The organism is Asanoa iriomotensis, assembly GCF_016862515.1.
Lineage (GTDB): Bacteria > Actinomycetota > Actinomycetes > Mycobacteriales > Micromonosporaceae > Asanoa > Asanoa iriomotensis.
This window is the reverse complement of record NZ_BONC01000007.1, coordinates 114,932-159,983: the sequence shown is the minus strand read 5'-3', so window position 1 is coordinate 159,983 and position 45,052 is coordinate 114,932. Positions and strand designations below refer to the sequence as shown.

41 protein-coding genes (1 of these 41 only partly in view) are annotated in these 45,052 nt (G+C 72.6%); 22 read left to right on the top strand and 19 right to left on the bottom strand.

Annotation, left to right across the window (positions count from 1 at the left end):
• Positions 1-71: 71 nt before the first annotated feature.
• Positions 72-1,073: a DUF389 domain-containing protein gene (locus Air01nite_RS07975; protein ID WP_203701302.1), complete on the bottom strand. Its 1,002-nt coding sequence runs from the start codon at positions 1,071-1,073 to the stop codon at positions 72-74.
• 96 nt (positions 1,074-1,169) lie between these two features.
• On the opposite strand from Air01nite_RS07975, the gene nhaA reads away from it, so the two are divergent.
• Positions 1,170-2,459: a Na+/H+ antiporter NhaA gene (gene nhaA / locus Air01nite_RS07970; protein WP_203701301.1), complete on the top strand. Its 1,290-nt coding sequence runs from the start codon at positions 1,170-1,172 to the stop codon at positions 2,457-2,459.
• A 10-nt stretch (positions 2,460-2,469) separates the two neighbouring features.
• Here the strand turns inward: nhaA and thrS are convergent, their stop codons facing one another.
• On the bottom strand, positions 2,470-3,684 hold the full coding sequence (gene thrS, locus Air01nite_RS07965) for a threonine--tRNA ligase (protein ID WP_203701300.1): 1,215 nt from the start codon (positions 3,682-3,684) through the stop codon (positions 2,470-2,472).
• A 237-nt stretch (positions 3,685-3,921) separates the two neighbouring features.
• Here thrS and Air01nite_RS07960 point away from each other — a divergent pair, with 237 nt between their 5' ends.
• The gene (locus Air01nite_RS07960) at positions 3,922-4,851 is read left to right on the top strand and encodes a diacylglycerol/lipid kinase family protein (protein WP_203701299.1); all 930 of its coding nucleotides are present in this window, start codon (positions 3,922-3,924) and stop codon (positions 4,849-4,851) included.
• Here Air01nite_RS07960 and Air01nite_RS07955 read toward each other — a convergent pair.
• The 3 genes from Air01nite_RS07955 to Air01nite_RS07945 form a co-directional block, all read right to left on the bottom strand.
• On the bottom strand, positions 4,848-5,696 hold the full coding sequence (locus Air01nite_RS07955; RefSeq protein ID WP_203701298.1) for a transglutaminase family protein: 849 nt from the start codon (positions 5,694-5,696) through the stop codon (positions 4,848-4,850). The two genes, Air01nite_RS07960 and Air01nite_RS07955, sit on opposite strands and share 4 nt — an antisense overlap.
• Positions 5,697-5,766: 70 nt before the next feature.
• Positions 5,767-6,705, bottom strand: a complete 939-nt coding sequence (locus Air01nite_RS07950) for an alpha-E domain-containing protein (protein ID WP_203701297.1) — start codon at positions 6,703-6,705, stop codon at positions 5,767-5,769.
• On the bottom strand, positions 6,699-8,270 hold the full coding sequence (locus Air01nite_RS07945; protein ID WP_203701296.1) for a circularly permuted type 2 ATP-grasp protein: 1,572 nt from the start codon (positions 8,268-8,270) through the stop codon (positions 6,699-6,701). The genes Air01nite_RS07950 and Air01nite_RS07945 overlap by 7 nt, the downstream gene beginning before the upstream one ends.
• A gap of 266 nt (positions 8,271-8,536) precedes the next feature.
• Here Air01nite_RS07945 and Air01nite_RS07940 point away from each other — a divergent pair, with 266 nt between their 5' ends.
• Complete coding sequence (locus Air01nite_RS07940) at positions 8,537-9,247, top strand: DedA family protein (protein ID WP_203701295.1); 711 nt, start codon at positions 8,537-8,539, stop codon at positions 9,245-9,247.
• On the opposite strand, the gene Air01nite_RS07935 is transcribed toward Air01nite_RS07940, so the two are convergent.
• A complete protein-coding gene (locus Air01nite_RS07935) occupies positions 9,204-10,607 on the bottom strand; it encodes an NAD(P)H-quinone dehydrogenase (RefSeq protein WP_203701294.1) in 1,404 nt (467 codons plus the stop codon). The two genes, Air01nite_RS07940 and Air01nite_RS07935, sit on opposite strands and share 44 nt — an antisense overlap.
• Before the next feature lie 45 nt (positions 10,608-10,652).
• Between Air01nite_RS07935 and Air01nite_RS07930 the strand changes: the two genes are divergently transcribed.
• Positions 10,653-11,114, top strand: coding sequence for a gamma-glutamylcyclotransferase family protein (locus Air01nite_RS07930; protein ID WP_203701293.1), 462 nt, complete (start codon positions 10,653-10,655; stop codon positions 11,112-11,114).
• Here the strand turns inward: Air01nite_RS07930 and Air01nite_RS07925 are convergent.
• Genes Air01nite_RS07925 through Air01nite_RS07910 form a run of 4 tightly spaced genes read right to left on the bottom strand, consistent with a single transcriptional unit; the run spans position 11,111 to position 14,380 of the window.
• Positions 11,111-12,070 carry a GNAT family N-acetyltransferase gene (locus tag Air01nite_RS07925; protein WP_203701292.1) on the bottom strand — a complete coding sequence of 320 codons (960 nt, stop codon included), beginning with the start codon at positions 12,068-12,070 and terminating at the stop codon, positions 11,111-11,113. The two genes, Air01nite_RS07930 and Air01nite_RS07925, sit on opposite strands and share 4 nt — an antisense overlap.
• A 42-nt stretch (positions 12,071-12,112) precedes the next feature.
• Complete coding sequence (locus Air01nite_RS07920) at positions 12,113-12,916, bottom strand: SCO6745 family protein (RefSeq protein ID WP_239090565.1); 804 nt, start codon at positions 12,914-12,916, stop codon at positions 12,113-12,115.
• Positions 12,913-13,755, bottom strand: a complete 843-nt coding sequence (locus Air01nite_RS07915) for a hypothetical protein (RefSeq protein WP_203701291.1) — start codon at positions 13,753-13,755, stop codon at positions 12,913-12,915. Before Air01nite_RS07915 ends, Air01nite_RS07920 begins: the two co-directional genes overlap by 4 nt.
• On the bottom strand, positions 13,748-14,380 hold the full coding sequence (locus Air01nite_RS07910; protein ID WP_203701290.1) for an MBL fold metallo-hydrolase: 633 nt from the start codon (positions 14,378-14,380) through the stop codon (positions 13,748-13,750). Before Air01nite_RS07910 ends, Air01nite_RS07915 begins: the two co-directional genes overlap by 8 nt.
• Positions 14,381-14,493: 113 nt before the next feature.
• Here Air01nite_RS07910 and Air01nite_RS07905 point away from each other — a divergent pair, with 113 nt between their 5' ends.
• Entirely contained in the window at positions 14,494-15,513 is a 1,020-nt protein-coding gene (locus tag Air01nite_RS07905; protein WP_203701289.1) for a DUF4349 domain-containing protein, read from the top strand.
• On the opposite strand, the gene Air01nite_RS07900 is transcribed toward Air01nite_RS07905, so the two are convergent.
• Positions 15,510-16,775: an amidohydrolase gene (locus Air01nite_RS07900; RefSeq protein ID WP_203701288.1), complete on the bottom strand. Its 1,266-nt coding sequence runs from the start codon at positions 16,773-16,775 to the stop codon at positions 15,510-15,512. The two genes, Air01nite_RS07905 and Air01nite_RS07900, sit on opposite strands and share 4 nt — an antisense overlap.
• A gap of 415 nt (positions 16,776-17,190) precedes the next feature.
• Complete coding sequence (locus Air01nite_RS07895; RefSeq protein ID WP_203701287.1) at positions 17,191-18,771, bottom strand: acyl-CoA mutase large subunit family protein; 1,581 nt, start codon at positions 18,769-18,771, stop codon at positions 17,191-17,193.
• A 181-nt stretch (positions 18,772-18,952) separates the two neighbouring features.
• On the opposite strand from Air01nite_RS07895, the gene Air01nite_RS07890 reads away from it, so the two are divergent.
• Together Air01nite_RS07890 and Air01nite_RS07885 are read left to right on the top strand one after the other, a co-directional pair.
• Positions 18,953-20,848 carry a serine/threonine-protein kinase gene (locus tag Air01nite_RS07890; RefSeq protein WP_373310346.1) on the top strand — a complete coding sequence of 632 codons (1,896 nt, stop codon included), beginning with the start codon at positions 18,953-18,955 and terminating at the stop codon, positions 20,846-20,848.
• Positions 20,849-20,880: 32 nt separating this feature from the next.
• Complete coding sequence (locus Air01nite_RS07885; RefSeq protein ID WP_203701285.1) at positions 20,881-22,527, top strand: phospho-sugar mutase; 1,647 nt, start codon at positions 20,881-20,883, stop codon at positions 22,525-22,527.
• 4 nt (positions 22,528-22,531) lie between these two features.
• On the opposite strand, the gene Air01nite_RS07880 is transcribed toward Air01nite_RS07885, so the two are convergent.
• The 3 genes from Air01nite_RS07880 to upp all read right to left on the bottom strand — a co-directional run bounded on the left by Air01nite_RS07880 (position 22,532) and on the right by upp (position 25,788).
• The gene (locus tag Air01nite_RS07880) at positions 22,532-24,325 is read right to left on the bottom strand and encodes a putative glycosyltransferase family protein (RefSeq protein WP_203701284.1); all 1,794 of its coding nucleotides are present in this window, start codon (positions 24,323-24,325) and stop codon (positions 22,532-22,534) included.
• Between the two features lie 85 nt (positions 24,326-24,410).
• Positions 24,411-25,100 (bottom strand): GOLPH3/VPS74 family protein, encoded by a 690-nt coding sequence (locus Air01nite_RS07875; protein ID WP_203701283.1) that lies wholly within the window; start codon positions 25,098-25,100, stop codon positions 24,411-24,413.
• 55 nt (positions 25,101-25,155) lie between these two features.
• Positions 25,156-25,788 (bottom strand): uracil phosphoribosyltransferase, encoded by a 633-nt coding sequence (upp, locus tag Air01nite_RS07870; RefSeq protein ID WP_203701282.1) that lies wholly within the window; start codon positions 25,786-25,788, stop codon positions 25,156-25,158.
• 187 nt (positions 25,789-25,975) lie between these two features.
• Here upp and deoC point away from each other — a divergent pair, with 187 nt between their 5' ends.
• The 4 genes from deoC to Air01nite_RS07850 are packed head-to-tail and all read left to right on the top strand — an operon-like array spanning position 25,976 to position 29,712.
• Positions 25,976-26,902 carry a deoxyribose-phosphate aldolase gene (gene deoC, locus Air01nite_RS07865; RefSeq protein ID WP_239090569.1) on the top strand — a complete coding sequence of 309 codons (927 nt, stop codon included), beginning with the start codon at positions 25,976-25,978 and terminating at the stop codon, positions 26,900-26,902.
• Positions 26,903-26,904: 2 nt separating this feature from the next.
• Complete coding sequence (locus Air01nite_RS07860) at positions 26,905-28,335, top strand: aldehyde dehydrogenase family protein (protein ID WP_203701280.1); 1,431 nt, start codon at positions 26,905-26,907, stop codon at positions 28,333-28,335.
• Positions 28,328-29,149: an aldehyde dehydrogenase family protein gene (locus tag Air01nite_RS07855; protein WP_203701279.1), complete on the top strand. Its 822-nt coding sequence runs from the start codon at positions 28,328-28,330 to the stop codon at positions 29,147-29,149. Before Air01nite_RS07860 ends, Air01nite_RS07855 begins: the two co-directional genes overlap by 8 nt.
• Before the next feature lie 38 nt (positions 29,150-29,187).
• Positions 29,188-29,712 carry a Uma2 family endonuclease gene (locus Air01nite_RS07850; protein ID WP_203701278.1) on the top strand — a complete coding sequence of 175 codons (525 nt, stop codon included), beginning with the start codon at positions 29,188-29,190 and terminating at the stop codon, positions 29,710-29,712.
• A 6-nt stretch (positions 29,713-29,718) separates the two neighbouring features.
• Here Air01nite_RS07850 and Air01nite_RS07845 read toward each other — a convergent pair whose 3' ends face one another.
• Positions 29,719-30,093, bottom strand: a complete 375-nt coding sequence (locus Air01nite_RS07845) for a winged helix-turn-helix transcriptional regulator (RefSeq protein WP_203701277.1) — start codon at positions 30,091-30,093, stop codon at positions 29,719-29,721.
• A 48-nt stretch (positions 30,094-30,141) separates the two neighbouring features.
• Here Air01nite_RS07845 and Air01nite_RS07840 point away from each other — a divergent pair, with 48 nt between their 5' ends.
• From Air01nite_RS07840 to Air01nite_RS07805, 8 genes are all read left to right on the top strand, one after another.
• Positions 30,142-30,915 carry a Rossmann-fold NAD(P)-binding domain-containing protein gene (locus Air01nite_RS07840; RefSeq protein ID WP_203701276.1) on the top strand — a complete coding sequence of 258 codons (774 nt, stop codon included), beginning with the start codon at positions 30,142-30,144 and terminating at the stop codon, positions 30,913-30,915.
• Positions 30,916-30,924: 9 nt separating this feature from the next.
• Positions 30,925-31,278, top strand: coding sequence for a BlaI/MecI/CopY family transcriptional regulator (locus Air01nite_RS07835; RefSeq protein WP_203701275.1), 354 nt, complete (start codon positions 30,925-30,927; stop codon positions 31,276-31,278).
• Between the two features lie 3 nt (positions 31,279-31,281).
• Entirely contained in the window at positions 31,282-32,187 is a 906-nt protein-coding gene (locus Air01nite_RS07830; RefSeq protein ID WP_203701274.1) for a M56 family metallopeptidase, read from the top strand.
• Positions 32,188-32,318: 131 nt separating this feature from the next.
• Positions 32,319-33,575: a cytochrome ubiquinol oxidase subunit I gene (locus Air01nite_RS07825; RefSeq protein WP_203701273.1), complete on the top strand. Its 1,257-nt coding sequence runs from the start codon at positions 32,319-32,321 to the stop codon at positions 33,573-33,575.
• A 10-nt stretch (positions 33,576-33,585) separates the two neighbouring features.
• On the top strand, positions 33,586-34,578 hold the full coding sequence (locus Air01nite_RS07820; protein WP_203701272.1) for a cytochrome d ubiquinol oxidase subunit II: 993 nt from the start codon (positions 33,586-33,588) through the stop codon (positions 34,576-34,578).
• Between the two features lie 29 nt (positions 34,579-34,607).
• Complete coding sequence (cydD, locus tag Air01nite_RS07815) at positions 34,608-36,242, top strand: thiol reductant ABC exporter subunit CydD (RefSeq protein WP_203701314.1); 1,635 nt, start codon at positions 34,608-34,610, stop codon at positions 36,240-36,242.
• A complete protein-coding gene (gene cydC / locus Air01nite_RS07810; protein ID WP_203701271.1) occupies positions 36,235-37,938 on the top strand; it encodes a thiol reductant ABC exporter subunit CydC in 1,704 nt (567 codons plus the stop codon). Before cydD ends, cydC begins: the two co-directional genes overlap by 8 nt.
• Positions 37,939-37,973: 35 nt before the next feature.
• Positions 37,974-38,687, top strand: a complete 714-nt coding sequence (locus Air01nite_RS07805; protein WP_203701270.1) for a permease prefix domain 1-containing protein — start codon at positions 37,974-37,976, stop codon at positions 38,685-38,687.
• A gap of 14 nt (positions 38,688-38,701) precedes the next feature.
• Here Air01nite_RS07805 and Air01nite_RS07800 read toward each other — a convergent pair whose 3' ends face one another.
• Positions 38,702-39,025, bottom strand: a complete 324-nt coding sequence (locus Air01nite_RS07800; protein WP_203701269.1) for a PadR family transcriptional regulator — start codon at positions 39,023-39,025, stop codon at positions 38,702-38,704.
• Positions 39,026-39,160: 135 nt separating this feature from the next.
• On the opposite strand from Air01nite_RS07800, the gene Air01nite_RS07795 reads away from it, so the two are divergent.
• The 3 genes from Air01nite_RS07795 to Air01nite_RS07785 all read left to right on the top strand — a co-directional run bounded on the left by Air01nite_RS07795 (position 39,161) and on the right by Air01nite_RS07785 (position 44,292).
• Entirely contained in the window at positions 39,161-40,231 is a 1,071-nt protein-coding gene (locus tag Air01nite_RS07795) for a SatS C-terminal domain-containing protein (RefSeq protein ID WP_239090563.1), read from the top strand.
• A 38-nt stretch (positions 40,232-40,269) separates the two neighbouring features.
• Positions 40,270-42,978, top strand: a complete 2,709-nt coding sequence (locus tag Air01nite_RS07790; RefSeq protein WP_203701267.1) for a transposase — start codon at positions 40,270-40,272, stop codon at positions 42,976-42,978.
• A gap of 108 nt (positions 42,979-43,086) precedes the next feature.
• Positions 43,087-44,292, top strand: coding sequence for an ABC transporter substrate-binding protein (locus Air01nite_RS07785; RefSeq protein ID WP_203701266.1), 1,206 nt, complete (start codon positions 43,087-43,089; stop codon positions 44,290-44,292).
• Positions 44,293-44,382: 90 nt separating this feature from the next.
• On the opposite strand, the gene Air01nite_RS07780 is transcribed toward Air01nite_RS07785, so the two are convergent.
• Together Air01nite_RS07780 and Air01nite_RS07775 are read right to left on the bottom strand one after the other, a co-directional pair.
• The gene (locus Air01nite_RS07780; RefSeq protein WP_203701265.1) at positions 44,383-44,991 is read right to left on the bottom strand and encodes a GTP-binding protein; all 609 of its coding nucleotides are present in this window, start codon (positions 44,989-44,991) and stop codon (positions 44,383-44,385) included.
• A protein-coding gene (locus Air01nite_RS07775; protein WP_203701264.1) for a DUF742 domain-containing protein crosses the window boundary here: on the bottom strand, positions 44,972-45,052 show its end. Its footprint extends 297 nt past the window's final position; the window shows 81 of its 378 coding nt (coding positions 298-378); its start codon lies off the right edge, out of view — the gene reads right to left on this strand; it ends in the stop codon at positions 44,972-44,974. The genes Air01nite_RS07780 and Air01nite_RS07775 overlap by 20 nt, the downstream gene beginning before the upstream one ends.

Below are 45,052 nucleotides of genomic sequence, written 5' to 3'. Positions count from 1 at the left end.
CGGGTCGCGTCGAAAAGCGATCCCGTCGCGCGAACAGCCTCAGCGCGCCCGGCACGGGAAGCGGTCGGACGTCAGGAGCGGCTTGGTTCGGCCGGAGGCGTCTCCGGAGCCCGGGCCGGCCGTCGTTCGCGCCCGGTGGGTCGCCCGCGCGCGGCGTCGCGTCGGCGGGTGCGCCACCACCAGAGCCGCTGCACGAGCAACGTCAGCACGCCGGCCGCCACGATCGCTGCCAGGTTGATGGCGAGTTGGACCGTCGAGCCGACCGCCTCGTCGCGGACGCCGTAGGCCAGTGCGACCGCGACGTTGGCCGCTGCGGGCACGGTGGTCACCGAGATCAGGACGCCGACCAGGGTCGCGGATTTCGCCGAGGTCAAGGAGAGCATGCCCGCGACGCCGGCCAGGAAGCCGACCACCCAGGACAGGGCGTCCGGACGCCAGATGAAGTCGGTCAGTGGCCGCGGTGCCACCAGCATCTCGCGGCTGACGAGGCCGACGGCGTCCAGCAGCAGCGTGGTGCCCACCGTCGCCAGCATCGCCACCGGGAAGCCGACAAGCAGAGCCGTCAACGACCGGCGCACCAGGTCCCATCTGGCCTGGACGAAGCCCACGCTGAGCGCCGCCAGCGGGCCGAACTCCGGACCGACCACCATCGCGCCGACGATCAGGATGGGCTGGTCGAGCAGCACGCCGATGCCGGCGATGACCGTGGCGACGATCAGGAATGCGAGGTACGCACCCGACAGCTCCGCCTCCGAGCCGGTCTTGTGCTCGATCTCCTCCCAGACGACCGCGTCGACGCCGAGGCCCGGCGTCCTGCGGGCGGCCCGGTCGGCATAGGGAGACAGCGACACGTCGACCTGTTCCAGCACGATCGACTCCACGCCCAGGTCGCGCAGGGCGGTCAGCACGTCGCTCGCGCCTTCCCGCACGACGTCGGCCAGGATCAGATCGCCGACCGGCTGGGTGGCGGCGCCGGGCAGCACCACCACGTGGGCGACGGCAGGCGTCGCGTGCAGGAGACGCTCCACCGCCGCGCGGCTGTCGGCCGGCACGATGATCCGCAGATGCAACACGACAGACAGGAAACCACGGGAACGTCCCGGTAGGGTTGCCCTAGGTGTGCCGGGAAGGCTGGTCGGCGTCTCGTCGCCGACCCCGAGGAGCCGCCCGTGCAGAAAGCCAAGTCCGGCGTCAGCCTGTTCGGCCGCGGCAGTCTCCTGGAGACCCGGCGCGTCGCCGACATCCTGCGCACCGAGACCGCCGGCGGCCTGTTGCTCGTCGCCGCCGCGCTGGCCGCGGTGATCCTGGCCAACACGCCCTGGTCGGACAGTTACACCGCCGTCTCCGACGCCGAGTTCGGGCCGTCGGGCCTGCACCTGCACCTCTCCGTCGCGGAATGGACCGCCGACGGGCTGCTCGCGATCTTCTTCTTCGTCGCCGGGCTCGAGCTCAAGCGCGAGTTCGTCGCCGGCGACCTGCGCGACCCGCGGCGGGCCGCGCTGCCGGTCGCGGCGGCGATCGGCGGCATGGCGGTGCCGGCCCTGATCTACACGGTGGTCAACGTGGTCGCGGACAACGGCGCGCCGCGCGGCTGGGCGATACCGTCGGCGACCGACATCGCGTTCGCGCTCGCCGTGCTCGGGCTCATCAACACCCATCTGCCCTCGTCGTTGCGGACCTTCCTGCTGACGCTGGCCGTCGTCGACGACCTCCTGGCGATCGTGATCATCGCGGTGTTCTACACCTCCGGCCTGCACCTCGCGCCGCTGCTGCTGGCCTTGATCCCGCTCGCCGCGTTCGGCGTGCTCGTGCAGCGCCGGGTCCGATCGTGGTGGCTGCTGCTGCCGCTGGCCCTGGTCACCTGGGCGCTGGTGCACGCCTCAGGGGTGCACGCCACGGTCGCGGGTGTGCTGCTCGCCTTCACCGTGCCGGTGCTGCGCCGCGACGGCGGCACGGGGCCCGGGCTGGCCGAGCATTTCGAGCACCGCTGGCGCCCGCTGTCCGCGGGGTTCGCGGTGCCGCTGTTCGCGTTCTTCGCCGCCGGGGTCACGATCGGCGGTGCTGGTGGGCTCAGCGAACCGGTGACCATCGGCGTCGTGCTGGGGCTGCTGCTCGGCAAGCCCGTCGGGGTGCTGGTCTCGAGCTGGCTGGTGCACCGGTTCACCCGGGCCGAGCTGGCGACCGGCCTTTCCTGGTGGGACGTCACCGGGGTGGCGACGCTCGCGGGTGTGGGCTTCACGGTGTCGCTGCTGATCGGCGAGCTGGCGTTCGGCCCCGGCAGCTCCCACGACGAGAACGCGAAGCTCGGCATCCTGGTCGGATCAGTGCTGGCCGCGGCGGTGGCGAGCGTGCTGCTGCGCGCCCGCAACCGCCACTACCGCCGGCTCGTCGAGGAAGAGGAACGCGACGACGACCGGGACGGCATCCCGGACGTTTACCAGAGAGGCGACACGGAGTAGGTCAGCGGGGTCACGGCACCAACTCCCCTGAGCGAGCCGCGACCACGTCGCCGATCAGGCGCAACGCCTCAGCAGCCGGCATCGGAGGTAGCTCGCGGCCGCCGCGTGCCCGGAGTGCGACCGCGCCCGCTGCGGCCTCGCGGTCGCCGATCACCGCTACATAGGGCACCTTCAGGGCCGCTGCCTCGCGGATCCGGGCGCCGAGCGACCCTCCTTCGGCGTCGACGTCGGCGCGCAGCCCGGCGTCGACTGCCGAAGCCGCGAACGAAGCCGCCGCGGACGCGGCCCCGGCCGAAACCGGCAGCACGCGCAGCTGCAGCGGCGCGTACCAGGCGGGAAATGCCCCCTCGTGCGCCTCGATCAGGTAACCGAACAACCGCTCCATGCTGCCCACCAGGCTGCGATGCACCAGCACCGGCCGCGCCCGGCCACCACCTGCATCCACATAGGACAAGTCGAACCGCGCGGGCTTGTCGAAGTCGAGCTGCACGGTCGACAGGCTCCACTCCCGCCCGGCGGCATCGCGTACCTGAATGTCGATCTTCGGACCGTAGAACGCGGCCTCGCCCGGCGCCTCCACATAGGACCGCCCCGCCAGCGCCGCACGCAACAGCGACTCCGCCTCGGCCCACGACTCATCGGAGCCGACATACTTCGCACCCGGCCCGCGCAGCGCCAACCGCACCGAGCTGACCGAGATGCCGAGCGCCGCATGGGCCTCGTCGACCAGCGAAAGCACCGACGCCACCTCCGCGCCCACGTCGGCCAGGGCGCAGAAGATATGCGCGTCGTTGAGCTGGATCGACCGGACCCGGCTCAGCCCGCCGAGCACCCCGGACCGCTCGCTGCGGAACATCCCCCCGATCTCCGCGATCCGCAACGGCAACTCCCGGTACGAACGCCCGCGCGCGAGATAAACGAGGCAGTGATGTGGACACAACGCGGGCCGCAACATGAGCTCGTCATCGTCGGAGACCCGCATCGGCGGGAACATGTCCTCCTCGAAATAGCCGAGATGCCCCGACAGCTCGAACAACTCCCGCCGCCCCAACACCGGCGAGTAGACGTGCTGGTAACCGTTGCGCCGTTCGAGCTCGCGCAGATATTCCTCGACCGCGTGCCTGGCGGCGGCGCCGGCCGGCAGCCAGAGCGGCAGACCCGCGCCCGAACGCGGGTCGGAATGGTAGATCTCGAGCGAACGCCCGAGCTTGCGATGGTCGATCATGGTGGCTCCCTGTCGGACAGCGGCGACGGCCCCACGCACCCGAACAGCAGCACAGCCCCGGCGGCGGAGTCGCCCCGGGGCTGGATCGATGACGGTAGGGTCAGCGCAGCACGCCGGGACATCCCGGCGTCGTCGTGCGTGCTGGCCCAACCATGCCGCCAGGCTAGCCAGCCCTCCGCCCCGGACGCACGCGAATAAAACCCCCGAGAGCACAAAGCCACGCGAAGGACGACAGCCTTGCGTACGAAGCCGGAGCTGACCACGGCGATCCGCACCGGTCGACGGGCCGTTCTGCTGGTCAACGCCCACTCCCGCCGCGGTCGGCGGCTCTACCCGGAGGTGCTGCGCCGCGTCGAGGCCGCCGGTTTCGAGCTGCTCGGCCGCTTCCCCGTCGAGGACCCGAACGAGCTGCGCAACAGCCTCGGCGCGGCCACCGAGCTGGGACCTGACCTGCTGATCGTCGGCGGCGGGGACGGCACGATCGGCGCCGCCGCCCGGCACCTGGCGCACCGGGACGTCGCCCTCGGGCTGCTGCCGCTGGGCACGACCAACAACTTCGCCCGCACCCTGCACATCCCCCTCGACCTCGACGCCGCCGTCGCGATCCTGACCGGCGGCAAGGTGATCGACGTCGACCTCGGGCTGGCCGGTGACATGCCGTTCGCCAACCACATCGGCGTCGGGCTCTCGGCGGAGATCTTCGCGAAGGCGCCGCCGCGGCTGAAGAAGGTGATCGGCCGGCTCGCGTACCCGGCGACCGCGATGGCGCTGCTCACCCGGCACCGACCGATGCGGGTGACCGTGCGCACCGACGGCCGTTCCCACGTGTACGTGACCCACCAGCTCTACGTCGCCAACGGCGGCTTCCACGCCGGCCGCCCGATCACCGCCGACGCGGACGCCGACGACCGGCTGCTGGTCGCGTACCCGGTCGGCGACGCCAAGCGGACGCGGCTGATGCGCGAGACGGCGCGCAACGCCTCGACGGGCCATCGCCGCTCGCACGGCGAGGAGCCGTTCCTCGCGACGGACGAGATCTGGCTGGAGACCGACCGCCCGATGCCGATCGAGGTCGACGGGGAGCCGCGTGGCTACACCCCGCTGCGGATCGGCCTGGCCGCCAACGCCCTGCGCGTGATGGCCGCGGCCGACACCGTCGACCGCTAGCGGCGCCGGGTCAGCCGCACCGAGACGCCCTGACCGGTGTTGGGCGGGCCGGCGTACACGCCCTTCAGCGGTGGCACGTCGCCGTACTCCCGGCCGCGGCCGACCACCACGTGCCGCTCGCCGATCGGGATGCCGTTGGTCGGGTCGAAGCCGATCCACCGGCCGGCGAACCACTCCACCCAGGCGTGGCTCTGGCCGACGACGGTCTCGCCGACCGGCGCGTCCGGCGTGGGGTGCAGGTATCCGGAGACGTACCGGGCCGGCACGCCCATCGCCCGCAACAGCCCGACCGTCAGGTGGCTGAGGTCCTGGCAGACCCCGCTGCGCTGGCGCCAGGCCTGCACGGCGTCGGTCTGCACCCCGGTCGAGCCGGCCACGTACGACACCTCGGCGCGGACCCGATCGCACACGGCCCGGGCGGCGGCGTGCGGTGTGCCGTGCGCGCCGCGGATCTCCTCGGCGAGCGCGGTCAGCTCCTCGTCGAGGGCGGTACGCGGCGTCGGCAGCAGCAACTCGTGCCAACGGTCGACGGTGCCAGGATCCGCCAGGTCCGCCCACCCGGCCGGGGCGAGCAGGTCACCCGGCGGCAGGGTCTCGACGGTGGCCGAGGCGGTGACCGACAGCCGCTCGTGCGCCTTGTGCACGTCGAACGCGGTCACCACCGTGCCCCAGTAGTCCGCGTAGCGATAGGTGCTGGCCGGCGGCCACACCTCGACCCGCGCCTCCAGCACGGCCTGGTGCGGGTCCTCCCGGGGCGTCATCCGGGCCTCGTTGTAGGACGCGTCGACCCGGCCGGCGTAGCTGAACCCGGTCTCGTGCCTGACCTCCAGCCGCCAGCCGGTCATGCCGCAGCCTCCCTCCGGTCGGCTGAGCACGACCGACGCCGACTGAGCTGACCGCGCTCGCTCCGCTCGCTCATGCCACCGCCTCCGACACCCAGCTGACCGCCGAGGTGGCCCGAAAATATCGCCGGGACACCGCGTCGTTGACCTGCGAGCAGGTGCGTTCGAGCCCGTCGAGCACCCCGGCCAGGTCGTCGAGCAGCTCGTCGGCGCCGCGGAACTCGAGGTTGGTGCGGGACCGGCCGAGGATCCGCTGCGCGTCGGTCGCGACGCCCGCGCGGCCCGGGCCGGGCGCCAGCTCGGCGAGGCAGGACTCGGCGGTGGAGAGGGCCGCGAACACCGAGCGCGGGAACAGCCGGTCGAGCAGCAGGAACTCCGCCGCGTGCCGGTCGTCGAGCGAGCCGCGGTACGCGCGCAGGAAGGTCTCCCACGCGCCGCACGAGCGCAGCAGGGTCAGCCACGACGGGATCGAACCGCCGGCCCGCACGTGGGTCGAGAGCAGCCGGGCAGACATGTCGACCCGTTCGACGCTGCGGCCCAGCACCAGGAACAGCCAGCCCTCGTCGCGGCTCATCGTCGCGTCCGCGAGCCCGGCCAGCACCGCGCAGCGTTCCCGCACCCAGCCGAAGAACGCGTGCACCCCCTGCTGCTCGACGCGCTGCCGGGCGTCCGGCAGGCCGAGCCAGGTGGAGTTGAGGCATTCCCACATCTCGGAGGAGACGGTCTCGCGGGCGCCGCGCGCGTTCTCCCGCGCCGCGGCCAGCGCGCCGGCCACCGAGCTCGGGTTGGTGGCGTCGAGCCCGAGCAGCGCGACCACCCGCGCGCCGGACAGCGGGCCGTCCGGCACCGGCGCGCCCATCACCGACAGCAGCGACCGGCAGGCGGCGTCCTCGGCCACCCACGGGTCGGCCAGCATCTGGTGCAGGTGCACGTCGAGGATGCGCGCGGTGTCCTCGGCCCGCTCGACGTAGCGGCCGATCCAGTAGAGCGACTCGGCGATCCGGCTCAGCACGGCGCACCGCCCTTCTGCTGTTGCTGTTGTTGCTGCTGCGCCGAGCTGACGCCCGGCCCGGGGTCGGGCCGCGGCGCCGGGTCGGCCTCCCGAACGTGCCGGCGGACGGGCGCCGGCTCGGCGGGTCCCTGCGGCGCGGCGAGCACCCAGGTGTCCTTGGAACCGCCGCCCTGGCTGGAGTTGACGACCAACGCGCCCTCGGGCAGCGCGACCCGGGTCAGCCCGCCCGGCAGCACCGAGATCCGGGTGCCGTCGTTGACGGCGAACGGTCGCAGGTCGACGTGCCGCGCCCGGAGCCGGTTGCCGATCAGCGTCGGCACCATCGACAGCTTCACCTCGCGCTGCGCGATCCAGCCGCGGGGGTCGCGACGCAGCTGAGCGCGTACCTCGGCCAGCTCCACGTCGGTCGCCTGCGAGCCGATCACGATGCCCGCGCCGCCGGAGCCGTCGACCGGCTTGAGCACCAGGGTGTCGAGCCGGTCCAGGACGTGCGCGAGGACGTCCGGGTCGGCCAGCCGGTAGGTCTCGACATTGGGCAGCGCCGGTTCCTCGCCGAGATAGAACCGGATCAGATCCGGGACGTACGTGTAGAGCAGCTTGTCGTCGGCGACCCCGTTGCCGACCGCGTTGGCGATCGTCACCTGCCCTGCCCGCGCGGCGTTGAGCAGCCCGGCCACGCCGAGGATCGAGTCGGCCCGGAACTGCACCGGGTCGAGGAACTCGTCGTCGATCCGCCGGTAGATCACGTCGACCCGCTGCTCACCGGCGGTGGTCCGCATCGCCACCCGGTTGCCGGCGCACACCAGGTCGCGCCCCTCGACCAGCTCGACGCCCATCTCCCGGGCCAGCAGCGCGTGCTCGAAGTACGCCGAGTTGTGCACGCCCGGGGTGAGCACGACCACGGTCGGGTCGCCGCCCGCGGAGGCCGGCGCGGCTTCGCGCAGGGCGCGCAGGAGCTGGCTCGGGTACGACTCGACGGGGCGGATCCGGGTCGCGGCGAACACCTCGGGCAGCACATGGCTCATCGCCCGCCGGTTCTCCATCACGTAGCTGACCCCGGACGGCACCCGCACGTTGTCTTCCAGCACCCGGAACGTGCCCACCTCGTCGCGGACCAGGTCGACGCCGGCGACGTGCACCCGCACGCCGTTGTGCGGGACGATGCCGGCCGCCTCGCGGTGGAAGTGCGCGCTGGTCACCACCACGGAGCGCGGCACGACACCGGCGGCCAGCACCTCGCCCGCCCCGTACACGTCGGCGAGGAACGCCTCCAGCGCCCGGATCCGTTGCGCGACGCCGGCCTCCACCACGGACCATTCGGCGGCGGAGATGATCCGCGGCACGATGTCGAGCGGGAACGGCCGCTCGACGCCCTTGAGCGCGAACGTGATGCCCTGGTCGAGAAACGCCCGGGCCAGCACGTCGGCGCGGACGCCGAGGTCGGCACTGGACAGCGGCTGGAGCGTGGCGTGCAGCGTCTCGTAGGTCTCCCGCGGCATGCCCGCCGCCGCGAACATCTCGTCCCAGCCCGGGCCCAGCCGATAGTCCTCGAACAGGTCCGCCATGCGCGCACGCTACGCCGTCGCGGTTGCGCGCTCGTTACATAGAAGGGCCGTCGGCACGGGACCTGCCGACGGCCCAGAGGTGGCGGCCCGGCACACCGGGAACGGGGGACCCGACGTGCCGGACCGCACATTTCCACGGTACGCCGCCCACACCGTGTCGTCTGTAGGGTCGAATGCCGGACAGCGGCGCGGGGGCGCTGGGCAAGTGTCCCCCATCAGGGCTTATCGGAAACTATCCTGATCGCGGCGGACGGAGGGTGGGGCGGATGGCCGACGTGCTGGGCACGGTGACGTCGCCTGTCTCCGCCTATTTATTGCTGCTTGGCCTGCTGGTGCTGGACGCGTTCGTCCCGGTCATACCCACCCAGGCCATCATGATCACCGGTGGGGCGCTCACCGCGTACGGCCACCTGAGCCTCCCCACCACCATCGCCGTCGGCGCCGCGGGCGTCATCGTCGGCGACTGGGCCTGCTATCTGCTCGGCCGGTCCACCCATCACCGCACCGGCCTGATCGCCCAGTTGCGCCGGCGGTGCGGCATCCAGACCGACGACGTCGCGAAGTCGGCGGCCGCGCGCACCGGCCGGGCCCGGCGAGCGGCCCGCAAGCTCACCCGCGGCCTGCGCGAGCCGGGTCCCGTGGTGATCCTGATCTGCCGGTTCGTCCCGGGCGGGCGGATGGCGGCGTGCTTCTCCGCCGGCCGGGCCCGCTACCCCTACAAGCAGTTCCTGCTCTACCAGACGCTGGCCGCGGTCGGCTGGGCCGCCTACGGCACCCTGGTCGGGCACCTCGGCGGTGCGGCGCTTACCTCGTCGGGCTGGCGGCTGATCGTGGTCGCGATCATCGCGGCGGCGCTGTTCGCCGGCGCCGGCTGGGGCCTGGCGCTGTGGAAGCCCGCGCGCCTGCGCCAAACCCCGACGGCGCCGCTGGACCCTACTCCGGTTCGTGCAGCATCAGCTGACGCGCCGCCTCAGTGATCGACCCCGACAACGAGGGATAGATCGTGATGGTGTGCGCGAGCTGGTCGACGGTCATGTTGTTCTCGACCGCCAGCGTGATCGGCAGGATCAGCTCCGACGCCTTCGACGCCACCACCACGCCGCCGACCACCTGACCGCTGGCCGGCCGGCAGAACAGCTTGACGAAGCCGTCGCCGAGGTCGGCCATCTTGGCCCGGGCGTTGCCGGCGAGCGTCAGCATCACCTCGCGGGCCGGCACCCGCCCCGCGTCGACGTCGTTCTGGCTCACCCCGACGGTCGCCAGTTCCGGGTCGGTGAACACGTTGGCGGACACCGTGCGCAACCGCAGCGGCTGGACCGCCTCGCCGAGCGCGTGCCACATCGCGATCCGGCCCTGCATCGCGGCGACGCTGGCCAGCGGCAGCACGCCGGTGCAGTCGCCGGCCGCGTAGATGCCGGGGACGTTGGTGCGGGACACCCGGTCGACGGTGACGTAGCCGCCCTTCGCGACCGCCACCCCGTATTCCTCGAGGCCGAGGCCCGCGGTGTTCGGCACGGAGCCGACCGCCATCAGGACGTGCGAGCCCGTCACCGTGCCGCCACCGCTGAGGTCGACCTCGACGCCGTCGGCCGTGCGCCGCACCGCGTCGCCCCGGGAGTTGTTGAGGATGGTCATGCCCCGCGAGCGGAAGACCCGCTCTATGGCCTGCGCGGCGTCCGCGTCCTCGTGCGGCATCACCCGGTCACGACTGGAAACCAGCGTCACGTGTACGCCCATCGCCAGGTACGCGCTGGCGAACTCGGCGCCGGTCACGCCCGAGCCGATCACGATCAGGTGCTCGGGCAGCTCCGGGAGGTCGTAGAGCTGGCGCCAGTCGAGGATCCGCTCGCCGTCGGGCACGGCGGTGGGCAGCACCCGCGGGGTGGCGCCAGTGGCGATCAACACAGTGCTCGCATCGACCGCGTACGGGGCGTCACCGCCCGTCGGGGTGATCTCCACCCGGTGGGTGTGACCCAACGTGTCAGCACCGAGCCGCGCAGTGCCCGCCACGAAGGTGACGCCCGCCTTGACGAGCTTGTTGTGGATGTCATGCGACTGGGCCTGCGCGAGATTCTTCACCCGCGAGTTCACGGCCTGGGCATCGACGGTCACCGCCTCGATGCCACCGGAGTGCACGCCGAAGCGCTCGGTCTCCCGATAGCCCGTCACCACGTCTGAGCTGGCAATAAAGGTCTTTGAGGGTACGCAGTCGGAGAGCACGCAGGCGCCGCCGGCGCCCTCCGCCTCGACCACCGTCACGTCGGCGTCGAGCTGCGCGGCGACCAGTGCTGCTTCGTAACCAGCCGGGCCGCCACCCACGATAACGATTCGTGTCACGTGTCGTATTCTCCACGACCGGCGGACCGGGCTATCGTCATCGCCGTGCGTCATTACGCCGCGTACGGCTCAAACCTCGATCCCGCCCGAATGCGTGCTTACTGTCCGCATTCGCCGATGGTGGGCACTGGCTGGCTGGAAGGCTGGCGGCTCACCTTCGCGGGCGAAGACGTCATCGGCTGGGAGGGCGCGGTCACCACGATCGTCGAGTCTCCCGGCGACCGGGTCTTCGTCGCGCTCTACGACGTGCACCCCTGGGACGCGTCCCAGCTCGACGAGGTCGAGGGGGTGACCGGGGAGACCTACCGCAAGCTGACCCTGCGGGCCGTCAGCCTGGAGGGCGACAAGACCGTCTGGGTGTACGTCTTCAACGGCTACGAGGGCGGCCTGCCCACCGCGTGGTATCTCTCGGAGATCGCCAACGCCGCCGAGAAGGCCGGCGCCCCGGACGACTACGTGACGGAGCTACGCGGCCGCCCGACCAAGACCTCGTCGCCCGAGGTCTAGGCCGCGGCGATCCGCCGCTCGAAGATGTCGGCTTCGAAGAGGGCGGTCATCCCGGCCGCGCGGTAGACGTTGGCGGCCCTGGTCGGGCTCGTCAGGTCGACGCCGAGGCCCGCCTGCGCGCGGCCCTTGGCGGCGTAGACGGTGAACGCGTGCCGCAGCAGCGCGCCGCCGACCCCGCGCCGGCGGAACTCGCGCAGCACGGTCAGGTTCTTGATCCAGCCCTCGTTCTGCTCGAGCATCTGGTCGGCCGACATCAGGATGCCGGCCGGCACCCCGTCGACCTCGGCGATGAACCACTCGTCCCAGGCGACCGAGCTCAGCCCGTCGACGTAGGACTTCCAGGTGTCGTAGTCGCGGGGCTGGTAGTCGTAGGCGTCGCGGAAGCCGGTGTCGTAGATCCGGTGGAACAGCCGCAGGTCGGCCTCGTCGTCGGGCCGGACCAGGCGGATCGTCATGCCCGCCGGCAGCGGCGCCGGGGTGACGCCGGCCAGCGACCGGCGCATCCGGGCGTAGCGCTTGACGAACGCGAAGCCCGCCGCCTCGATCTCGGCGACGTAGTCGCGCTCGGTCGGCAGCGCGCCGGCCTTGGCGATGATCTCGGCGTAGCCGTGCTCGGTGGCGCGTTCGGCGACCCGGCGCACCAGCAGGTCGAGCAGCGGCGCCCGGCTCGGCGCGCCGCCGTCGGGGTGCACGTAGACCTCGACGAACTCCTTGTCGCCGCCGTTCTCGTTGTCGATGTAGGCCCAGCCGCCGAGCCGCCCGTCGGGCGTGTAGGCCAGCCAGCAGTCGCGCGCCGGATCGACGTGCGGCGAGGTGAGCGCCGCCTTGACGTCGTCGTCGCTGGTCTCCGGCTCGCCCGTGGCGTCGATGTCGCTCGCCCGCATCAGGTCGAGGATCGCCGGCAGGTCGTCGATGGTGGGCCGGCGCGTGGTCCAGCCGTCGGGGAGGGCCGTCATGCCGCCGTTTGTCCCACACCCCAAGGGGTCGGCGCCATCGATTTAGTCGAGCACCGCCTGTGCGTCGCCGCCGGGCTCGGGGCCGACCCGGCGGCCGGGCTCGGTGTTGGTCGGCCGGACGCCCTTGCGCGCGCTGTCCAGCAGCCCGAGCAGCTCGATGCGTTCGTCGAGCCCGAGCACCGCGTACGCCGACGAGAGGATCCGGTCCGTCACCGCCTCGGCCCAGACGCGGCGCCGCAGCAGTGGACCGACGCCCGGGTACGGCGGCTGCCAGCCCCAGGCCACCGCGCCCGCCTCGCCCTCGGGTCCCGAGATGATCGCCTCCAGCGGGCTCAGGCCGCTGGCCCGCACGGCCAGCAGGTGCGCGCCGCCGCGGTGCTCGCGCAGCAGGTGCAGCAGGACGGCGGCCTGCGCGCCCGGGCTCTCGTCCGGCACCGGCATGGCCCGCCAGGCGGCGAACAGGGGCAGCGCGGACGCGTCGGCGGCGAGCACCACCTGCTGGATCAGATCGACCAGCCGGTCCACCCGGGGGAACCCGCCGAGTTGCTCGACGCCCCACCGGCAGCACTCGGCCAGGTGCACGGCCGCGACCTCGGCCGGCGGCAGCACCCGCCGGGCACCGTCCCAGCCGTCGGCGACCGCCTCGGGCGCGATGAAGCCGAGCGCCGCAGCGACCGTGTCCGACCGCACGTCGCCCAGGGCGCCACCCCGGCCGGCCACGTAGAACGCCCACCCGGACAGGCCCAGCTCGCGGGCCCGGCGCAGCGTCCGCGGGCACTCGGCGTACGCGCCGCCCAACTCCATGACGGCCTCCCGCGAGGCCTGTGCGGTCTGCTCGGGCGTCATTCTTCGTCCATCGCCTCGAGGGCCGCCTCGACCTCGCCGACGCGGCGCCGGGCCTGTGCGGCGGCGCGTTCGGCGGCCTTGCGGGCCGCGCGGAGCCGGCCGAGCGCGGCGTCGGCGTCGGCCCGGGCGCGCTCGGCCTCCTGCAGCGCTGCCTCCGCCCGCTCGACCGCCGCCTCGCCGTCCGTCTCGGCCTTGTTGGCCTGGTCCAGCTCCTTGCCGGCGGACTTCTCCGCCGCCCGGGCGGTGGTCAGCTCCTTCTCGATCGCGCGCCGGCGGGCCGCCTGCTCGGCCTGCGCCGCACCGGCTCCGTCGCCCCCGGGTGCCGGCTCCGGCGCCTCGTCGGTGACCAGGCGGAGATTCGGCCGCGGCACCTCGCCGAACCCGGCATAGCTCGCGGCCCGCACGAGCCGCCCGGAGCGGACCTGCTCGGCCACCTCGGCGTCGGAGACGGCGGCGGTCAGCGTCGCCTCGACCTCGCCGACCGGCAGCTTGCCGCGGTTGCGGGGGTCGGCCTTGGTCGCGAGCCCGACCGCCTCCTTGACCAGCGCGGCGACCGCCTCCCGCCGCTGCCGGGTCAGCTCGCGCAGTGCGTCGCCCTTGAGCTGGCGCTGCGCCGAGCGCAGCGCTGCGGAGAGCTCGACCAGCTGGTCGACCAGCTCCGGCCGGCGGATCGCCAGCAGGTTGACCACCCAGGCGGCGACGGTCGGCTTGCGCAGCTTGCCGAGCTGCTTGGCCCGGTCGGTCTGCCCGGCCGCCTTGGCCGCGGCGACCAGCTCGTCCCGGGCGGCGACGAAACCGTCCGGCGGTGCGGTGTAGAGTTCGACGACCGGATCAGGCATCGACGCTCGTACCCGGGGCCAGGCGCTGGTAGTCGACCTTGAGCAGGCGCCCGAGGACCCCGTCGATCAGCTTGCCGCCGACGTCGTTGATGATCCCGTCGTGCAGCGCGAACGCCCGGCGCGGCGCGACCGCACGGACGAAGTCGACCGACTCGCTGATCTTCAACCAGGGCGCCGACACCGGCACGAAGAGGGTCTCGACCCGGACGCCTTCGGGTACGTCGAACGAGTCGCCCGGGTGGTAGACGGAGTCGTTGACGAGGAACCCCAGGTTCGCGATGCGCGGGATGTCGGGGTGGATCTCCGCGTGCACGCCGCCGAACGTCCGCACCGGCATGCCGGCGGCCGAAAAGGACTGTCCAGTCTCGACGGCGGTGACCACGTCGCCCAGTTGCGACAGCTTGGCGGCGACGTCGGGGTGGGTGTGGACGGTGACGGACGGCCGCTTGCCCAGCGCGTCGGCGAGCGCGTCGGTGTCGAGGTGGTCGGCGTGTTCGTGGGTGATCAGCACCGCGTCGACGCCGTCCAATGCGGCCCGTTCCGTGAAGCCACCCGGATCGATGACCAGCACGGCGCCGTCCTGCTCGACCCGTACACAGGAATGGCCAAATTTGGTCAGTCGCATCTCGTGACCCCCTGGCTGCCGAATCGTGATGTCCCCTGGCGAGTCTGCCGGAACCGGCGTGCGCACGGGGCACGTCTGACCGACGAACCGCACACGATTCGGAGGGGACTGATATGGGCAGCGTACGACGGGGGCGGGCGCTGGCCGCGCTCGCGGCCGGTGGGCTGGCGGCAGGCCTGGCCCTGGCCGGTTGTTCCGGGAGCGCCACTGACTCGGCCGGCAACAGCAGCAACGAGGCTCCGGCGGCGGCGCCCGGCATGGGCTACTCCGTCCCGGACGGCGGCGACATGTCGCAGCAGGGCGGCGGTGACGCCGGTGTCGGCGAGAAGGCGGCGCCGGAGGCGGCCCAGGTCCCCGAAGGCGGCGCGGGCGGCGTGGAGCTGCAGGTCGACCAGCGGCAGATCATCTACACGGGATCGATCATGGTCCGCGTCGAGAACGTCGAGCGCACCGCCGCCGAGATCACCTCGCTGGTCACGGGCGCCGGCGGGTTCGTCGGCGGTGACAAGCGCACCGACGACGGCGGGCGGTCCGAGGCGGTGCTCACCCTGCGGGTGCCGGCCGACCGGTTCACCTCGGTCGTCGACGAGATCGCCGGCAAGGGCACCGACGACCGCCGGGAGATCAGCACCCAGGACGTGACCGAGGACGTGGTCGACCTCGACGCGCGGATCACCACCCAGCGCGCCCGGGTCGAGAGCGCCCGCCGGCTGCTCGCCCAGGCGAAGACCATCAACGACCTGGTCTCACTGGAGAACGAGCTCGGCAAGCGCGAGGCCGACCTGGCGTCGCTGGAGGGCAAGAAGCGCCGGCTCGACGACCTGACCGCGCTCTCGACGATCACCGCGACGCTGCTCGGTCCCGAGGCGCAGGCGCCGGCACCGCCGCCCGAGGACGACAGCGGCTTCCTCGGCGGCCTGAAGGCGGGCTGGAAGGCCTTCACGGCCACGCTGGGTGTCCTGCTGACCGTGCTGGGCGCGTTGGTGCCGTGGTTGGCCGTGGCCGGGCTCGGGCTGCTGGTCTTCCTCTACGTGCGCCGCCGCCGTCCCCGGCCGGTGTTGGCCGGCCCCGCCATTCCGGCGCAGGCCGGTGCGGCCGACGAGCCGGTCAGGGAAGACGCCGAGAAAGGCTAGAAAGTGCCGGCGGCGAGGGCGGCCAGGGCGGTGTGCACCATGACGCGCACGCCGTACCCGATCGACCGCTCGTCGACGTCGAACGTCGACTGGTGGATGTCGGGCTTGACGTCCGCGCCGTGCGGGGTGGTGCCGAGCCGGATCATCGCGCCGGGCACCTGCTCGAGATAGAACGCGAAGTCCTCGCCACCCATGCTGATCTCGGCCTCGACCACTCGGTCGGGGCCGAGCGCGGCACCGGCCGCACCGGCGACCACCGCGGTGGCCATCCGGTCGTTGATCACCGGCGGCACGCCCCGGGTGTATTTCACGTCGACCTCGGCGCCGGTAGCGGCGACCACGTCGCGGATCAGGCTGGTGATCAGCTCGGGCGCCTCGCGCCACGCCTCGCGGTTGAGGATGCGGACGGTGCCCTTGAGGTTGGCCTCGGCGGGGATCGCGTTGTAGGCCTCGCCGGCGTGCGCGCGGCCCCAGACCATGGAAACCCCGGCGCGAGCGTCCACCCGGCGGTCGAGCAGCGACGGGACGTCGATGATCACGCGGCCCATCGCGTGCACGAGGTCGGTGGTCAGGTGCGGCCGGGCGGTGTGCCCGCCCTTGCCGCGCAGGTTGACCTCGATCGTGTCGGCGGCCGCGGTGAACGGGCCGGACCGCACGCCGACGAGGCCGACCGGCAGCTGGGGCGCGCAGTGCAGCGCGTAGATCGCCGCGACCTCCTTGAGGCCGCCGGCCGCGATCACCTCGGGCGCGCCGGACGGGATGCACTCCTCGCCGGGCTGGAACAGCAGCCGGACCCGGCCGGGCAGCTCGTCGCGCTCGGCGAGCTGGGCCAGCGCCAGGCCGGTGCCGAGCAGGATGGTGGTGTGCACGTCGTGGCCGCAGGCGTGCGCGACGCCGTCGACGGTGGACCGGTAGGGCACGTCCTTGCCGTCTGGCAGCGGGAGGGCGTCCAGGTCCGCGCGGAGCGCGATCACCCGGTCGCCCTCGCCGACGTCGCAGATCACGCCGTTGCCCTTGGGCAGCAGGCGCGGCGACAGGCCGGCGACGGCCAACTCCCGGGCGACCAGCGACGCGGTCTCGAACTCCTGGTGGGAGAGCTCCGGGTGGGCGTGGATGTGACGACGTACGGCTACGAGTTCGGCGCCCCGGGCGGCTAGCCAGCGGTCGAGCTGACCTGGGAGGGGGTCGGCGCCGGCCGGTGTCTCGGGCCATGAGGACGCCAGCTGGCTGCCGTTGGGAGGCAGCGTCAACGCACTCGTCACGTGAAATTCTCGATCACTCTGGGCGGAATGGGACTTGGCTAGCCTAGACCTCCGACGGTGACGCTGCGCAACATCATTATGGTAGTGATCGGATAGCGCAGGGTCACGAAAGCCCTGGTGAGAGCGTTCGTCGAGCAGCGGGGATGCGTCGGCGGGCGCATTGAAACCGGCCAACTGTCCCACACCTCCTACAACGCGTGATGGTGGCGGCGGTCACGGGCACGCCGCGGATCACGCGTGGAATCCGGTTAACTGGTCTGAATCTACCCGGGCGATGGTCACCTTGCCGGGTGAGGCGACTTACGGTGACACGTTCCGGGTACTCGTCGCCGCACAGCGGGTACGCCAGGTCATGGTTGCTGAGCGTGACGGCTCGATGCCGGTGCGAGTTTAACGCACCGTAACAACCCTCCGGTCAGAACCGCTCGACCGGGTGGTAGACGCCCCAAACCTCGCGAAGTGCGTTACATACCTCGCCCACCGTGGCGTACGCCCGCAGCGCCTCCCGCATCGGGTAGAGCACGTTGTCGGTGCCCTCCGCCGCACTCTTGACCGCGGCGAGGGCCTGCGCGACGGCGGCGGCGTCGCGGGACTCCCGGATCGTGGCGAGCCGTTTGGCCTGGGCCGCCTCGATCGCCGGGTCGACCCGCAGCGGCTCGTAGGGCTCCTCCTCCGCGATCGTGAACTTGTTGAGACCGACCACGACCCGGGCGCCGCTGTCGATCTCCTGCGCGACCCGGTAGGCGGAGGTCTCGATCTCGTTCTTCTGGAAGCCGGCCTCGATCGCGTCGACCGAGGAGCCGTAGGAGCCGACCCGCTCCATCAACGCCAGCGCCGCCGTCTCGATCTCGTCGGTCATCGCCTCGACGACGTACGAACCGGCGAAGGGGTCGACGGTGGCGGTCAGGTCGGTCTCGTAGGCGAGCACCTGCTGGGTGCGCAGCGCGAGCCGGGCGGCCTTCTCGGTGGGCAGCGCGATGGCCTCGTCGTAGGAGTTCGTGTGCAGCGACTGGGTGCCGCCCAGCACCGCGCCCAGCCCCTGCACCGCGACCCGGACGAGGTTGACCTCGGGCTGCTGCGCGGTGAGCTGCACGCCGGCGGTCTGGGTGTGGAACCGCAGCATCATCGACTTGGGGTCCTGCGCCCCGAACTCCTCGCGCATCAGCCGGGCCCAGATCCGCCGGGCGGCGCGGAACTTGGCCACCTCTTCGAGCAGCGTGGTGCGCGCGACGAAGAAGAACGACAGCCGGGGTGCGAAGTCATCGACGGCGAGGCCGGCCGCGATCGCCGCGCGCACGTAGTCGACGCCGTTGGCCAGCGTGAAGGCGATCTCCTGCACGGGCGTCGCACCGGCCTCCGCCATGTGGTAGCCCGAGATGGAGATCGTGTTCCACTTCGGCACCTCCTTGCGGCAGTACGCGAAGGTGTCGGCGACCAGCCGCAACGACGGCTTGGGCGGGAAGATGTAGGTGCCGCGCGCGATGTATTCCTTGAGGATGTCGTTCTGGATCGTGCCGTTGAGCGCGCTGCCGGGAATGCCGGCCTCTTCCGCGACGAGCTGGTAGAGCAGCAACAGCACCGACCCGGGCGCGTTGATCGTCATCGAGGTCGACACCTTGTCGAGCGGGATGCCGTCGAACAGCGTCTTCATGTCGGCCAGCGAGTCGATCGCCACGCCGACCTTGCCGACCTCGCCGTGCGCCACCGGGTCGTCGGAGTCGTAGCCCATCTGCGTCGGCAGGTCGAACGCCACCGACAGGCCCATCGTGCCGTGCTGGAGCAGCTGGTGATAGCGGGCGTTGGACTCGGTCGCGGTGCCGAAGCCGGCATACTGGCGCATCGTCCACGGGCGCGACGTGTACATGGTCGGATACACACCGCGCGTGTACGGGTATTCGCCCGGACGACCGACCCGCTTGTCAGTGTCGCCGGGGAGGTCGGACTGGTCGTAGACCGGCTTGACCGGGAATCCCGACTCCGTCTTTCGCTGCGCCATTAACGAATCCTAAGGCTCGATGAGTAGGCCCACCGGTGAGGGATTGGGCACAGACGGTTCGGGTCGTTCGTACCCAGAGTCGATGATCCATCACAACAGGTGATGCGGTTTCCCTTATCGGGCCGGCTCCCCCAAGATAGGGAGGTTGGTAACTGGCCCTCGACCCCCCGGCGGCTTTTCAGTGACTCAGATTCCGACGTGGAGCAATTCCGCCACCTCCGGATCCAACAGCTCGGCACCTGCCGGCGCCCCGGAGGGGCTTGGGTTCTCCATGCCGACTGATAGTCCAGGCATCGGAAGCGGCAGAGCGGTCTCCGGCAGCCGAGCCGCTCCGGGGACCATGATTGGCGGCCGCTACTCGCTGCGGGCCGCGGTCGGCCACGGCGGCATGGGCACCGTCTGGCGCGCCAGCGACGTCCTGCTCCGCCGCGACGTCGCGGTCAAGGAGGTCGTGCTGCCGCCGGGCCTGGCGCCCAGTGACCGCGACTCGATGTACGAGCGCACCATGCGCGAGGCGCGCGCCGCCGCCGCGCTGCAGCACCCGTCGGTCGTGCAGGTCTACGACGTGGTGCAGGAGAACGGTCGCCCCTGGATCGTCATGGAGCTGCTCGACGCGCGCAGCCTCGCCGACATGGTGATCGAGGACGGTCCGGTCGCGCCGCGCGCGGTCGCCAAGATCGGCATCGCGCTGCTCGGCGCGCTGGAGATCGCCCACGCCAACGGGGTGCTCCACCGCGACGTCAAGCCCGCCAACGTGCTGATCTGCAACGACGGGCGGTGTGTGCTCACCGACTTCGGCGTCGCCCGGATGCCCACCGACGTGCAGCTCACCACCCCCGGCATGGTGCTCGGCTCGCCGCACTTCATCTCCCCCGAGCGCGCCATGGGCCAGGACTTCGGCCCGCCCAGCGACCTGTTCTCGCTCGGGGTCACGCTCTACACCGCGATCGAGGGGCGCCCGCCGTTCGACCGGGGCGACCCGATCGAGACCATGCACGCCGTGGTCGAGGACCCGCCGGCGCCGACCAGCCGGGCCGGCGTGCTCAACGACGTGCTGATGGGCCTGCTCGAGAAGGACCCGGCCCGGCGCTACGACGTGCCGACCGCCCGCGGCATGCTCCGCGAGCTGCTCGCGGGCCCGTTGGTCAGCAAGGCGCCCGTGCACATGATGACCGACCCGTACGCGGTCGTGCCCGCGCAGCGTTCGCCGTGGCAGCCGCCGGCGCCCGCGCCGGACCAGCGCCCGACCGGGCAGATCGGCGGCCGGGCCATGCTGGCGCCGGGCGAGTCGCTCAGCGACCGGCTGGCGGGCGGGCCCGGCGGCGGGCCGGCCGGTGCGCCCACCGCGCCGCTGCAGGCGCCGACCGGGCAGATGCCGATGCCTAACTGGGGGGCGCCGCCCGCGCCCGCGTCGTCCGGCGGCCTGTCCGGGATCAAGCGGCGCGGCGGCAACCTGGTCTCCACGGTCGCTGGCTGGCCACGCAATATGCGGCTCGGGCTCGCCGGTGGTCTCGCGGTCGTGCTCGTGCTGATCGGCTTCTTCGCGCTCCGCGGCAAGGACGACCCGGAAGGCACGACGCCGGTGCAGGCCGGCGCGCCGACGGGGGCACCGTCGGCAGCGCCGTTCGACACGCAGGAGCACGCCGAGCGCGGCATCCTCGTCAACGTGCCCGCGGGCTGGAAGCAGTCGGGCGGCGGCAAGACGGTCTACTTCGACTACATCGACCCGGACGACCCGGGTCGCAAGGTGCGCATCCTGGTCGAGAACGCCAGCTCCAAGGCCACTCCGACCGGCTTCCTGCAGCAGGCCGAGCGCGGGCTGAAGGGCAACGCCAAGTCGTGCCCCAAGCCCTACTCGCGGGTCGACCTGCGCGAGGGCGAGATGGCCGGGCGGGTGTCGGCGGAGCTGGAATACCGGTGCGGCGACGGCGGCAGCGAGCGGCACGGCGTCTGGGGCGCGGTGATCAACGGCGGGAAGGCGTACTCCTTCTTCATGACCAGCACCGAGGAGCGGTTCGCCGAGAGCAAGCCGATCTTCGACGAGATGGTCGCCTCGTTCCAGCTCACCTCGAGCTAGGGCCGGGCCGGGGCGCGTGCTATCAAAGCGGGATGACTGAGCTCGACGAGTTGGCCGCCCGCGCGCGGGCGTGGATGGCCGACGACCCCGACGAGACCAGCCGGGCCGAGTTGGCGCGGGTGCTCGACGGGCTGCCCGGCACCGCCGCGGACCTGGCCGACCGGTTCTCCGGACCGCTGACCTTCGGCACGGCCGGGCTGCGCGGTCCGCTGCGGGCCGGGCCCAACGGGATGAACCTCGCGGTGGTCACCCAGGCCGCGGCCGGGCTGGTCGGTTGGCTCGGACAGCGCGGTGCGTCCGGTCCGCTGGTCATCGGGTACGACGCGCGGCACGGCTCCCTGTCCTTCGCCGAGCGCACCGCGCGGGTGGCGACGGGCGCCGGGCGCGAGGCGATCCTGCTGCCGCGGCCCTTGCCGACGCCGGTGCTGGCCTACGCGGTGCGCAAGCTCGGTGCGGCGGCCGGCGTGATGGTGACGGCCAGCCACAACCCGCCCCAGGACAACGGCTACAAGGTCTATCTCGGTGCGTCGCTCGGCGGTGCCGTCGGCGCCGGTGCGCAGATCGTGCCGCCGGCGGACGCCGAGATCTCGGCGGCCATCGCGGCCGTCGGGCGGCTGTCGACCGTACCCCTGGGTGATCTGGGTGTGGTCCTCGACGACGACATTGTCGAGTCCTACGTGGAAAACGCCGCGCGGGTGGTCGACCCGGACGGGCCGCGGGACCTGGCGGTGGCCTACACGCCGTTGCACGGCGTCGGCGCCCAGGTGCTGGCGGCAGCGTTCGCGCGGGCGGGTTTCGCGCGGCCGCACGAGGTGGCCGAGCAGGCCGAGCCGGACCCGCTGTTTCCCACCGTGGCGTTCCCCAACCCGGAGGAGCCCGGCGCGATCGACCGGGTGATCGAGCTGGCCACCGTGACCGGCGCGGACATCGCGATCGCCAACGACCCGGACGCCGACCGGTGCGCGGTGGCGATCCCGGGCCCGCAGGGCTGGCGCATGCTCCGCGGCGACGAGGTGGGCGTGCTGCTCGCCGACCACCTCCAACGGCGCGGGGTGGCCGGCCGCTATGCCACCACGATCGTGTCGTCGTCGCTGCTGTCGAAGCTGTGCGAGCGGCGCGGTGTGCCCTACGGCGCGACGCTGACCGGCTTCAAGTGGATCGTGCGGGCGGGCGAGGACCTGGCGTTCGGGTACGAGGAGGCGCTGGGCTACTGCGTCGCACCCGACCTGGTCCGCGACAAGGACGGCATCACCGCGGCGCTGCTGGTGGCGGAGTTGGCGGCGGGGTTGAAGGCGTCGCTGCGGACGATCGGCGACCGGCTGGACGAGATCGCGGCCGAGTTCGGCGTGTACGCGACCGACCAGCTGTCGGTCCGGGTCGACCAGCTGTCCGAGATCGACACCGCGATGACGTACATCCGGACCAAGACGCCGGGGTCGCTGCTCGACGACGCGGTGATCGCGGTCGAGGACCTCGCGCCGGCCAACGACGTGCTGATCCTGCGCACGGAGTCGGCCCGGGTGGTGGTCCGGCCGTCCGGCACGGAGCCGAAGCTGAAGGCGTACCTCGAAGTGGTCGAACCCGTCGTGGACGGCGACGTGGCGGCGGCCCGGGAGCGCGCGGCGGCCTCGGTCCGGGCGCTGCGCACCGAGACGGCGGCGGCGCTCGGCATCTGGTGACCCTTTAGCTGACGCGCCAGACCCAGGTGCCGCCCACGTTGTCGGGTATCTCGCCCGTCAGCTCGACGACCAGCGCCCGCAGTTGCCCGGCGTTGGTCTCGGACTGCGGCAGGACGAGCGCGTTCGCCCGCCAGAAGGCGAGGTCGTCGCGGAACTTGGCGCGGGTCTCGTCGTTGACCGGCGGCAGGTCGCCGGTGCGGGCGGTCTGGTCGAAGAGGGCGCCGGTGAAGCGGGTGGGCGCGTTGAAGATCGCGCGGTTGTCGGCGCCCTCGGTGGCGGGGCCGAGGAAATAGCCGCCGGCGATGGCGAAGCCGATCTGCGCGCGGGCGGACCAGCGCATGCCGTCGAGGTAGATGTTGTCGGTGACCGGCACGAACACCAGCGACCGGTCCGTGGCGGCGTAGTCGCGCCAGATGCCTTGCGTGATGAACGGGGGCGTCGGCGGCGTGCCGGTCGTCGGGAGCCCCTTCGGCGCCAGCGGGATCAGGGCCGCGAGGATCGCGGCGGCGGTGAGCGCGCGCAACGCCACGGCGACCGGCGGCTTCTGCCTCCTGGCCGCGCGCAGGGCGGTGTCCGCGCCGAGCGCGAGCAGCGCGGCGGCGACCGGTACGACGATGAGCGACAGGCGGGTCGGCACGACGGAGTTGAAGATCGGCAGGTTCTGGAACCAGCGCCAGGGTCCGGATACGCCGGTGTCGTCCCGGTTGATCATGATCGTCGGCCCGAGCGACAGCGCGGCGAAGACGAGGCCGGTGATGACGAGGGCCCAGGTGACCTTGCGACGCCAACTGATGACGACGGCGATCAGGCAGACGATCAGCAGCGGCCAGCCGAGGAAGCTGTTCTCCTCGGCCGGGCCCTGGGTGAGACGCTCGGCCTCGGCGGTGCTCCCGGCGATGGAGAGGCGGGCGAACGACGGGTAGGCGGCGAGGTCGGTGCTGACGTCCTTCACGGCGGTGGGCACGCCGTGATAGCTCTGCGGCCCGTAGAACTGCACCCAGAGCGGGTAGCCCAGCAGGACGACGGCCACCCCGACGGCGATCGCGAGCCCGCCGAGGAAGGGTTTGACCTGTTCTTTCACGGCGCGCGGGTTGGCCAGCGTGTAGCAGAGCACGAAGACGAACAACCCGAGTGCGGCGTAGAGCAGCACTTCCTCGTTGACGAAGGCCTGGTAGGTGACCAGGAGCCCGAGCCAGATCCCGCGCCGGACGGCATGGCCGGGCCGGCGCAGCCGGATGACGGCGACGACCAGCCAGGGCACGACGAACTGGGCGGTCCAGTTGACGTGGCCCTGCGCGTGGCTGATCAGCCCGGGCGCGAACCCGCAGAGCGCCCCGGCCGCGAACGCGACGGCTCGGTTGTCGACGAGGTGGCGGCTGAACACCCAGTACCAGCCGAACGCGGTGCCCGCGAGCCCGAGCACGAGGAGGAGGGCGAACGCGGTCTGCGGTCCCCAGAGCAGGGTGACCGGGGACATCGGGATACCGAGCCCGAGGATCGACGTGTTGGCCATGAGGTTGACGCCGTCGGGCATGTTGAGGGACTTGGTGGTGAAGGGGTAGATCCCGTGCTCGGCCACCTGCGCACCGTGCGCGAGCGCCCACTGGAAGAAGACGTGGTCCTGCGGGTTGACGGCCGGGGTGGTGTTGCTGAGGTCGCCCCAGAGCGACCCGGTCACGGCGAAGGCGGCCCCGAGGTAGAACAGCGCCACGCCGACGGTGACCGCCGGGCCGACCCACCGCGCTGCGGCCCGCTCCGCCTCACCCGGCGGAACCGGATCGCTAACGGCAGACGCCACGCTTCCACAGCGTAGTGGGGTGATCGCTGTCCGATGTCATCTTCGTGTGCCCGCCCAGCGAGTTGCCAGGCTGGGCCGGGTCACGCTAGTGCGTGACCGGGCGAGGGGTGCCCAGGGCTGCCTGGATGGCCTTGCCGAGGGCCGTGACCACCAGGGCGACCGACGGGCGGACCGTCGACTGGTCGAGGCTGACGCCACCGCTGAAGCCGGCGCCGCCGGCGATGCGCTCCAGCTTCTCGTGTGCGGCGGCGGCCTCGTCGCCGCTCAGGCCGAGGCAGGCCTCCATGCGGGCGGCCACGATCAGCGTGGCCAGGGCCGCCGTGCGCTCGTCGGGGGCGCCCTCGCCGGCCAGCGCGGCGGCCAGCCGGCCGCGGGTCTCGTCCTCGACGGAGGCGTCGACCGAGGGGTAGCGGTGGACGTGGATGAACTCCAGCTCCACCTCGTCGACGTCGCGGATCAGGCCGCGGCCGACCAGGTCGGACAGGATGCGGTCACGCAGGCCGTGGCGCAGGCGCTGCACCCACGAGGCCGGGGTGTGCGGGACGTTTGCGTCGATCTTGGCCAACACCTCGTCGGCCACCGGCACGCCGGTCGGTGTTGCGTCGACCACCACGATGTTGCCGTCCGCGTATGCGATCCGGCCCGCGAGGGCCAACTCGACCAGCACTGCCGCGGCCATGCCGAGGTCGAGCCCGATGCGCGAACCGGTCGCTTTTCCGGACTCGTTGTCGTATGCGAGCAGCAAAAGCTCCTCGGCGATGGGAACAGTGGTCATGGCCCGGAACGGTAGCCGCTTCGCGCTCGCGTCGCACTCACCGGTCGCCCATGCGTCAAAATCGGGGCATTCCGCCGAACTGCCGGTCACCGGCGTCGCCCAGACCCGGAACGATGTACATCTTGTCGTTGAGCTGGTCGTCGATCGAGGCCGTCACCAGGCGCAGCGGCAGCCCGGAGCGCTCCAGGCGGGCGATGCCCTCGGGTGCCGCGAGCACGCAGATGACCGTGATGTCGGTGCAGCCGCGCTCGGCCAGCAGCCGGCAGCAGTGCTCGAGCGAACCGCCGGTGGCCAGCATCGGGTCGAGCACGAGCACCGGGATGCCGCTCAGGTCGGCGGGTAGCGACTCGAGGTAGGCCCGGGGCTGGAACGTCTCCTCGTCGCGGGCCAGGCCGACGAAGCCCATCGACGACTCCGGCAGCAGCGCCAGGGCGGAGTCGGCCATGCCCAGACCCGCGCGCAGCACCGGGACGAGCAGGGGCGGGTTGGCCAGCCGGATGCCCTCGGTGGGCGCCACGGGCGTGTCGATCGGATAACGCTCGACCGGGAAGGCGCGGGCGGCCTCGTAGACCAGCATGGTGGTGAGTTCGTGCAGCGCGGCCCGGAAGCTGCCGGGCTCGGTGTTCTTCTCCCGCATCGCGGTCAGGCGCGTCGCGGCGAGGGGATGGTTGACCACTTGTACGTCCACGGTTCGTCAACGTACAGGTCGGCCGTGATCTGTGTATCGGCCTATGGATAGCGGCCGGCCTGTGGATAACTTATCGACCTCCGGCGGCACCCGTACACTCGTCCGCATGACAGCGACGACGGCGGCTCTGCCTCCAGAGGCGCCTGGTCCGTCGGACGGCGCAGATCAAGATCAAAATTTTGGGGAACTGTCCTCAGTCACACGTTCCGACGCGGCCCTTCGGGCATTTCTGCACGGTCTGCCCGGGGTCGACCAGGTTGGCGCGGAGCAGCGCGCCGCGATGCTCGGCACCCGGTCGATCAAGACGACCGCCAAGGCATGGGCGATCGACCTGGCGATCCGCATGGTCGACCTGACCACGCTCGAAGGCGCCGACACTCCGGGCAAGGTGCGCGCGCTCTGCGCGAAGGCCCGGCGGCCCGACCCGGCCGACCCGACCTGCCCGCCGGTGGCGGCGATCTGCGTCTACCCGGCGATGGTGCCGGTGGCGGTCGAGGCGCTGGCCGGCTCCGGCATCCACACGGCGAGCGTGGCCACCGCCTTTCCCTCCGGCCAGGCGCCGCTCGAGGTCAAGCTCGCCGACACCAAGGCCGCCGTGGCGGCCGGCGCCGACGAGATCGACATGGTGATCAACCGGGGCGCCTTCCTGTCGGGCCGTTACCTCGAGGTCTTCGAGGAGATCGCCGCGGTCAAGCAGGCCTGCGGCACCGCCCACCTCAAGGTCATCCTGGAGACGGGTGAGCTGGCGACCTACGACAACGTCCGCCGCGCCTCCTGGATCGGCATGCTGGCCGGCGGTGACTTCATCAAGACGTCGACCGGCAAGGTCCCCGTCGCGGCGACGCTGCCGGTGACGCTCGTGATGCTCGAGGCGGTCCGCGACTTCCGCGACCTCACCGGGCGCCAGGTGGGCGTCAAGCCGGCGGGCGGCATCCGCACGACCAAGGACGCCGTCAAATACCTGGTGCTGGTCAACGAGACCGCCGGCGACGACTGGCTCGACCCCGACTGGTTCCGGTTCGGCGCCTCGACGCTGCTCAACGACCTGCTCATGCAGCGCACCAAGCTCACGACCGGTGTCTACTCCGGTCCCGACTACTTCACGCTGGACTGACGATGTTCGAATACGCCCCCGCCCCCGAATCCCGCGCGGTCGTCGACATCAACCCGTCATACGGGCTGTTCATCGACGGCGCTTTCGTCGACCCCGCCGACGGCGCGTCCTTCAAGACCATCAACCCGGCCTCCGAAGAGGTCCTCTCGGAGATCGCCGAAGCCGGCCCCGCCGACGTCGACCGCGCGGTCGCGGCGGCCCGCGCGGCCTACGACAAGGTCTGGTCCCGGATGCCCGGGCGTGACCGCGCCAAATACCTCTACCGGATCGCCCGGATCATCCAGGAGCGCGGCCGCGAGTTGGCCGTGCTGGAGTCGCTCGACAACGGCAAGCCGATCCGCGAGTCCCGCGACGTCGACATCCCGCTGGTCGCGGCGCACTTCTTCTACTACGCGGGCTGGGCCGACAAGCTGGCGCACGCGGGCTTCGGCCCGGCGCCCAAGCCGCTCGGCGTCGCCGCCCAGGTCATCCCGTGGAACTTCCCGCTGCTGATGCTCGCGTGGAAGATCGCGCCGGCGCTGGCCGCGGGCAACACCGTGGTGCTCAAGCCGGCGGAGACGACGCCGCTGACCGCGCTGCTGTTCGCCGAGATCTGCCAGCAGGCCGACCTGCCGCCGGGTGTCGTCAACATCGTCACCGGTGCCGGCGAGACCGGCCGCGCGCTGGTCGAGCACGACGGCGTCGACAAGATCGCGTTCACCGGCTCGACCGAGGTGGGCAAGGCGATCGCGCGCGCGGTGGCCGGCTCGCGCAAGAAGGTCACGCTCGAGCTGGGCGGCAAGGCCGCCAACGTGATCTTCGAGGACGCACCGATCGACCAGGCGGTCGAGGGCATCGTCAACGGCATCTTCTTCAACCAGGGCCACGTCTGCTGCGCCGGCTCGCGGTTGCTGGTGCAGGAGTCGGTCTACGAGCCGGTGCTCGCGTCGCTCAAGCGGCGGATGGCGCGGCTGCGGGTCGGCGACCCGCTCGACAAGAACACCGACATCGGCGCGATCAACTCGGCCGCGCAGCTCGAGCGGATCCGCGCGCTGTCCGACATCGGCGGCGAAGAGGGCGCCGAGCGCTGGTCGCCGCCGTGCGAGCTGCCCGACAACGGCTTCTGGTTCGCGCCGACGATCTTCACCGGCGTCACGCAGGCCCACCGCATCGCGCGCGAGGAGATCTTCGGCCCGGTGCTCTCGGTGCTGACCTTCCGCACGCCCGCGGAGGCGGTGGAAAAGGCCAACAACACGCCTTACGGCTTGTCCGCCGGGGTCTGGACCGACAAGGGCTCCCGGATCCTCTGGATGGCCGACCGGCTGCGCGCCGGGGTGGTCTGGGCCAACACGTTCAACAAGTTCGACCCGAGCTCGCCGTTCGGCGGCTACAAGGAGTCCGGCTACGGCCGCGAGGGCGGCCGTCACGGGCTGGAGGCATACCTCGATGTCTGACGCACGCGTGGCGGTCCGCAAGACCTACAAGCTCTTCATCGGCGGCAAGTTCCCGCGCAGCGAGTCGGGCCGCTCCTACGTCGCACAGGAGGCCAACGTGGCCCTGGCCTCCCGCAAGGACGTCCGTGACGCCGTGGTCGCCGCTCGCGCGGCGGTGAAGGGCTGGTCGGGGGCGACCGCCTACAACCGCGGCCAGATCCTCTACCGCGTGGCAGAGATGCTCGAAGGCCGCCGCGACCAGTTCATCGCGCTGGGCCTGCCGGCCGCGGAGGTCGACGAGGCCATCGACCGCTGGGTCTGGTACGCGGGCTGGTCCGACAAGATCACCCAGGTCTACGGCGGCGCCAACCCGGTCGCGGGCCCCTACTTCAACCTGTCGTCGCCCGAGCCGACCGGCGTGGTCGGCCTGGTCCCGCCGCCGTCGTTCCTCGGCCTGGTCAGCGTCGTCGCCCCGGCGATCGTCACGGGCAACACGGTGGTCGCCCTGGCCGCCAAGGACGCCCCGCTCGCGGCGGTCACCCTGGCGGAGGTCCTGGCCACCTCCGACCTACCCGGCGGCGTCGTCAACATCCTGACCGGCGACCCGGCCGAGACCGCGCCCTGGCTCGCGGCCCACATGGACGTCAACGCCATCGACCTGGCCGGCATCACCGACCCGACCCTGGCGGCCTCCCTGGAGGAGGCAGCGGCCGGCAACCTGAAGCGCGTCGTCCGCGCGCCGCTCACCACACCCGACTGGTCGGCCGACCCGGGCCTGACCCGCATGACCGCCTTCCTGGAAACCAAAACGGTCTGGCACCCGAAGGGCATCTGACGCCGGGTTCCCGTCGTCGGGAGACGAGGAGGCCGCCAATGGTGACGATCACGATCCCCGACGTACAGGGCGGCTTCACGCTGGACGACCTGGCGGACCTACCGCACTGCGTCCGCTGGGAGTTGCGCAACGGAAAGCTGGTCATCGGGTCCCGTGCGCGCCTCTGGCACCAGCGGACCGCCCGGCGCATCGCGAACCTGCTCGAGCGGCAGGGCAAGCAGGCCGAGACGGAGGTCGGCGTGCGCGCGTCGGCCACCGACTCACGGATCGCCGACATCGGTGTCTTCCACCAGGAACCCGATGACGTCGAACGCGCCTGGCACGACGCGGACCTGATCAGCATGGTTGTCGAAGTGTGGTCCGCGTCCTCCGACAGCAAGGACCGCAACGCTTACTGGCACGCGGACCGCGGCATCCAGGAATACTGGTTCGCCGAACCGGTCAAAGGCGAGAAGTGGGCCGCACGCGTAACCATCTTCAAGCTCGGCCGGACCGCGTCGGGTGCGGTCGACTACGTCGAGCAGCGGATCGCGACGCTCGACGAGTTGGAGCGCGAGGCCTGAGTCCGCTCACCATCCGGGCGTCGCCCGACTCGGTGTTCGGGCGGCGTTGAGCTCGGGTGCGTGCTGCACCGCCCACTCGCCGATCGCGATGACCAGCGGCAGCAGGGAGCGGCCGAGGTCGGTCAGGGCGTACTCGACCCGCTGCGCGGTCTCGCGCCGGCTGACCAGGCCGTCGGTCTCCAGGGTGCGCAAGGTTCGCGTCAGGATGCGGCGGCTCAGTCCCTCGACGGCACGGTCGAGTTCGTTGAAGCCGCGCGGGCGGTCGCTCAGCAGCGCCAGGACCAGCACGCTCCACTTCTCGCCGACGCGGCGCAGCACGTCGGTCGCGGCGCAGGCGGCCCGGTCGGCCGGCGTGACGGGCAGCGGGAGCACCGGTGACATGGATGTGCCTTCTTTCCGACGACCACGGATGGCGCACAGGATTCGAGTATGCGCACAGTCGTGATCGCGGGCGGCACACGTGGCATCGGTGGCGCCCTTGCCGCCCGGTTGAGGCACAACGACCGGGTGATCGCGTTGGGCAGCGCCGACGCCGACCTCACCTCCGTTCGGCAGACGGCCGCGCTCGCCGCCGGCCTCCCGGACCGGATCGACGCGCTCGTCCTGTCCGCCGGCCGGTTCAGCCGGCGGCGGGTCGAGACCCCCGAAGGGCTTGAGCAGACCTTCGCGATCTACGTGGTGAGCCGCTACCTGCTCGCCGAGCGGCTCCGGCCGGCGCTCGAGCGCGCGCCGAAACCCGTGATCCTCAACCTCAGCGGCACGGGCGGGATCAAAGCCGGCCGGATCCACTGGGACGATCCGCAGCTGTCCAGGCGCTACTCGATGTTCAGGGCGACCATGCAGGGCGCCCGGGCCAACGACCTGCTCGCCGTCGCCTTCGCCGCTCGCCCGTCGAGAGTTCGCTACGTCCTCTACAACCCCCTGCTGGTCAACAGCGGCATGCACCGCCATCTCGACCAGCCGCTGCGCGCCCTCTCCGGCGCCGCGGCCGCCGTCTTCGGCGCATCGGTGGACACGACCGCCGAACGCCTGGCCGAGCTCCTCGACAACCCGCCCGACGCGCCGCTGACCGCGTTCCGCCGCGCGCGTCCCGTCTCGCTGGACCGCCCGGAGTTCGACCCGGACGCCGCCGCGCGGCTGGACGCGATGGTGGCCGGCTACTGCGGCGGCCCGGTGACGGGGGCGACCTACTACACCGGGTAGGATCGACGCGTGACGCGGTTGGGAGATCTCGAGCGGGCGGTGATGGACGTCCTCTGGGATCGGTCCGCGCCGGCCACGGTTCGCGAAGTCGTCGATGCGTTGGACGGGCGTGACCTGGCCTACACCACGGTGATGACCGTGCTCGACCGGCTCGCCGGCAAGGGCATGGTCGAGCGCGAGCGCACCGGCCGGGCCTGGAGCTACCAGCCCGTGGCCGGCCGCGACGCGTACATCGCGCAGCTCATGCTCGACGCCCTTGATCTCGCCGGTGAGCGGGACGCGGCTCTCGTGCGGTTCGCCCGGTCGGTGACCGGCGACGAGGCCGACGTGCTGCGCGCCGCCCTGGACAAAGACAAGGGCTGACCGATGCTCTACACCGCACACTTCGGCGCGGCGGTGCTGGGCTGTTATCTGGTCGCCCTGGTGATGCTCCGGTCCCGCTGGCCGGCCAGCTGCCCCACCATCGCGATCCTCTGCTGGCAGGGCATCGGCCTCGCGGTCGGGCTGTCCGCCATCGGCATCCCGATCTCGATCGGCCTCTCTCCCTACGACGAGCCTCCGGGCACGGCGGTCCGCCTGCTCGCCGGCGACCTCGCGGGTGGCCGCCTCCCGGCGGAGCTGGGCGTGGGCCACCTCGCGCTGATCAGCGTCGGCCTCGGCATCGGCGTGGTGCTGTTCTGGTCCACCGCCGCGAGCCTCCGCCACGCCGTCAAGGCCCGGCAGCGCCAGCGGGACCTGCTCGCCCTCGTCGGTCGCGCCGATCCGGCCGCACCCGGCGCGCTGGTGCTCGACCACCCCAGCGCCGCCGCCTACTGCGTTCCCGGCCTGCGCCCGCGCGTGGTGATCAGCGCCGGCGCGCTCAGCCTGCTGCCCCGCGACGAGCTGGCCGCCGTGCTCAGCCACGAGGAGGCGCACGCGAAGGAGCGGCACGACCTCGTGCTGCTCCCGTTCACCGCGCTGGTCCGCGCCCTGCCGGGGGTGAGCTGGGTCGTGCGGGCCCTGGCCGCCGTCGCCCTGCTGGTCGAGATGCGTGCCGACGACCGGGCCCGCCGCTTCCACACCGACGAGTCGCTGGCCGCCGCGTTGGCGCGGTTCGCGACCGCGCCGTCGCACGCGACGCCCGCGGGCATGCTCGGCGCCGCCGACCACGACATCGTCGCCCGGGTGCGCCGCCTGCGCGCACCCCTGGGCCCCACCCCGCTCGCGGCCGTCGCCGCCCTGGTCGCCAGCAGCGGACTTGCCGCGCTGCCGATCGCGCTGTTCATCTCCTGAATCAAACTACGACACGCTGTAGTAGAGTCATGTTCATGACTACTACGAGCCGTAGGATATATAGGTAGCCAAGCTACGTGTAGAGTCGCTACAACAAGCGAACCTCACTATCCCCTCGGAGGGGCTTGGCCATGGACCCCTTGCCGCTCGCCCGCCTGCAGTTCGCCACCACCACGTCGATCCACTTCCTGTTCGTGCTGGTGACCCTCGGGCTGGTGACCCTGCTCGTCTACCTGCAGACCGCGTCCTTCATCACCCGCAAGCCCGTCTACGAGCGGATGGTGCGCTTCTGGGGCACGATCTACTTGATCAACTACGTGCTGGGCATCGCGACCGGCATCGTGATGGAGTTCCAGTTCGGCCTCAACTGGAGCGGCCTGTCCCGCTACGTCGGCAACGTGTTCGGCGCGCCGATCGCCCTGGAGACACTGCTCGCGTTCTTCCTCGAGTCGACGCTGCTCGGCATGTGGATCTTCGGTTGGCACCGGCTCCGCCGCGGCGCGCACCTGGCCCTGCTCTACGGCGTCGCGATCACGGCGTACGTCTCGGCCTTCTTCATCATGGCCGCGAACGCCTGGTTGCAGAACCCGGTCGGCTACGAGGTCCGCGACGGCATCGCCTACCTCACCGACTTCACCGCCCTGCTGACCAACCCGACGTTCACGATGGCGCTCGGGCACGTGATCTCGGCCGCGCTGCTCACCGGTGGCATGGTGGTCGCGGGCATCAGCGCCTGGCTGCTGCTGCGCCGCAGCCCCGACTACGAGTTGCTGCGCAAGTCCCTGTGGATCGGCCTCGTGACCGTGACCGTCGCCGGCGTCCCGCTGATGGGCTTCGGCTTCGCCCAGTTCGGCGTCGTCGGCCCGGTGCAGCCCACCAAGTTCGGTGACGACGCGGCCAAGGCGCAGGCGGTCGCCGACTTCACCGCCCGGTTCGGTCCCGGCGACTACCTGCCACCGCCGTACGCCGGCGCCAGCCTCGGTTTCATGATCTTGATCGGTTTCACCCTCGCCTGGGCGTTCGTCATGCTGCCGCTGTTCTACCGCGACTGGATCATCCGGCTGAAGTTCCCGCTCGTCATCGTCGGGCTCGCGCTGCCGCTCCCGTTCGTCGCGGCGATCCTCGGCTGGCTCACCCGCGAGGGCGGGCGGCAACCCTGGGCCGCGTACGGGCTCCTCAAAGTCGAGGACGCGGTCAGCCCGATCAGCGGCGGCGTGATGCTGACCTCCTTCCTCGGCTTCACCGCGCTGCTGCTGACCCTCGCGGTGACCAACTGGGTGCTGATCGCCAAGCGGGCCGCCCGCGGCACGGCCGACCCGGCGCTCGGCCGGTCGCTGGCCGACGTGACAGACGACGAGCACCGGCGCGAGCCGGTCCTGGCCCGCTGAGGAGTCCGCGATGGAACTCGCCTGGTTCGCCCTCCTGGGCCTCTTCTTCGCCACCTACCTGGTGCTCGGTGGCTACGACTACGGCGTCGGCCTGCTGCTCTCGGCCGAGCGCTCCGACACCGAGCGCCGGGCCGCGCTCACCGCCGTCGGCCCGTTCTTCCTCGGCAACGAGGTCTGGCTGGTCGCCGCCCTCGGCATCCTGTTCGGCGCGTTCCCACGGCTGGAGGGGGAACTGCTGCACGGCTACTACCCGGCGGTCGTGGCGGCGCTGGTCGGGGTGGTGCTGGTCACCGTGGCCGTGCAATTGCGCGGGCGGCCCGCAGGCGCGGCCGCGCGGGCCCGTTGGGACCGCGCGGTGATCGCCGGCAGCGTGCTGGCCGCCCTCGGGTGGGGCGCGCTGTTCGGCGGCCTGCTCCAGGGCCTCCCGCTGGACGCGGACGGGCACGTCGCCGGCATCGCCCACCTGGCCACGCCGTTCGTCGCCGCGACCGCGATCACACTGGTGAGCCTGGTCGCACTGCACGGCGCCACGTTCCTGGTCCTGCGCATGCCCGTCGACCCACGCCGGGCCGGGTTGGTGCGGCGGCTCGTGCCGGTCGCACTCGGCGCTGTGGCCCTCGCCACGCTGCTCGGCCTGCTGTCCGAGGACGTCCGCGCCGCCGTCACCGGGCGGGCCCTCGCGCCCCTGGCGCTCCTGGTGTCGGCCCTGCTCGCGGCCCGGGTGTTCGCCGCCCGCCGCCCGGGCTGGGCGTTCGCCGCCAGCTCTCTCGCGCTCGTCGCGACCGTCCTGGTGGTCGGCCTCGGCCGCTACCCGGCGGCGCTGGTGTCGACGGTCGACCCGGCCGCGACGCTGACCGTGCCGCAAGCCGCGGCGGCACCATCGACGTTGCGGCTTCTCAGCTGGGTGGCCGTCCCGTTCGTTCCGGTGCTTATAGGCTTCCAAGCGATGTGCTGGTGGGTGTTCCGTGGCCGGGTCGACGGAAAGGCGCCGGTTTACTGGTGAGCCGCCGACGACCGTTCGACCCGCGGCTGATGCGCCGGGTGCCTGCCACCCGGCGCCGCTTCGCCGTGCTCGGGTTGACCGGCACGGCGACCGCGGTCGTGGTCGTGCTGCAGGCCACCGCGCTCGCGTCGGTGCTCACCGCGGCCGCCGGCGGCCGCCTCGACCGCACCGGGCTCGGCCTGTTCGTCGCCCTCGTGGCGGCGCGCGCCGGGCTGGCCTGGGCGCAGGGCGCGGTCACCGCGTGGAGCGCCGCCGCGGTCAAGGAGGCGCTCCGGGTCGAGCTGCTCGGCTCGGTCACCCGGCGCGACCCCGCCTGGCTCGCCGGGCAGCGCGGCGGCTCGCTGGCCACGCTGGCCGGCCGGGGGCTCGACGGGCTCGACGCGTACTTCACCGGCTACCTGCCTCAGCTCGTGCTCGGCGTCACCATCCCGATCGCGGTGCTGTCCCGGCTGGTCTTCGCCGACTGGACCTCCGCGGTCATCGTCGCGGTGACCATCCCGCTGATCCCGATCTTCGGCGCGCTGGTCGGCTGGCAGGCCCAGGCGGCCACCGAGCGACAGTGGCGGCGGCTGTCCCGGCTCGGCGGCCACTTCCTCGACATGCTGAGCGGGCTGCCGACGCTGCGCTCGTTCGGTCGGGCCCGGGCCCAGGTCGACGTGGTGCGCCGGATGGCCGACGCGCACCGCGCGGCCACGATGAAGACGTTGCGGATCGCGTTCCTGTCGGCGCTCGTGCTGGAGCTCGTGGCGACGATCTCCGTGGCGCTGGTCGCGGTGCCGGTCGGGCTGCGCCTGCTCTCCGGCGGGATCACGCTGCAGGTGGCATTGCTGGTGCTGCTGCTGACGCCGGAGGCGTACCTCCCGCTGCGGGCCGCCGGCACCAAGTTCCACGCGAGCCTCGAGGGGCTGACCGCCCTCGACGAGGCGCTCTCGGCGCTGCCGGACACGGCGGCTGCGGCCGGTGGCACGGCGGTCCCGCGGCCCGGGCCGATCGTCCTGTCCGGCGTGACGGTCGCCTACGACCGGACGACGGCCTTGCGCGATGTGTCCCTGACCATCCAGCCCGGCGAGCGGGTCGCGATCGTCGGCCCGTCCGGCGCCGGCAAGAGCACGCTGCTCGCCCTCCTGCTCGGCTTCGTCGCGCCGACCGCCGGCCAGGTGCGGGTCTCCGGCGTCGACCTGGCCACCGCCGACCTCGCCGCCTGGCGCCGCGAGGTCGCCTGGGTGCCGCAGCGCGCCCACCTGTTCGCCGGCACCGTCGCCGACAACGTCCGCCTCGGCGCGCCGGCCGACACCGACCTCGACAAGGCGGCGTCGGCCGCGGCGCTCGACGAGGTGATCGAGGCCCTGCCCGAGGGCTGGGAGACCATGCTCGGCGAGCGGGGTTACGGGCTGTCCAGCGGACAACGGCAACGGATCGCGCTGGCCCGCGCGTTCCTCCGCGAACACGCGACGCTCGTGCTCCTCGACGAACCCACCGCCCGGCTCGACGCCGCCTCCGAGGGCGCCGTGGTCGAGGCGACGCTGCGCCTGCTCGCCGGGCGCACAGGCGTCTTCGTCGCACACCGGCCGGCCCTGCTCGCGGTCGCCGACCGGGTGCTGCGGGTCGACGACGGCGTGGTGACCGAGCTGGCGCGGCCCGTGCCGACCGGGGTCGGTGGCTGACGTGACCGCTGCCGAACGCACCGTCCTGCGGGTCGCCCGCCCCTGGCTCGGCCGGCTGGTCGGCGCCGGGCTGCTGGCCGCCGGCACCGAGCTGGCCGGGCTGGCGCTGATGGCGACCGCGACCTGGCTGCTGATCACCGCCGCCGGGCAACCGCCGGTCGCCGCGCTGACCGTGGCCATCGTGGCGGTCCGCACGCTGGCCATCGCCCGCGGCGTGCTGCGCTACACCGAACGCCTGGCCGGCCACGACGCCGTTCTGCGGATCATCACGGAGGTACGCGCGCGGATCTTCGCGACGCTCGCCGACCGCCCCGCCCGGGCGACGGACCGCTCCGGCGACGCGCTCAGCCGGCTGGTGTCCGATGTCGACGCCGTGCAGGACCTGCTGCTGCGGGTGCTCGTGCCCGGCGCCGCCGCCGGGCTCGTCGCGGTGCTGGCGGTGGCCGGCGCCGCGGCGATCAGCCCGCCGGCCGCGCTGCCGCTGGCCCTCGGCCTGCTGCTCGCCGGCGTCGTGCTGCCCGCGCTGGCCTCGGCGCTGACCCGGCGCACGGCGGCCCGGGTGGCGCCGCTGCGCGGTGCGCTCGCGGTCGACGCGATCGACCTGACCGCCGGCGCGGCCGACCTGGCCGCGTTCGGCGCCACCGACGCCACGCTCGCCAAGGCCGCCGGCCGGGCCGCCGAACTGGCCCGGCTGGAACGCCGCCTGGGTCTCGTGGGCTGGGCCGTCGACGGAGCCGGCGTGCTGCTCGCCGGTGCCACGGCGGCCGTGGTCGTGCTGACCGCGCTGCGCGCCGGCACCTCGGGCACCCTGGTCGGCGTGTTGGCGGTCGGCACCATCGCGGCCGTCGAGTCGGCGCTGGCGCTGGTCGGCGCGGCCCGGCAGCGCACGCAGCTCGACACGGCCCTGGCCCGGGTCGCGGCGCTGCTCACCGACGCCGAGCCTGCGCGGGAGCCGGCACCCGCGGCCGGCGAGCCCGGTCTCGACCACGTGTCGGTCACCTACCGGGCGGGTGCCGCGCCCGCGCTCGACGGCGTCACGCTGCGGCTGCCGCCCGGCCGGAAGGTCGCGGTGGTCGGCCCGAGCGGCGCCGGCAAGAGCACGCTGCTCGCGGTGCTGGCCGGCACGGTCGCGCCGGACGCCGGCCAGGTCACCGGCGCCGGCGACCCGCACCGGGTGGGCGGCCTGTTCGCCGACGCGCACGTCTTCCACGCCCCGGTCCGCGACAACCTGCTGCTGGCCCGCCCGGACGCCACCGACGAGGAACTGGCGGCCGCGGCCGGGCCGGCCGGCTTCCTCGACTGGGTGCACGACCAGCCCGCCGGCTGGGACACCGAGGTCGGCGAGGACGGCGGCCAGCTCTCCGGCGGTCAGCGCCAACGGCTGCTGCTGGCCCGGGCTCTGCTGCTACGCCCCGAGGTGCTCGTGCTCGACGAGCCGACCGAGGGACTCGACCCGGGCGCCGCGGACGCCGTGCTGGCCTCCGTGGTGGCCGCCACACCCGGCGCGCTCGTCCTGGTCACCCACCGGCTGCGGGGTCTCGCCGAGTTCGACGAGATCCTGGTGCTCGACGCGGGCCGGGTGCTCGACCGCGGCCGCCACACGGACCTGGTCGCCCGTCCAGGCTGGTACCGCGACCAGTGGCAGACCCAGGAATCAGACGAGCGCGGCTACCTGTCCTTAGGGGCCGGCACCTGAGGTTTCCCGGGGTGGCTGGATGGCAGGGTGTAGGCATGCCCGCGGCCAGCCTCGTCGACCAGCACATCCAGCGGCTCGACCGCGCGCTGTCCGGGCCCCGCGGGCTCAAGCGGCGGATGCTGACCGAGGCCCGCGACGGGCTCGACGACGCGGTCCGCGACCTGTGCGACGCCGGCCGGCCGCCGGCCGTGGCCGCGCGCCAGGCGGTCGACGAGTTCGGCGCCGTCGACGAGGTGGCGCCGGCGTTCCAGGCGGAGCTGGCCGCCTCGGCCTCCCGGGTGCTGGTGCTCCGGGTGCTTTTGGTCTTCGCAGTCTCGGCCGTCTGCGGTGACCTCATGTGGCAGGGCGCACCGTGGACCGGTCCGCAGCCGCCGCTGGGCTACCTGGTGCTCTCCGCGGGCGTCGACTGGCTGGGCCTGGTGGCGATCGCGGCTGCCCTGCTGGGCAGCGTGTCGCTGTGGCTGGCCACCCGCCGCGGCCACCCGGTGTCGCCGCGGCTCCTGCGCCGGGCGCAGCTCACCCTGGTCGGCGTGCTCGTCGTGCAGGCGGCGAGCGGGATGGCGCTCTACGGGTGGTCCGCCGGCATGTGGGAGGCCGCGCGGACCTGGCCCCCGATGATCGTGGGCGGGATCGCGATGACGGCCGCGGCCGTCTGGATCGGCCGCGCGGCGGCCACCGGACTCGGAGCCACGCGGGTGGCGGTTCTGTCGCGAGGCGGCGGGCCGGAGCCGAGCGAGGCCCGGGCCTGAGCGTTCCCGGTGGCCTATGACTCCGCGCCGAGGAAACGGCCGACGGTCGAGCTGAACTCGGTCCAGTCGGCCCGCTCGCCGGCCAGCGCGCGGCGTCCCGAGTTGGTCAGCTCGTAGGTGCGCCGCTCGCGGCCGTTGACCGTGCTCCAGGTGCTGTCGACGAAACCGGCCCGCTCGAGCCGGCGCAACGCCGGATAGACCGTGCCCGTCGGCAGGTTGAGCGAGCCGCCGCTGCGGGCCTTGAGCGCCTCGATGACCGCGTAACCGTGCAGCGGACCGCCCTCGAGCACCGACAGCAGCAGCGCGTCCAGATGCCCGTGCAGCGCCTGCGCCTTCATAAGTAGGAAGACTACTAGTGAGGATCCCGCGACGCCAGGAACCCACACCCCCGGGGTGCGGTCGATGCCGGGCGCAGGCGCACACTAGTGTGTTCGTGCGCGAGGTCACCAAACACACCACTCCCGGAGGTCAGCGTGGCGCGCCAGTCCAACCGGTCCAAGGCCAAGTCGCCGTCCTCGGACGAGCCCGCGGCCGAGGTCGAAGAGACCACGACCGGTGCCGAGGCAGCCGAGCCTGCTGAGGCGGCTGAGCCCGCTGAGGCGACCGCGGCGGCGGAGTCGGCCGAGGCGGCCTCCGACGACGACCCGGACACCGACTCCGACGACGAGTCCGGTGTCGACCCGGCCGACCAGCGCGCCTTCTGGGAGGAGCTGCGGATCGACCCGGTCGAGGTCGCGCTCCCCGCTGGCACCGGGTTCACGCTTCGCGCATACCGGCTGTCCAATGAGCTGACTCCCACCGACACCTCCGACCGCGAGGACGACGACCTGTTCGCCGCCCGCGCCCGCGAGGCGGAGGACGAGGACGCCGACCTCTTCACCGACGAGGAACTCGCCGAGCAGTCCGAAGCGGCCGGTCGCGAGGAGCGCCGCAAGGCCCGCGCCGGCGCGGACGACGACGAGGACGACGAGGACGCCGACCGCGACGAGGCCGAGGAGCCCGCGGACGAGGCGGACGCCGACGAGGCAGAGGAAGAAGAAGAGGAAGAGGAAGCGGCCGAGGAGGTCCCCGTCTTCCTCACGCACCGCGGCAAGCTGCTCCTGTTCCGCAGCGCCGAGGGCCTGGTCAGCTTCATCCGTTCGGGCGCGCCGCACGACCTCGCGCAGGTCGACACCTGGGCCACGCTGGCCGAGCGGATCGAGCCGGTCAACGTCGCTCCGCTCGACGAGGACTCCTACGAGCTCGACCTCGTGGTGGAGAACCTGCGCGGCGGCCACGACAGCTGGGACCCGCCGCTGATCATCGAGGCGGGCGAGGTCGCGCGGGATCTGGCGTACGCGTTGCGGCTGCCCTCGGTGCTCGACATGCTGTCACCCGGCAACAGCCTCGACGACCTCGACGAGGCGCTGCGTGGCGTGGTCGGCGGCGGGATCGGCGGCTTCATGGCCAAGCGACGACTCCGGAAAATCGGGGCACAAACGGCAAGTTTGGGCTGGCGCACGATTATCGGCAAGATCTCTGCCGCTGTGGACTGGCGCGACTGACCCCTAACCAGGGACCATCAGTCCTTGGCACACGAGATGTGCCCGGGGAGGAGGACGACACCGTGGCGCTCGTGCGGGTGTACTGCGGTCTCGCATCAGCGGAACCGACGGGTCGGCCGGCGACTGCCGGCACAGGTCTGACGGCTGCCGTTGTCGACGACGCCGGGCGGTTGCTCGACGTGTGCGAGATCACCGACGACCCAGCGGGTTACGCCGAGCTCGGCGCGCTGCTCGCCGAACGGGCCAACGGCCCAGGTTCGGCCGCGATCGCCGCCGACAGCGACGACCACCAGGTGACGTCCTTACTGTCCGCCGCCGGCCGGCCCCTGGCCATCGCCGACGACGACGCGGTCGACGACTTCGCCGAGCGGTTCGCCGACGACGAGTCCCTTGAGGAGATGGAGTCCCCGGCGGCCGAGCGCCGCGCGGTCGGGCTCGCGCGCGCCCTGCAGGCGGGTGCCATCTTCGCCGTCGGCCTGCCGGTGCCCCGCGACCTCGCGCCCTACCGGCCGATCCTGGCGGCCCACTCCGCGCTGGCCGGTGGCCGCCACTCCGCCGCCGCCACGCTGCGCGAGGTGCTGCGCGAGCTCTACCCGGCCGCTCTGCGCGCCTACTCCGACCCGGCCGAGCCGTTGACCCTCGCGGTCCTCGACGCGTTGCCCGAGCCCGGCATGGTCTCCGGTGCGGTCGCCCGCGGCCGTGACCTGCCGCCGGCCGCCGAGGCGGTCGCCAAGCGGCTGACCACGGCGGGCGTCGGCGACGAGGCGACCGTCCGCGACGCGATCACCGCGCTGCGGGTCGCCATCGCCGAGACACCGCGCCGCGGCACCGTCAACAAGGCGCTCGCCGGCCCGTCGGCCGACGCCGTGCGCCAGGCCGTCGCCGCGGTGCGCTCCTGCGACGAGGGCTGCGCGGCCCTGGTGGCCACGCTGGCCGCCCGCACGACCCCGGTCACCGCCGTGCCGCGCCGGCCCATGCGGCGCGCCGCGGAGCCCGAGGCCGAGACCGAGACCGAGACGACGACCACGCCGGCCGGGCTGCACGCGCTGCCGCTGCCCCTGCCCGACCGCAGCGGCCGCCGGCACCGCCCGGAGCCGGCCGCGGCGAGCACCACACCGCGCGCGCTGACCACCCCGCCGGTCGCTCCGGCGCCGGTGGCGCCGCCGCCGACCGCGCCCACGCCGCTGTCCACGACGTCCACCGCGCCGTTCGCCGAGCCGCCCCGCCCGTCCGAGCCGCAACGGCCCGGCAACCCGGTGCGGCCGCCCAACGCGCCACGGGTTCCGGCCGCGTCCCGCTCCGCCGCGCGCGCGACGGAGCAGCGCACCCCGACCCGGTCCGAGTCCCGCGCCGCGAGCCGCGCCGCGGAGCCGGCCCGTTCGACCGAGCCGCCGGCGTCCACACCGATCTCGCCGGCCGCCCTCAACGCGCCGACGCCCGCCGGCGGCACGCCGATGCCGTCGCGCAGCCCCGGCCACGCCTGGTCGACCGGCTTCGACGGGACCAGCCGCTACGAGCAGCCGCGCAATCCCGAGCCGCCACGCATGCCAGAGCCGCCGAAGCCGGCCACGCTGCAGCCGCCGGCGGCACCGGCCCCGGCGGCACCGGCCGCGTCCGCGACGCCGTTGCCCGGCCGCCCGGTCTCCAGCAGCCCGGCCAACCGGCCGGTCTCCGTGCCGCCCCCGCCGCCGGGCATCACCCCGATCCCCGCGCAGCGGCCGACGATCCCGCCCGCCGAGGCCGGCGAGCCGTTCCGGGCCACGCTGACCAACGCGGCGATCAACTCGGCACGCGCCGAGCGCAAGCGCCCGACCGTGATCCCGCCCCGGGTCAACGGCCGCCCGGCCGCGAGCCCGCCGCCCGAGCCGCCGGTCACCGGGTTCCAGGCCACCGACCTGAGCGTCCCGGTGCCCGCACCGCGGCCCGAGCCCGGCGCACGGGCCAACTGGCCGCTGGTCGACAACACCTCCGACGAGCGGGCCAACGGCGAGCCGCGCTTCCCCGACCTGGGCGAGCTGCCGCCGAGCGAGCTCGACCGGCCGACCTACTCGCCGGTCGGCGACGACCGCGTCACCCCGCCGTGGCTGGCCGACGACATGCCGCCGGAGCCGCCCATCCTGCGCCTGGTCGAGCCGCCGCCGCTGGCCGACCGCGCGCTGCGCGACGACGGCCCCCGGGAGACCCGCTCACGCAGCCGTGCCGAGCGGCCCGACCACGCCGCGCGCTACGAGGCTCCGCCGCTGCGCCTGGTGGAGAACCCGAGCGACACCGGCAGCCACCAGCTGCCCATCGGCATCAGCGCGCCGCCGGTCTCCGACGAGGGCGACGGCGACCTGCTGATCTTCGCGGCGGCCCGGTCCGCGTGGTTCACCGGCCAACCGGAGGAGGAAGAGGACCTCGCCTGGTCGTCGGTCGCCGACAACGGCTGGCGCGCGGCCGAGAAGGCCTCCTCGCCGTCCATCGGCCTGGAGACGCAGTCCGGCCTGCCCCGCCGCGTGCCGCAGGCCAACCTGGTGCCGGGCTCGCCGCTGCGCGAGGAACGGCCACTGCGGATCGTCCGCGACGCCGCGAGCATCGCGGCGCACACCACCGGCTACTTCCGCGGCTGGCGCCGCGGTCAGGAGATCGGCGGCTACGCGGTGGGCGGTCGCCCGGGTCGCGAGGCCGCCGGTGGCTGGGACTTCAGCCGTGACCACGGTGGACGCGACGAGAGCCAGGAATACGAATACCGGTCGGCCAGGACGTGACACCCGGACGGGTATGACCGCGATTTGACGGCGGGCCTGCGGGCCCGGGAGCATACCCGCGTGGTATCTGGCGACGGGCGTCGCCGGGCTGTGGAGAGGCGGCACCAGATGGCGAAGCCGGCGATCGGCCGGACCCAGATGACCCGGCGTGGCGTCCTTGTGGCAGCCGCCGGGACACTGTTCACCGCCGCCTGCGGTGCCGACGAGAGCAACAGCCCGGGCCCGACGACGCGGGGCTCCGAGGAGCTCATCATTGGCGCGAGCCTGGAGCTTACCGGCCCCGGCGCGGCGCACGGCGTCCTGCAGGAGCGCGCCCTGCGGATCACCGTCGACACGCTCAACGAAGAGGGCGTGCCGGTCGGCAACCTGCGGCGCCGGATCAAGATGATCTACCGCGACAACGGCAGCCGGCCCGAGACCGCCGCACAGCAGGCGACCGAGCTCGTCGGCAAAGAGGGCGTCCACGCGCTGATGGGCGGCATCATGGCGGAGACCTCGCTGGAGATGCTCAAGGTCGCGCAGACCGAGCAGGTGCCGTTCATCTCGCTCGGCTCCGCCGACGGCCTTGTCACGCCGCTGGCGCAGCGCACCTACATCTACAAGCTCCAGCCCAACGCCGAAGACATCGCGCGGATGATGGCCGACCTGGCGAGCGGGCAGAACCTGCGCAAGCTGGGCGTCCTCTACTCCGGCGGTGCCTACGGGAAGGCCGGCATCGCCGCGCTGCGCAAGGCGCTCGGCGGCGCCCTCGTCGCCGACGCCCAGCTCCCGGCAACCGGCAGCAACTTCAACGCGGCCGCGCAGAGAGTGGTCGACGCGAAGCCGGACGCGATCATCATCTGGGCGCAGGCGCCCGACACCGGGGCGGCGGCCCAGGCGGTGCGGGGGCGCAGCTTCGGCGATCAACTCATCTTCGACCCGGGCGCGGTCGCCGACGACACGTTGGCGGGCGACAACCTGAACGCCGTGGACAAGGCGTACGCCATCCACCCCGCGTCGCTGGCCGGCATGTCGTTGACCGACACGACGATGGCCGACCTGGACCGACGCGACTTCATCTACCGCTACATCCAGAAGCACGGCGCGTTCCGGGGCTTCGCGCCCTACAGTTCCGACGCCGTGCGGCTGATCGCCAACGCGGCGCGCCTGGGTCGCAGCGTCGACCGCGGCCGCGTCCGGGTCTACCTGGAAAACCTGATCACCGAGGGCATCGCCGGCTCGTACGACTTCCAGCCGATCAAGCACGGCGGCATGACCGCCGACTCGCTGGCCGTCTTCCAGGTCAACGGCTCGGCCTGGATCCGCATCAGCTGAGCGGTCCCCGCACGAAAGAAGCCCCACCGCCGAGGCGGTGGGGCTTCTCGCTGCTGTGGGTGGGTGTGCCGGACCCCCGGTCGCCCGCCGTCAGGCGGGGGCGACCGCGCGGGACCGGCGCATGCTCAGCACGTACTCGACGAGGCTGATCAGCACGTGCTTGGTGGAGTCGCGGTTGCGGGCGTCACAGGCCACGACCGGCACGTCGCTGGAGATCGCGAGGGCATCGCGAACGTCCTGCGGGTCGTGGTACTGGACCCCGTCGAAGCAGTTGATCGCCACCAGGTACGGCAGGCGGCGATGCTCGAAGAAGTCGATCGCGGCGAAGCAGTCGGCTAGTCGGCGCGTGTCGACCAGCACGATCGCCCCGATCGCGCCTCGGACCAACTCGTCCCACATGAACCAGAACCGCGTCTGGCCAGGTGTGCCGAACAGGTAAAGGATCAGGTCACGATCGATCGTGATGCGGCCAAAGTCCATCGCGACGGTCGTGGTCGTCTTGCCCGGCACCTGCCGGGTGTCGTCGACGCCGACGCCGGCCGAGGTCATGATGGCCTCGGTGGTCAGCGGCGTGATCTCCGACACCGACCCGACCAGCGTGGTCTTGCCGACGCCGAACCCACCGGCGATGACAATCTTCGCCGACGTCACACGGCCAGCGCTCGGGCGGTGCGTCACGTCAGAGCCTGCGAAGTCCACTCAGCACCCTCTCCAGCAGTTCAGTGCCCACCGCATCGTTCGTGTCTTCCAGTGAGGTCGG

Bases quoted from the DNA above. Each gene is read 5' to 3' on its own strand.
- Air01nite_RS07785 (WP_203701266.1), top strand. From the start codon at position 43,087: ATGGCGAAGCCGGCGATCGGCCGGACCCAGATGACCCGGCGTGGCGTC.
- Air01nite_RS07920 (WP_239090565.1), bottom strand. From the start codon at position 12,916: ATGACGCCCGAGCAGACCGCACAGGCCTCGCGGGAGGCCGTCATGGAG.
- cydD (WP_203701314.1), top strand. From the start codon at position 34,608: ATGCGCCGGGTGCCTGCCACCCGGCGCCGCTTCGCCGTGCTCGGGTTG.
- Air01nite_RS07800 (WP_203701269.1), bottom strand. From the start codon at position 39,025: ATGAAGGCGCAGGCGCTGCACGGGCATCTGGACGCGCTGCTGCTGTCG.
- Air01nite_RS07820 (WP_203701272.1), top strand. From the start codon at position 33,586: ATGGAACTCGCCTGGTTCGCCCTCCTGGGCCTCTTCTTCGCCACCTAC.
- Air01nite_RS07875 (WP_203701283.1), bottom strand. From the start codon at position 25,100: ATGACCACTGTTCCCATCGCCGAGGAGCTTTTGCTGCTCGCATACGAC.
- Air01nite_RS07955 (WP_203701298.1), bottom strand. From the start codon at position 5,696: ATGACCGGCTGGCGGCTGGAGGTCAGGCACGAGACCGGGTTCAGCTAC.
- Air01nite_RS07850 (WP_203701278.1), top strand. From the start codon at position 29,188: ATGGTGACGATCACGATCCCCGACGTACAGGGCGGCTTCACGCTGGAC.
- Air01nite_RS07845 (WP_203701277.1), bottom strand. From the start codon at position 30,093: ATGTCACCGGTGCTCCCGCTGCCCGTCACGCCGGCCGACCGGGCCGCC.
- Air01nite_RS07805 (WP_203701270.1), top strand. From the start codon at position 37,974: ATGCCCGCGGCCAGCCTCGTCGACCAGCACATCCAGCGGCTCGACCGC.
- Air01nite_RS07915 (WP_203701291.1), bottom strand. From the start codon at position 13,755: ATGCCTGATCCGGTCGTCGAACTCTACACCGCACCGCCGGACGGTTTC.
- Air01nite_RS07885 (WP_203701285.1), top strand. From the start codon at position 20,881: ATGACTGAGCTCGACGAGTTGGCCGCCCGCGCGCGGGCGTGGATGGCC.
- Air01nite_RS07855 (WP_203701279.1), top strand. From the start codon at position 28,328: ATGTCTGACGCACGCGTGGCGGTCCGCAAGACCTACAAGCTCTTCATC.
- Air01nite_RS07830 (WP_203701274.1), top strand. From the start codon at position 31,282: ATGCTCTACACCGCACACTTCGGCGCGGCGGTGCTGGGCTGTTATCTG.
- thrS (WP_203701300.1), bottom strand. From the start codon at position 3,684: ATGATCGACCATCGCAAGCTCGGGCGTTCGCTCGAGATCTACCATTCC.
- Air01nite_RS07945 (WP_203701296.1), bottom strand. From the start codon at position 8,270: ATGGCGGACCTGTTCGAGGACTATCGGCTGGGCCCGGGCTGGGACGAG.
- Air01nite_RS07905 (WP_203701289.1), top strand. From the start codon at position 14,494: ATGGGCAGCGTACGACGGGGGCGGGCGCTGGCCGCGCTCGCGGCCGGT.
- Air01nite_RS07895 (WP_203701287.1), bottom strand. From the start codon at position 18,771: ATGGCGCAGCGAAAGACGGAGTCGGGATTCCCGGTCAAGCCGGTCTAC.
- Air01nite_RS07925 (WP_203701292.1), bottom strand. From the start codon at position 12,070: ATGACGGCCCTCCCCGACGGCTGGACCACGCGCCGGCCCACCATCGAC.
- Air01nite_RS07840 (WP_203701276.1), top strand. From the start codon at position 30,142: ATGCGCACAGTCGTGATCGCGGGCGGCACACGTGGCATCGGTGGCGCC.
- Air01nite_RS07825 (WP_203701273.1), top strand. From the start codon at position 32,319: ATGGACCCCTTGCCGCTCGCCCGCCTGCAGTTCGCCACCACCACGTCG.
- Air01nite_RS07940 (WP_203701295.1), top strand. From the start codon at position 8,537: ATGGCCGACGTGCTGGGCACGGTGACGTCGCCTGTCTCCGCCTATTTA.
- Air01nite_RS07860 (WP_203701280.1), top strand. From the start codon at position 26,905: ATGTTCGAATACGCCCCCGCCCCCGAATCCCGCGCGGTCGTCGACATC.
- Air01nite_RS07910 (WP_203701290.1), bottom strand. From the start codon at position 14,380: ATGCGACTGACCAAATTTGGCCATTCCTGTGTACGGGTCGAGCAGGAC.